53 protein-coding genes and 1 tRNA gene (1 of these 54 running past the window's edge) are annotated in these 55,506 nt (G+C 72.9%); 33 read left to right on the top strand and 21 right to left on the bottom strand.

From position 1 onward, the window contains the following. Positions 1–108 precede the first annotated feature (108 nt). Positions 109–723: a 5-formyltetrahydrofolate cyclo-ligase gene (locus tag AB0G32_RS01805; RefSeq protein WP_361156687.1), complete on the bottom strand. Its 615-nt coding sequence runs from the start codon at positions 721–723 to the stop codon at positions 109–111. 102 nt (positions 724–825) lie between these two features. Between AB0G32_RS01805 and galU the strand changes: the two genes are divergently transcribed. The 7 genes from galU (at position 826) to AB0G32_RS01840 (ending at position 6,387) form a co-directional block, all read left to right on the top strand. Continuing rightward, positions 826–1,728 (top strand): UTP--glucose-1-phosphate uridylyltransferase GalU, encoded by a 903-nt coding sequence (gene galU, locus AB0G32_RS01810; RefSeq protein WP_361156689.1) that lies wholly within the window; start codon positions 826–828, stop codon positions 1,726–1,728. Positions 1,729–1,796: 68 nt separating this feature from the next. Continuing rightward, positions 1,797–3,080 (top strand): gephyrin-like molybdotransferase Glp, encoded by a 1,284-nt coding sequence (gene glp, locus AB0G32_RS01815; protein ID WP_361157150.1) that lies wholly within the window; start codon positions 1,797–1,799, stop codon positions 3,078–3,080. Positions 3,081–3,205: 125 nt separating this feature from the next. Beyond that, positions 3,206–3,685: a cyclic pyranopterin monophosphate synthase MoaC gene (gene moaC, locus AB0G32_RS01820; protein WP_361156692.1), complete on the top strand. Its 480-nt coding sequence runs from the start codon at positions 3,206–3,208 to the stop codon at positions 3,683–3,685. After that, the gene (locus AB0G32_RS01825; RefSeq protein WP_361156694.1) at positions 3,682–4,224 is read left to right on the top strand and encodes a MogA/MoaB family molybdenum cofactor biosynthesis protein; all 543 of its coding nucleotides are present in this window, start codon (positions 3,682–3,684) and stop codon (positions 4,222–4,224) included. The genes moaC and AB0G32_RS01825 overlap by 4 nt, the downstream gene beginning before the upstream one ends. A gap of 23 nt (positions 4,225–4,247) precedes the next feature. Further along, positions 4,248–4,856, top strand: a complete 609-nt coding sequence (locus AB0G32_RS01830) for a GNAT family protein (RefSeq protein ID WP_361157152.1) — start codon at positions 4,248–4,250, stop codon at positions 4,854–4,856. A 167-nt stretch (positions 4,857–5,023) separates the two neighbouring features. Further along, the gene (glpR, locus tag AB0G32_RS01835; RefSeq protein WP_361156697.1) at positions 5,024–6,235 is read left to right on the top strand and encodes a gephyrin-like molybdotransferase receptor GlpR; all 1,212 of its coding nucleotides are present in this window, start codon (positions 5,024–5,026) and stop codon (positions 6,233–6,235) included. Positions 6,236–6,313: 78 nt separating this feature from the next. Next, a tRNA-Ala gene (locus AB0G32_RS01840) sits at positions 6,314–6,387 on the top strand. Positions 6,388–6,410: 23 nt separating this feature from the next. Here the strand turns inward: AB0G32_RS01840 and AB0G32_RS01845 are convergent. Together AB0G32_RS01845 and AB0G32_RS01850 are read right to left on the bottom strand one after the other, a co-directional pair. Next, complete coding sequence (locus tag AB0G32_RS01845) at positions 6,411–6,584, bottom strand: hypothetical protein (protein ID WP_361156699.1); 174 nt, start codon at positions 6,582–6,584, stop codon at positions 6,411–6,413. A 115-nt stretch (positions 6,585–6,699) separates the two neighbouring features. Beyond that, positions 6,700–7,653: a LysR family transcriptional regulator gene (locus AB0G32_RS01850; protein ID WP_361156702.1), complete on the bottom strand. Its 954-nt coding sequence runs from the start codon at positions 7,651–7,653 to the stop codon at positions 6,700–6,702. A gap of 95 nt (positions 7,654–7,748) precedes the next feature. Between AB0G32_RS01850 and AB0G32_RS01855 the strand changes: the two genes are divergently transcribed. Beyond that, the gene (locus tag AB0G32_RS01855; RefSeq protein ID WP_361156705.1) at positions 7,749–8,897 is read left to right on the top strand and encodes a nuclear transport factor 2 family protein; all 1,149 of its coding nucleotides are present in this window, start codon (positions 7,749–7,751) and stop codon (positions 8,895–8,897) included. Positions 8,898–9,106: 209 nt separating this feature from the next. Here the strand turns inward: AB0G32_RS01855 and AB0G32_RS01860 are convergent, their stop codons facing one another. Genes AB0G32_RS01860 through AB0G32_RS01870 form a run of 3 tightly spaced genes read right to left on the bottom strand, consistent with a single transcriptional unit; the run spans position 9,107 to position 12,464 of the window. Next, positions 9,107–9,244: a hypothetical protein gene (locus AB0G32_RS01860; protein ID WP_361156707.1), complete on the bottom strand. Its 138-nt coding sequence runs from the start codon at positions 9,242–9,244 to the stop codon at positions 9,107–9,109. Continuing rightward, complete coding sequence (locus tag AB0G32_RS01865) at positions 9,241–11,715, bottom strand: ABC transporter permease (protein WP_361156708.1); 2,475 nt, start codon at positions 11,713–11,715, stop codon at positions 9,241–9,243. Before AB0G32_RS01865 ends, AB0G32_RS01860 begins: the two co-directional genes overlap by 4 nt. Then, the gene (locus AB0G32_RS01870; protein ID WP_361156711.1) at positions 11,709–12,464 is read right to left on the bottom strand and encodes an ABC transporter ATP-binding protein; all 756 of its coding nucleotides are present in this window, start codon (positions 12,462–12,464) and stop codon (positions 11,709–11,711) included. Before AB0G32_RS01870 ends, AB0G32_RS01865 begins: the two co-directional genes overlap by 7 nt. A gap of 140 nt (positions 12,465–12,604) precedes the next feature. On the opposite strand from AB0G32_RS01870, the gene AB0G32_RS01875 reads away from it, so the two are divergent. Both AB0G32_RS01875 and AB0G32_RS01880 read left to right on the top strand, forming a co-directional pair. Beyond that, on the top strand, positions 12,605–13,876 hold the full coding sequence (locus tag AB0G32_RS01875) for a sensor domain-containing protein (protein ID WP_361157154.1): 1,272 nt from the start codon (positions 12,605–12,607) through the stop codon (positions 13,874–13,876). Beyond that, positions 13,846–14,508 (top strand): response regulator transcription factor, encoded by a 663-nt coding sequence (locus tag AB0G32_RS01880; RefSeq protein ID WP_361156713.1) that lies wholly within the window; start codon positions 13,846–13,848, stop codon positions 14,506–14,508. Before AB0G32_RS01875 ends, AB0G32_RS01880 begins: the two co-directional genes overlap by 31 nt. Before the next feature lie 54 nt (positions 14,509–14,562). Here the strand turns inward: AB0G32_RS01880 and AB0G32_RS01885 are convergent, their stop codons facing one another. Continuing rightward, positions 14,563–15,225, bottom strand: a complete 663-nt coding sequence (locus tag AB0G32_RS01885; protein ID WP_361156715.1) for a TetR/AcrR family transcriptional regulator — start codon at positions 15,223–15,225, stop codon at positions 14,563–14,565. 124 nt (positions 15,226–15,349) lie between these two features. Between AB0G32_RS01885 and AB0G32_RS01890 the strand changes: the two genes are divergently transcribed. After that, on the top strand, positions 15,350–16,360 hold the full coding sequence (locus AB0G32_RS01890; RefSeq protein ID WP_361156717.1) for a hypothetical protein: 1,011 nt from the start codon (positions 15,350–15,352) through the stop codon (positions 16,358–16,360). Positions 16,361–16,397: 37 nt separating this feature from the next. Here AB0G32_RS01890 and AB0G32_RS01895 read toward each other — a convergent pair whose 3' ends face one another. After that, a complete protein-coding gene (locus tag AB0G32_RS01895) occupies positions 16,398–16,874 on the bottom strand; it encodes a GNAT family N-acetyltransferase (RefSeq protein ID WP_361156723.1) in 477 nt (158 codons plus the stop codon). Between the two features lie 459 nt (positions 16,875–17,333). On the opposite strand from AB0G32_RS01895, the gene AB0G32_RS01900 reads away from it, so the two are divergent. Then, positions 17,334–17,909: a hypothetical protein gene (locus AB0G32_RS01900; protein WP_361156726.1), complete on the top strand. Its 576-nt coding sequence runs from the start codon at positions 17,334–17,336 to the stop codon at positions 17,907–17,909. Positions 17,910–18,082: 173 nt separating this feature from the next. Then, positions 18,083–18,886, top strand: a complete 804-nt coding sequence (locus tag AB0G32_RS01905; RefSeq protein WP_361156728.1) for an exodeoxyribonuclease III — start codon at positions 18,083–18,085, stop codon at positions 18,884–18,886. A 23-nt stretch (positions 18,887–18,909) separates the two neighbouring features. Here AB0G32_RS01905 and AB0G32_RS01910 read toward each other — a convergent pair whose 3' ends face one another. Continuing rightward, complete coding sequence (locus AB0G32_RS01910; RefSeq protein ID WP_361156730.1) at positions 18,910–19,563, bottom strand: MerR family transcriptional regulator; 654 nt, start codon at positions 19,561–19,563, stop codon at positions 18,910–18,912. A 133-nt stretch (positions 19,564–19,696) separates the two neighbouring features. Between AB0G32_RS01910 and AB0G32_RS01915 the strand changes: the two genes are divergently transcribed. From AB0G32_RS01915 to AB0G32_RS01930, 4 genes are all read left to right on the top strand, one after another. Continuing rightward, positions 19,697–21,214, top strand: a complete 1,518-nt coding sequence (locus tag AB0G32_RS01915; RefSeq protein WP_361156733.1) for an NAD(P)/FAD-dependent oxidoreductase — start codon at positions 19,697–19,699, stop codon at positions 21,212–21,214. Then, entirely contained in the window at positions 21,211–22,143 is a 933-nt protein-coding gene (locus AB0G32_RS01920; protein ID WP_361156736.1) for an alpha/beta hydrolase, read from the top strand. Before AB0G32_RS01915 ends, AB0G32_RS01920 begins: the two co-directional genes overlap by 4 nt. Then, a complete protein-coding gene (locus AB0G32_RS01925) occupies positions 22,140–23,024 on the top strand; it encodes an SDR family oxidoreductase (protein WP_361156739.1) in 885 nt (294 codons plus the stop codon). Before AB0G32_RS01920 ends, AB0G32_RS01925 begins: the two co-directional genes overlap by 4 nt. Before the next feature lie 94 nt (positions 23,025–23,118). Then, positions 23,119–23,310 carry a hypothetical protein gene (locus AB0G32_RS01930; RefSeq protein ID WP_361156742.1) on the top strand — a complete coding sequence of 64 codons (192 nt, stop codon included), beginning with the start codon at positions 23,119–23,121 and terminating at the stop codon, positions 23,308–23,310. 422 nt (positions 23,311–23,732) lie between these two features. Here the strand turns inward: AB0G32_RS01930 and AB0G32_RS01935 are convergent, their stop codons facing one another. Further along, positions 23,733–27,002: a S41 family peptidase gene (locus AB0G32_RS01935; RefSeq protein WP_361156744.1), complete on the bottom strand. Its 3,270-nt coding sequence runs from the start codon at positions 27,000–27,002 to the stop codon at positions 23,733–23,735. Positions 27,003–27,140: 138 nt separating this feature from the next. Here AB0G32_RS01935 and AB0G32_RS01940 point away from each other — a divergent pair, with 138 nt between their 5' ends. The 4 genes from AB0G32_RS01940 (at position 27,141) to AB0G32_RS01955 (ending at position 30,971) form a co-directional block, all read left to right on the top strand. Further along, a complete protein-coding gene (locus AB0G32_RS01940; RefSeq protein ID WP_361157157.1) occupies positions 27,141–27,740 on the top strand; it encodes a TetR/AcrR family transcriptional regulator in 600 nt (199 codons plus the stop codon). A gap of 104 nt (positions 27,741–27,844) precedes the next feature. Beyond that, on the top strand, positions 27,845–30,064 hold the full coding sequence (locus AB0G32_RS01945; RefSeq protein ID WP_361156748.1) for an MMPL family transporter: 2,220 nt from the start codon (positions 27,845–27,847) through the stop codon (positions 30,062–30,064). 97 nt (positions 30,065–30,161) lie between these two features. Further along, positions 30,162–30,659: a YbaK/EbsC family protein gene (locus tag AB0G32_RS01950; protein WP_361156750.1), complete on the top strand. Its 498-nt coding sequence runs from the start codon at positions 30,162–30,164 to the stop codon at positions 30,657–30,659. Positions 30,660–30,695: 36 nt separating this feature from the next. Further along, positions 30,696–30,971 (top strand): DUF1876 domain-containing protein, encoded by a 276-nt coding sequence (locus tag AB0G32_RS01955; protein ID WP_361156752.1) that lies wholly within the window; start codon positions 30,696–30,698, stop codon positions 30,969–30,971. Position 30,972: 1 nt separating this feature from the next. Here AB0G32_RS01955 and AB0G32_RS01960 read toward each other — a convergent pair whose 3' ends face one another. The 4 genes from AB0G32_RS01960 to AB0G32_RS01975 are packed head-to-tail and all read right to left on the bottom strand — an operon-like array spanning position 30,973 to position 34,721. Continuing rightward, positions 30,973–32,148: a serine hydrolase domain-containing protein gene (locus AB0G32_RS01960; protein WP_361156755.1), complete on the bottom strand. Its 1,176-nt coding sequence runs from the start codon at positions 32,146–32,148 to the stop codon at positions 30,973–30,975. 8 nt (positions 32,149–32,156) lie between these two features. Continuing rightward, positions 32,157–32,915, bottom strand: a complete 759-nt coding sequence (locus tag AB0G32_RS01965; protein ID WP_361156757.1) for an ABC transporter ATP-binding protein — start codon at positions 32,913–32,915, stop codon at positions 32,157–32,159. Further along, positions 32,903–33,664, bottom strand: a complete 762-nt coding sequence (cbiQ, locus tag AB0G32_RS01970; protein ID WP_361156760.1) for a cobalt ECF transporter T component CbiQ — start codon at positions 33,662–33,664, stop codon at positions 32,903–32,905. Before cbiQ ends, AB0G32_RS01965 begins: the two co-directional genes overlap by 13 nt. Before the next feature lies 1 nt (position 33,665). Then, positions 33,666–34,721 (bottom strand): energy-coupling factor ABC transporter permease, encoded by a 1,056-nt coding sequence (locus tag AB0G32_RS01975; RefSeq protein ID WP_361156762.1) that lies wholly within the window; start codon positions 34,719–34,721, stop codon positions 33,666–33,668. Between the two features lie 116 nt (positions 34,722–34,837). On the opposite strand from AB0G32_RS01975, the gene AB0G32_RS01980 reads away from it, so the two are divergent. Further along, positions 34,838–35,185 carry an SsgA family sporulation/cell division regulator gene (locus tag AB0G32_RS01980; RefSeq protein WP_361156765.1) on the top strand — a complete coding sequence of 116 codons (348 nt, stop codon included), beginning with the start codon at positions 34,838–34,840 and terminating at the stop codon, positions 35,183–35,185. Positions 35,186–35,219: 34 nt separating this feature from the next. Here the strand turns inward: AB0G32_RS01980 and AB0G32_RS01985 are convergent, their stop codons facing one another. The 3 genes from AB0G32_RS01985 to AB0G32_RS01995 form a co-directional block, all read right to left on the bottom strand. Further along, positions 35,220–36,890 (bottom strand): penicillin-binding transpeptidase domain-containing protein, encoded by a 1,671-nt coding sequence (locus AB0G32_RS01985; protein ID WP_361156767.1) that lies wholly within the window; start codon positions 36,888–36,890, stop codon positions 35,220–35,222. Positions 36,891–36,990: 100 nt separating this feature from the next. Beyond that, the gene (locus tag AB0G32_RS01990; protein WP_361156769.1) at positions 36,991–38,607 is read right to left on the bottom strand and encodes a penicillin-binding transpeptidase domain-containing protein; all 1,617 of its coding nucleotides are present in this window, start codon (positions 38,605–38,607) and stop codon (positions 36,991–36,993) included. A gap of 149 nt (positions 38,608–38,756) precedes the next feature. After that, complete coding sequence (locus AB0G32_RS01995; protein ID WP_361156772.1) at positions 38,757–40,523, bottom strand: phospholipid carrier-dependent glycosyltransferase; 1,767 nt, start codon at positions 40,521–40,523, stop codon at positions 38,757–38,759. Between the two features lie 61 nt (positions 40,524–40,584). On the opposite strand from AB0G32_RS01995, the gene rsmI reads away from it, so the two are divergent. From rsmI to AB0G32_RS02020, 5 genes are all read left to right on the top strand, one after another. Next, positions 40,585–41,442, top strand: coding sequence for a 16S rRNA (cytidine(1402)-2'-O)-methyltransferase (gene rsmI / locus AB0G32_RS02000; protein ID WP_361156775.1), 858 nt, complete (start codon positions 40,585–40,587; stop codon positions 41,440–41,442). Positions 41,443–41,610: 168 nt separating this feature from the next. After that, entirely contained in the window at positions 41,611–41,988 is a 378-nt protein-coding gene (locus AB0G32_RS02005; RefSeq protein ID WP_361156778.1) for a hypothetical protein, read from the top strand. 23 nt (positions 41,989–42,011) lie between these two features. Next, positions 42,012–42,914, top strand: a complete 903-nt coding sequence (locus AB0G32_RS02010; protein WP_361156780.1) for a TatD family hydrolase — start codon at positions 42,012–42,014, stop codon at positions 42,912–42,914. A 34-nt stretch (positions 42,915–42,948) separates the two neighbouring features. Then, a complete protein-coding gene (rsmA, locus tag AB0G32_RS02015) occupies positions 42,949–43,812 on the top strand; it encodes a 16S rRNA (adenine(1518)-N(6)/adenine(1519)-N(6))-dimethyltransferase RsmA (RefSeq protein WP_361156783.1) in 864 nt (287 codons plus the stop codon). A 17-nt stretch (positions 43,813–43,829) separates the two neighbouring features. Further along, positions 43,830–44,723, top strand: a complete 894-nt coding sequence (locus AB0G32_RS02020) for a 4-(cytidine 5'-diphospho)-2-C-methyl-D-erythritol kinase (RefSeq protein WP_361156785.1) — start codon at positions 43,830–43,832, stop codon at positions 44,721–44,723. 12 nt (positions 44,724–44,735) lie between these two features. On the opposite strand, the gene AB0G32_RS02025 is transcribed toward AB0G32_RS02020, so the two are convergent. Next, entirely contained in the window at positions 44,736–45,350 is a 615-nt protein-coding gene (locus AB0G32_RS02025) for a Uma2 family endonuclease (protein WP_361156787.1), read from the bottom strand. Positions 45,351–45,493: 143 nt separating this feature from the next. Here AB0G32_RS02025 and AB0G32_RS02030 point away from each other — a divergent pair, with 143 nt between their 5' ends. After that, a complete protein-coding gene (locus AB0G32_RS02030) occupies positions 45,494–47,305 on the top strand; it encodes an ABC-F family ATP-binding cassette domain-containing protein (RefSeq protein ID WP_361156789.1) in 1,812 nt (603 codons plus the stop codon). 137 nt (positions 47,306–47,442) lie between these two features. Then, on the top strand, positions 47,443–48,117 hold the full coding sequence (locus AB0G32_RS02035; RefSeq protein ID WP_361157159.1) for a LuxR C-terminal-related transcriptional regulator: 675 nt from the start codon (positions 47,443–47,445) through the stop codon (positions 48,115–48,117). 465 nt (positions 48,118–48,582) lie between these two features. Here AB0G32_RS02035 and AB0G32_RS02040 read toward each other — a convergent pair whose 3' ends face one another. Beyond that, positions 48,583–48,891, bottom strand: coding sequence for a hypothetical protein (locus tag AB0G32_RS02040; protein ID WP_361156791.1), 309 nt, complete (start codon positions 48,889–48,891; stop codon positions 48,583–48,585). Between the two features lie 21 nt (positions 48,892–48,912). Further along, the gene (locus AB0G32_RS02045) at positions 48,913–50,592 is read right to left on the bottom strand and encodes a sodium:solute symporter family protein (RefSeq protein WP_361156794.1); all 1,680 of its coding nucleotides are present in this window, start codon (positions 50,590–50,592) and stop codon (positions 48,913–48,915) included. 181 nt (positions 50,593–50,773) lie between these two features. Here AB0G32_RS02045 and galT point away from each other — a divergent pair, with 181 nt between their 5' ends. The 3 genes from galT to galK are packed head-to-tail and all read left to right on the top strand — an operon-like array spanning position 50,774 to position 53,986. Then, entirely contained in the window at positions 50,774–51,835 is a 1,062-nt protein-coding gene (gene galT / locus AB0G32_RS02050) for a galactose-1-phosphate uridylyltransferase (protein ID WP_361156796.1), read from the top strand. Next, positions 51,832–52,794, top strand: a complete 963-nt coding sequence (galE, locus tag AB0G32_RS02055; RefSeq protein WP_361156799.1) for a UDP-glucose 4-epimerase GalE — start codon at positions 51,832–51,834, stop codon at positions 52,792–52,794. Before galT ends, galE begins: the two co-directional genes overlap by 4 nt. Before the next feature lie 28 nt (positions 52,795–52,822). Beyond that, positions 52,823–53,986, top strand: a complete 1,164-nt coding sequence (galK, locus tag AB0G32_RS02060; protein ID WP_361156801.1) for a galactokinase — start codon at positions 52,823–52,825, stop codon at positions 53,984–53,986. Positions 53,987–53,992: 6 nt separating this feature from the next. On the opposite strand, the gene AB0G32_RS02065 is transcribed toward galK, so the two are convergent. Further along, positions 53,993–54,448, bottom strand: a complete 456-nt coding sequence (locus AB0G32_RS02065) for a GNAT family N-acetyltransferase (RefSeq protein ID WP_361156803.1) — start codon at positions 54,446–54,448, stop codon at positions 53,993–53,995. 331 nt (positions 54,449–54,779) lie between these two features. Between AB0G32_RS02065 and AB0G32_RS02070 the strand changes: the two genes are divergently transcribed. After that, positions 54,780–55,506, top strand: partial view of a response regulator transcription factor gene (locus AB0G32_RS02070; RefSeq protein ID WP_361156806.1) — the 5' portion only. It continues 50 nt past the right edge of the window; only the first 727 of its 777 coding nucleotides appear in the window; its start codon is at positions 54,780–54,782; its stop codon lies off the right edge, out of view.

Here is a 55,506-nt window from a genome sequence, read left to right on the forward strand (position 1 = left end):
GGCAGCGGCACACCTTCAGGGAGGACGGGGAAGGGCCGCCACGCGCGCGTGGCGGCCCTTCCCCGTCCTCCCTGACTCTTCCCGCCTCTCCCCGCCTCTTCCCGCAGGTCAGCGGAACCGCCGCACCCCCTCCGGTGTGACCGCCGCGTGCACCGGCCGGTCGTGCGGCTCCACCGGCACCCGCGCGACGACCTCCGTGCCGTACAGCAGCACCACCAGCGCCGGGGCCGCCCCCGCCCGCGCCAGCCGGGCCAGCACCCGGTCGTAGGAGCCGCCGCCGCGGCCCAGCCGCAGGCCGCGCCCGTCGACCGCGAGCCCGGGCAGCAGCACCACGTCGGCCGCCGTCACCGCCGCCGGCCCCAGCCGCGGCCCGGCGGGCTCCAGCAGCTCCATCCGCCCGCCGTGCCGCACCCGCGCGAGCGAGCCCGCACCGGCGTACTCGCCCCAGTCCAGGTCGCCGTCCGGCAGCAGGGCGGGCAGCAGCACCCGGACCCCCCGCGCGCACAGCGCGTCGAGCAGCGCGCGGGTGCCCGGCTCGGCGCCCACCGAGACGTACGCCGCCACCGTGCGCGCCCCCGCCAGCTCCGGCAGCCCGAGCGCCCGGTCGGCCAACGCCGCCTCCGCCACCCGCAGGTCATCGTCCGTCAACCTGTTCCTCACCGCGATGATCTCGCGCCGCAAGACGCGCTTGTCAGGCTCGTCGGCGGGTCCGTCCCGGTCCAAGGTCGCTCCCTTACTGGTCCCGTACCGTCCAATGTGCTCATATGAGCACTGTCTCTCCACAGATGCTGATCACCTGTGAAGGCAGCGGATATGGTGGCGGACATGACTCAGTCGCACCCCAGGATCAGCAAGGCTGTCATCCCCGCAGCAGGTCTGGGCACCCGGTTCCTGCCGGCCACCAAGGCCACGCCCAAGGAGATGCTGCCGGTCGTGGACAAGCCGGCGATCCAGTACGTGGTCGAGGAGGCCGTCGCCGCCGGTCTCGACGACGTCCTCATGGTCACGGGCCGCAACAAGCGCCCTCTGGAGGACCACTTCGACCGCAACTACGAGCTGGAGTCGGCTCTCCAGAAGAAGGGCGACGCCGACCGGCTGGCCAAGGTGCAGGAGTCCAGCGACCTCGCGATGATCCACTACGTCCGCCAGGGCGACCCCAAGGGCCTCGGCCACGCCGTCCTGGCCGCCGCCCCGCACGTCGGCGACGAGCCCTTCGCGGTCCTCCTCGGCGACGACCTGATCGACCCGCGCGACCCCCTGCTCCAGCGCATGATCGAGGTCCAGGGGCAGTACGGCGGCAGCGTCATCGCGCTCATGGAGGTCGCCCCCGAGCAGATCCACCTCTACGGCTGCGCCGCCGTCGACACCACCGAGGACGGCGACGTCGTCAAGGTCAGCGGCCTGGTCGAGAAGCCCGACCCGGCCGACGCGCCCTCCAACTACGCCGTCATCGGCCGCTACGTCCTCGACCCGCACGTCTTCGGCATACTGCGCCGGACCGAGCCCGGCCGCGGCGGCGAGATCCAGCTCACCGACGCCCTCCAGCAGCTCGCCACCGACGAGAAGGTCGGCGGCCCGGTGCACGGCGTCGTCTTCAAGGGCCGCCGCTATGACACCGGCGACCGGGGCGACTACCTGCGTGCCATTGTCAGACTCGCATGCGAACGTGAAGACCTGGGCCCGGACTTCCGGACCTGGCTTCGCAGTTACGTAGCCGAGGAGATGTAACAACGTTGAGCACGCCCGCGCCCCGCACCGCCGGCCAGGACGGTCACGACGCACCCGCCGAGGACCGGCTGTGGTCGGTGGAGGACCACCTGGAGGACATCCTCGCCACGGTCCGCCCGCTGGACCCCATCGAGCTGAACCTCCTGGAGGCTCAGGGCTGCGTCCTGGTCGAGGACGTCACGGTGCCGGTCTCCCTGCCGCCGTTCGACAACAGCTCCATGGACGGCTACGCGGTACGGGTCGCGGACGTCGCGGGCGCGAGCGAGGAGTTCCCGGCCTGCCTGGAGGTGATCGGGGACGTCGCCGCGGGCGCCGGCGACCAGCTCCGGGTCGGCCCCGGCCAGGCCGCCCGCATCATGACCGGCGCCCCGCTGCCGTCCGGCGCCGAGGCCGTGGTGCCGGTGGAGTGGACCGACGGCGGCCTCGGCGCCGGCCCGGTCACCGGCATGCGCGCCCGCAGCGCGGCCCCCGAGGGCGCCGAGGGCCAGGTCTACGTGTACCGCCCGGCCGAGGCCCGCGCGCACGTCCGGGCGGCCGGCAGCGACGTCCGGGCCGGCGACCGCGCGCTGAGCGCCGGCACCGTCCTCGGCCCGCCCCAGCTCGGCCTGCTCGCCGCGATCGGCCGCGGCCGGGTCCGGGTCCGCCCCCGCCCCCGCGTGGTCGTCCTGTCCACCGGCAGCGAACTCGTCCAGCCCGACGAACAGCTGACCCACGGCCAGATCTACGACTCCAACAGCTTCGCCCTCACCGCCGCCGCCCGCGACGCCGGCGCCATCGCCTACCGGGTCGGCGCCGTGGCCGACGACGCCGAGACCCTGCGCGCCACCATCGAGGACCAGCTCGTGCGCGCCGACCTGATGGTCACCACCGGCGGGGTGAGCGTCGGCGCCTACGACGTCGTCAAGGAGGCCCTCGCGCACGTCGCCGACGAGGACGAGCCGGGCAGCGGCGTCGACTTCCGCAAGCTCGCCATGCAGCCCGGCAAGCCCCAGGGCTTCGGCTCCGTCGGCCCCGACCACACCCCGCTGCTCGCCCTGCCGGGCAACCCGGTCTCCTCGTACGTCTCCTTCGAGCTGTTCGTCCGCCCCGCCATCCGCACCCTGATGGGCCTGCCGGACCCGCACCGCCCCCGCACCACCGCGACCCTCACCACCGACAAGGCGCTGACCTCCCCCAAGGGCCGCCGCCAGTTCCTGCGCGGCACCTACGCGGACGGCTCGGTCGCCCCGGTCGGCGGCGCGAGTTCGCACCTGGTGGCCGCGCTGGCGCACGCCGACGCGCTGATCGTCGTACCCGAGGACGTGGTGAGCGCGCAGCCCGGTACCGAGGTCGAGGTCGTGCTGCTCGGCTGAGCGCCCGCGCGGGGGCCCGCAGGGCGGTCCTGCCCCGGTGCGCGCGCCGGCATGGGGGTACCGTGTCGCGCACAACTGGCCCGCGAGCCGCACCGCGGGCCCGGACCGGGAGCGCCACACACGTCATGAGCACGCAGGACCGACTGACCCATATCGACGAGGCGGGCGCCGCCCGTATGGTCGACGTCTCGCAGAAGGACGTGACCGCCCGCACCGCCCGTGCCAGCGGCCGGGTCCTGGTCGCCCCCGCGGTCGTCGAGCTGCTGCGCGGCGCGGGCGTCCCGAAGGGCGACGCGCTGGCCACCGCCCGGATCGCGGGCATCATGGGCGCCAAGCGCACCCCCGACCTGATCCCGCTGTGCCACCCGTTGTCGGTGTCGGGTGTGACACTGGACCTGTCGGTCGCGGACGACGCCGTGGAGATCGTGGCCACCGTGAAGACCACGGACCGCACGGGCGTCGAGATGGAGGCGCTCACCGCGGTCTCCGTCGCCGCGCTCACCGTGATCGACATGGTGAAGGCGGTAGACAAGGGAGCGGTCATCACGGACGTGCGGGTGGAGCGGAAGACGGGCGGCAAGTCGGGCGACTGGAGCCGGTCATGACGGCCGACGCGCCGATCGGCGGGGCCCCTCCCGCCGCGTACCGCGCCCTGGTGGTCACCGCCTCCAACCGGGCCGCCGCCGGGATCTACGCGGACCGGGGCGGCCCGCTCATCGCCGAGGGCCTCACCCGTCTCGGGTTCACCGTCGAGGGCCCGCGGGTCGTGCCCGACGGCGACCCGGTCGAGGCCGCCCTGCGCGCGGGCGTCGACGCCGGGTACGACGTGATCGTCACCACCGGCGGCACCGGCCTGTCACCCACCGACCGCACCCCCGAGGCGACCCGCGCGGTGCTCGACCGCGAGGTGCCGGGCATCGCGGAGGCGATCCGGGCACGCGGCCGCGACAAGGTGCCCACCGCGGCGCTCTCCCGCGGCCTGGCCGGGGTGGCGGGCGGCACGCTGGTCGTCAACCTGCCCGGGTCCACCGGCGGGGTGAAGGACGGACTGGCCGTACTGGAGCCGCTGCTGCGGCACGCCGTCGACCAGCTCCGCGGCGGCGACCACCCCAGACCCGGCGACACCCGTGGGGGTGCGAGCTGAACAGCCCATCGTGGCCCGTGCGGCTGGCGGACGGCGACACCGTCCTGCGGCCGATAAAGCTGCGTGACCAGCGGGCCTGGCGCGAGGTCAACCGGCGCAACCGGGACTGGCTGCGGCCCTGGGAGGCCACCATCCCGCCGCCCGGCCCCGGCGGGCCGCTCGCGCACCGGCCGACCTACCGGCAGATGGTCCGCCACCTGCGCTCCGAGGCCAACGCGGGCCGGATGCTGCCGTTCGTCATCGAGTACCAGGGCCGGCTGGTCGGGCAGCTCACCGTCGCCGGGATCACCTGGGGCTCGATGTGCTCCGGGCACGTCGGCTACTGGGTGGACGAGGCGGTGGCCGGCCGCGGGGTGATGCCGACCGCCGTGGCACTCGTCGTCGACCACTGTTTCCGCACCGTCGGCCTGCACCGCATCGAGGTCTGCATTCGCCCCGAGAACGGCCCCAGCCGCCGGGTCGTGGAGAAACTCGGATTCCGCGAGGAGGGCCTCAGGCCCCGCTATCTCCACATCGACGGCGCCTGGCGCGACCACCTCGTCTTCGCGCTGACCGCGGAAGAGGTCCCGGAGGGCCTGCTGCGGCGCTGGCACCGGGGCCGGACCCGGCAGGACCATTCCGGAATTGAATAAACGTTCGAATTAAAGGCGTCCGGGTCCGGTTCGGGTCCGGTTCGAGTCCGGTTCGGGTCCAGGAATTGTCACCGGTCCGAAAAAAATTTTGAAATATCAGCCAGATCGTGCGACACACCGGCTCAATTGGCGGATCCCCTCGCGCACATCCCTCTACCGTGTGAGGCGTGAGCAGCAGCGGCCTCATCTACGCAGTCATCGTCGGGGCCTGGGCCGCCTACTTGGTGCCGATGTGGCTCCGTAGGCAGGACGAGCTGAACGAGGCCCGTCCGACGGAACGCTTCAGCACCGCCATCCGGCTTCTGTCCGGACGGGCGGGCATGGAGCGCCGGTACGCCAAGGACCTGCGGGCGCGCTCCACCGACGAGGGGGAGCCCGGCCCCGGCGACCCGGACGCCGTCACCGACTCGGTGGACGTCCGGGCCTTCGCCGTGTCCAGAACCCGCCCGGAGGTCCGCCCGCCGGCCCCGGCCGCGCAGCCCCCGCGGCCCGCGCAGTCCCCGGAACCGGTCGCGCGGGAGCAGCGCCCCGCCCGGCGGGACGCCGGCGACCGGGCGGCGGCGCAGGCCGCGGCGGCCCGCGCGCGGCGCGTCAAGGCGCTCGCCCGCCGCCGCCGGACCACCGTGCTGCTCTTCCTCGCCTTCACGCTCGGCGCGGTCGTCGCCGCGGTCGGCGGACTGGCGTTCCTGTGGGCGCCCGCCGTGCCGGCCGTGCTGCTCAGCGCGTACATCGCCTACCTCCGGGCCCAGGAGCGGCGCCGTTTCGCCTTCCAGATGGACCGCCGCCGCGCCGAGATCGCCGCGCAGCGGCTGCGGGAGCGCGGCCGGCAGTCCCGTCGGCGGGCCGCCACCGCCGACGTCGGTGCCGAGCCCGACGCCGAGGAACCGCACGAGGCGCCCGGCGCGGAGCCCGACCCCGGCCTGTCGGCGCTGGCCGCGGACCGGCGGGCGCTGGTCGAGCAGACCGACCACGCCGAGTGGGTCGACCAGCAGCGCGAGCGGCAGCGGCGCCCCGGGCAGGGCGAGAGCTGGGACCCGGTGCCGGTGCCGCTGCCGACGTACGTGACCGCGCCGGTGGCCCCCCGGGCAACGGCCGGCGTGGACCTCTCGGCACCCGACGCGTGGAGCTCCGCGCGCTCCAGCGCCGCCGCTCCGGACCGGCGGGAGCCGGCCGACGCCGCCGGCTCCGACGCCGAGCCGTCCGCCGCGCCGGACCGCGCCGAGGAGCGGGCCGAGGAGCGTGGCGAGGACCGGCCGCAGGGCCCCGCCCGCCGGGGCGGCCGCCGCGCCGCGTCGGCCCGCCGGTCCCGGGAGCGGGGCCGCACCCCGCTCTTCGACCAGTACGAGGACGGCGACCGCCCCAAGGCCGCCAACGAGTAGCCCGCCGGGCCCTCCGTACCGCTCCGGAACGGATTTTTGGGCAGGCCGCACGGGGTGCTAGAGTTTCACTCGTTGCAAGGGCCTGTGGCGCAGTCCGGTAGCGCACCTCGTTCGCATCGAGGGGGCCAGGGGTTCGAATCCCCTCAGGTCCACGCACGACTGTTCTTGAGTTAGCTCAGGAGTGGTTGACGAGATCCCGCCGATCATCATGATCGGTCGGGATCTTCGTCGTTTCCGAGTCTTTTATGAGTCGTTCCTGACTCGCTTCCTGCTCCTCAGCGGTGCCCGGCGCCTGAGCGCGGATCTCGTCGAGGGCCTCGGCCGGCTGATCACGAGTCGTGCCCGCCATCGCCGAACCGGCCTGAACTGCGGCGGGTTGTGCTTCCAGCTGCGGATGCGGAGGTCCACCGCCGTACGCGCGTCTGACGCCGCAGCGGTCTTATCCGTGCCGGCGGAGCCCCGGTTCACGAGTGCGCCGGCCCAGTGGGGTGGGTGTCCGTCCCGGTCGGCCGGTGCTTGGCGGGGGCCGGCCGGATCGCAGCGAAGGCCGTGGCGAGCTGGTCGAGCAGAGGGGCTGCGCAGGGGTGCGGGCCGCGATGCGGCGTGATCGTGTAGATGCCGCGGGTCGGGGGATCGACCAGGCTCACGGTGGTGATGTCGGTTCGCAGTGCGCGCGTCAGCACCCCGGGGACCAGCGCGATGGCGTGGCCGGTCGCGACCAGGGCCAGCTTGCCGGGCAGATCGGCCGCGGTGAGGTCGATACGGGCGCTGACTCCGGCGCGGGCGGCGTGCTGGTGCAGGAGGGCCGCCGAGCCGTCGTTGTCCTCGACCCAGGTCTGGTCGGCCAGGGTCTGCATGCGCACCGGGCCGCGCCCGGCCTGCGGATGGCCGACGGGCAGTGCGACGACCATGTCGTCCAGCCCGAGGAACCGTCGTTCGACCCGCGGGTCACGGGGCAGCCCTGGCGGTGCGTCGGTGACGACGGCGACGTCGAGGTCGCCGGTGATCACACGGTGGTGCAGTTGTCCGCTCAAGCCGGGGAGCAGGCTCCACCGGATGGATCCGGTCTCCGTCAGCAGGGCCCGGATGGCCTCGGGGACGATCCCGGCGGCAAGAGAAGGTGTCGCGCCGACCGCCAGCGGCCGGTTGAACGCCCCGTCGCCGGCCTCCCGTACGGCACGTACGGCGCGGTCGGCCTCGCTGAGCGTGGCCAGAGCGTGGTGCCGGAACACCTCGCCGGCGGGCGTCGGGCGCACACCGCGCGCGTGCCGCTCGATCAGCGGCACGCCGAGCTGCCGCTCCAGCCCGGCGATCTGCCGGGAGACGGCCGACTGCGTGTGATGGAGCTCGGCGGCCGCCGCCGACAGAGACCCGAGCCGGCATACGGTCACGAAGGTCCGCCACACCGTCAGTTCCATGGCGCCAGTATGCCCAGCCGGTATGCGGACTCCGCAGGGCCAGCCTGCAAGATCTGCGCTTGTCGCAGCCTTCGTGGTGCACCATCGTGGCGCGCATGACCACACCGCACACGATCGCCGTCCTCGGCCTGGGGCGCATGGGCGAGGCGATCGCGACACGACTGGCCGCCCAGGGCTGGGACGTCGTCGGCTGGACGCGCTCGGGGCGCACATCAGGTGCCGTCAAGACGACCGGCGATCCGCACGACGCCGTGGCCAACGCCGGCCTCGTACTCCTGACGCTGTTCGACGGCCCGGCCTGCCGACATGTCCTCGACGACGTCCGTGACTCGCTGCGAACGGACACGATGGTGCTGAACACCAGCACCATCGCCCCCGCCGAAGCGGCCGAGCTGTCCCGGCAGTTCGGCCCGGCCTACGTCCACGCGCCCGTGCTCGGCTCTGTTCCGGCTGCCGCCGCCGGAGCCCTGCAGATCCTTGCCGCCGCTCACCAAGACGCGCTTGATCGAGTCCGGCCGGTCCTGGAAGCGCTGGGCACCGTCCGGCACGTCGAGGACGCCTCCACCGCCGCCGCGCTGAAGCTGATCGCCAACAACAGCCTCGCCGGCGCCGTCCTCGCGCTGCGCGACTCACTACGGCAAGCCGACGCCCTCGACCTGCCCCGTGCCCAGGTACTCGACATCCTCCAACTCGGCCAACTCGGCGGGCTCGTGGCCCGCAAACGGCCCTTCCTGGCCGGCCGGCCCGGCGCTGTCACGGCCGAATTCACCATCGGCGCGCTGGCCAAGGACATGGCTCTGCTGGCCGCCGCGTCCAACACCCCCTTGCGCAGCGCAGTCGGCCTGGCCGACACCCCAGAGGCCGACATCGCGGCCGCCGCCACGGTCCCCGCCGTGGCAGACGCCGTACTCGAACCGCTCCGCGCCTACATCCGCGGGCACTCCACCGGGGACCCCGCCCACTTCAGGGACGCGTTCCTTCCCACTGCCCACATCGAGGGGCTCCGTGACGGCGCATTCGTCTCCTGGCGCCTGGACGAATACTGCGCTCTCTTCCCAGGCTGGCCGGCCCCGGACGAACCGACCCGCTCCCGCCGCATCGACGCCATCGACGTCCACGGCACTGTCGCGACCGCGACCATGACGCTCTCGCACGGCGCGGACACGTTCACCGACATCTTCCTGCTGGTCCGCTCCGACGACAGCTGGCGTATCGCCAACAAGGCGTACCACCGCCACTCCTGAGAACGCGGGCAGCAGTCATCCGCCGGATTCAGCGTCCTGCCCGGATCAGTCGTTCCGGGCCGAGGAAGCCGGTGTCGCACCGGCTGGTCCATCGGCGCACGGCCAGGCGCCGTGCGGCCCTGCAATCGCTGTACTCGGCCCGGAGCCGGGAAACGACGGCGAGCTGAAGGGGGCAGCGCATCACCGCTGTTCAGAAGGTCAGCGTGGATTCAGGCGCGGTAGGTGTTCTCCCGGGCCTGTTGGGCGGGGCTGTCCCAGCCCTTGGCCGAGGCGGCGCCTAAGAAGCGGACCTCCCAGTGGCCGTCCGGTGCCGGGGGCGCGGCGCGGTCGCCGCGGCCCGCGGTCATGCGACGCCCGCGGGTCCGGTACCACCGGGCCGTGGTCTTCGCCGTGACCCCTGGAGTCGGAAGGCGCCGCCCGCCGGCAGCACGGCGAAGACCACGGCGGTCAGCGCGCAGCCGCCCGCCGCCGCGCCGAGCGCGGGCCACGGCAGGACCGGGGCCGCCGGGGCCGACAGCAGGGTCAGGGCGCCGGTCATCCCCAGCAGGTTCAGCGCCGCCACCAGCACGCCGAGCAGTGCGCCGACGGCGGCCGCGGTCAGCGCCTCCACCGCGACCAGGCCGAGGACCTGCGGCGCGGTGGCGCCCGCCAGGCGCAGGGCGGCCAGTTCGCGGCGCCGGTCGGCGGTCGCCATGACCTGGGTGCCGGCCAGCGCGATGGCCGCGTAGACCAGGGCGATGCCCAGCACCAGGAGGAGGCCGAGGCGGGTCGTGCCGTCGGCCCGGGGCGCGGTGCCGCGCAGCCAGGCGGCGGCGCCGTACACCCGGCCGTCCGTGCCCCCGACCGCCGCCCGCAGTCCGGCCGCCACGGCGGCCCGCCCGGCGCCGGCCGCCACCGTCACCTCCACCCGGTCCACCGGGGCGCCCGGCGCGTTGGCCGGGGTGACGTACACGCCGTTGTCGCCCGTGCCGACGGCCAGGACGGCGGCGACCCGCAGGGTGCGGCGGGTGCCGTCGCCGAGGCGGACCGGGACCCGCCGGCCCACGGTGTGCCGTTCCCACTCCTCGTTGACGACGATCGAGCCGTCGTCCAGGTCGGTGAGCCGGCCGGCCGTCACCGGCAGCCGGGTGGTCGCGGCGAGCGCCGCCGGGTCGGCCGCGCGGGCGGCGGACCGGATCAGCGCCACGCCCTCCTCCACGACGTACACCGAACTGGCCGCGGTGGCCGAGACGGCCGCCGTGCCGGGCACGGCCCGCAGCCGCCGTACCGTCGCCGCGTCCAGGCCGCCGTCCGCCGTCACCACGAAGTCGGCCGTCGTACGGGTGCGGGCCTCGGCCGTCCGTGCCGCGTCGAGCGTCGCCGTCGCGCCGAGCAGCGAACCCGTCAGTGCCACCGTCACCAGGACCGGGGCCGCGACGGCGGCGGTACGGCGGGCAGCCGCCGTGGCGTTCTCCCGGACCAGAACCGCGAGCAGGCCGCCCGGCAGCCGGGCCGGCAACCAGGTCAGCAGCCGGACCAGCGGGCCCGCCAGCGCCGGGGCGAGCAGCGCGAACGCCGTGATCAGCAGCATCGGGCGGCTGATGTACGTCTTGCGGTGCAGCAGGTCGGCCGGGTCGGTCAGCAGCGCCCACCCGGCGGTCCCGGCGGCCGCCGCCAGCAGCGCCGTACCGGCGAGCAGCCGGCCCCGGGTGCGGGCGCCGTGCTCCGCCGACGCCTCGCGCAGCGCCTCGGCCGGCCGGGTGCGCCCCGCCCGCCAGGACGCCGCCGTCACCCCGCACAGTGCCACCGTCAGACCGGTCCAGAACGCCGCGTGGTACGGCCAGGTGTGGTCGCCGATGGTGAACCAGGCGGGGGCGAGTCCCCCCGCCACGGTCCGGGCCGCCAGGTGCGGGGCGGCGTACCCGCCGAGCGCGCAGCCCGTCGCCGCGGCCGCCCCGCCGACCAGCAGCGCCTCCGCGTACACCGTCCGGCGCACCTGGCCGGGCGTCGCGCCCGCCGTCCGCAGCAGCCCGAACTCCCGGCGGCGCTGGGCGACCGTGAACGCGGACGTCGACGCCACGACGAAGACGGCGACGAAGGCGGCCACCCCGCCCGCCGTGCCGAACAGGGAGTTCAGGGCCGTCACCGCCGCCCGGTCCCGGTCCGGTGCCGGGTCCGCCAGGTGCCGCGCGGCGCCGGTCAGCACCTGGGCCCGGTCGCCCACGGCCCGCCGTACCGCCGCCGGGTCCGCGGCCACCACCAGCTGGGTGCTGACCGGGGCCAGCCGGGCGGCCACCGCGTCGGGGTAGAAGACGGCCCGCTCGAAGCCCCGGCCGGCCACCGTCCCCACCACCCGGACCGGGCCGTGTCCGGTGCGCAGCCGGTCGCCGGGAGCTGCCCGGCCGCCGGTGACGACCACCTCGCCGGCGGCGCGCGGCGCCCGGCCCGCGGTCAGCTCGTACCGGGCGAAGGCCGCCGTCGACCACGGGTGACCGACCAGTGCCCCGGACTCGCCCGGTATCCGTACCGGGAAGGAGCGGTCCTCGGTGACCTCGCCGAGCGTGCGCAGGGCGGCGACCGTGCCGGCCGGCACCGGGCGCGGCCGGTCCAGTCGCGCGGTGCGTACGCCGGCCGCGGTCGGCACCCGCAGGGTGTCCGTGCCGCGCACCACCACCGGCGCGGCGGCGAACCGTTCCGGGGCGCGGCCGGGGGCGTCCGCCGCCGAGGCCAGGGCCAGACCCATCACGGTGAGCAGCGCGACGCCGAGCGCGAGGGCGACGAAGCCGCCGGCGAAGGCGGTCCAGCGCAGCCGCAGGGTGTGCGGGGCGAGGGTCAGCACGGCACGGCCGCCGCGTCGTCCGCTTCGAGGGAGGCCATCCGGGCCGCGATCTCGCCGGCCGGGGCGCCACCGGTCAGCTCCCCGTGCACCCGGCCGTCGACCAGGAACACCACCCGGTCCGCGTACGCGGCGGCCACCGGGTCGTGCGTCACCATGACCAGCGTGCGGCGGTCGGCGTCCACCATCTCCCGCAGCAGGGACAGGACATGACGGCCCGTCACCGTGTCGAGCGCGCCGGTCGGTTCGTCGCCGAACAGCACCTCGGGGCCGGTGATCAGGGCGCGGGCGATCGCGACGCGCTGCTGCTGGCCGCCGGACAGCTGCGCCGGCCGGTGCCGGGCGCGGTCCGCGAGACCGACCCGGCGCAGCGCCTCCCGCACCTGAGCCCGGCGCGGGCGCCGGCCCGCCAGGCGCAGCGGCAGGGCGACGTTCTGCTCGGCGGTCAGCGCCGGCAGCAGGTTGAACGCCTGGAACACGAACCCGATCCGGGCCCGGCGCAACAGCGTCAGCCGCCGCTCGCTCAGCTCCGTCAGCTCCGTCCCGCCGAGCCGTACCGACCCGGAGGTGGGGCGGTCCAGACCCGCCGCGCATTGCAGCAGTGTCGACTTGCCGGAGCCGGACGGGCCCATCACGGCGGTGAAGGTGCCGGTGGGGAAGGCGAGCGAGACCCCGTCCAGGGCCCGTACCCCGCCGCCCCCGGCCCCGTAGCGCCTGCTGACGTCCCGCAGTTCGATCGCGTCGGTTTCCATGGCCGTAGCCAACCCCGGGGAGACCGGCCGGGTCAGTGCGGCAGGGGCGAGAACCGGGGTGGGGCCAGGCATACCCCCGAAGCTCCGGTCACGGTGATGGTGCGGGTCCGCGGGCCGCCCGTACGGTGATCCGCATGACGATGTGGGGGGCGCTCGGCGGGCGCGGGTACCTGGGGTCGGCGTGGCCCTGGCGGGCGGTCGCGTACCTGCTGAGCGGGGCGTTGTTCGGAGCGGTCGTGCTGGTGGTGATCGTCAGTGGGGCGCTGGTCGGGGGCGCGCTGGCCGTCGTCGTCATCGGGCTGCCGGTGCTGGGGCTGACCGCGCTGGCCGGGATACCCGTCGCCGCGATCGAGCGCCGCCGGCTGCGGCTGGCGGGGGTGCGGCCGGTGCCCGGCGGGCGGCACCGGGTGCCCGGCCGGGCGGGACTGCCGGCGTGGCTGACCACGCGGGTCCGGGAGCCGGCCACCTGGCGAGAACTCGGGTACGCCGTCCTGCTCGGCTTCGTCCTGTGGCCACTGGACGCGGTGGTGGTGATGGCCTGCACGGTGGTGCCGCTCTCGATGGTCGCGGCGCCCGCGCTGGTCGCCGCCGACGGCGAGGCGAAGGTGCTGAAGGTGTGGCTGGTCGAGGGCTGGCCCGCGGCCACCGCGGCCGCCGTGCTCGGGCTGGTGCTGCTGGCCGCCGGGGCGTACGCGCTGGGGGTGCTGGCGGGGGCGCGGGCGGAGCTGGCGCGGGTGCTGCTGGGCGCCGGCCCGGACGGCGACCGGGTCACCGAACTCGTCCGGTCCCGGGCCCGGCTGGTCGACGCCTTCGAGGCGGAGCGGCGGCGGATCGAACGCGATCTGCACGACGGTGCCCAGCAGCGGCTGGTCGCCCTCGGGATCGCCCTTGGCCTGGCCCGCCTCGACGCCCCGCCCGGCGGGCCCCTCGCCGGCCAACTCGCCCGCGCCCACCGGGAGGCCGAGCTGGCCCTGGCCGACCTGCGCGAACTCGTCCAGGGCATCCATCCGCAGGTGCTCGCCGACTACGGCCTGCCGGCCGCCGTGGCCGACGCCGCCGACCGCAGCCCCGTACCGGTGGATCTGGAACTGGACCTGCCAGGGCGGCTGCCGGGCCCCGTCGAGGCCGCCGGGTACTTCGTGGTCTGCGAGGCGCTGGCCAACGTGGCCAAGCACAGCGGCGCGCGGCGGGCGCGGGTGCGGGGCGGGTACGCCGACGGGCCCGGCCTGGTCCTGGAGATCGCCGACGACGGGCGCGGCGGCGCGGACCCGGAGCACGGCAGCGGACTGACCGGGCTCGCGGACCGGGTGTCGGTGCTCGATGGCAGACTCACCCTGTCCAGCCCGCCGGGCGGACCGACCCTGCTGCGAGTGGAGCTTCCGTGCCGGCCGACGCCCGACCCTTGCGGATAGTCCTCGCCGAGGACAGCGTGCTGCTGCGCGAGGGGCTGACCGGCCTGCTCACCCGCTTCGGACACGAGGTCGTCGCGGCGGTCGGCGACGCGGACGCGCTGCTCGCGGCGGTGCGGGAGCACGGCCCCGACGTGCTGGTGACGGACGTGCGGATGCCGCCGGGACTGCACGACGAGGGGCTGCGGGCCGCGGTGACGCTGCGCGCGGAGCGGCCCGGGCTGCCGGTGCTGGTACTCAGCCAGTACGTGCAGCGCGCCTACGCCGCCGAACTGCTGGACTCCGGGGACGGCTCGGGCGTCGGGTATCTGCTGAAGGACCGGGTCGGCCAGGTCGAGGACTTCGTGGCGGCCCTGTGCGACGTCGCGGCCGGCGGCACGGTCGTCGACCCCGAGGTGGTACGGCAACTGCTGCGCCGCCGCCGCGACCCGCTGGCCCGGCTCACCCCGCGCGAACGGGAGGTGCTGGCGCTGGTCGCGGAGGGCCGGTCCAACGGGGCGATCGCCCGGACGCTGGTGGTGTCCGAGGCGGCCGTCGGCAAGCACATCGGGTCCATCCTGACCAAGCTGGACCTGCCGCCGGCCGACGACACGCACCGGCGGGTGCTGGCGGTGCTGGCGTTTTTGCGGGCCTGATGAGTGCCGATGGTGCCATTGGCGTTTCTTGTCTCTTCATCTGTATGCCAGTGTTTATGCCGGATCGGCTGACGAGGGCGATGACGGCCGGGTGCGTCGCTCCGCGGCGTCGAACGCGGGCGCGAGAGGTGCCAGCGTCGCCCGGAGTCGGTCGGCCAGCGAGCCGGAGGGCACGAGCAGTCCTCCGGTCCCGGAACTCCCGGCGGGCCCGAGCCAGTTCTCCAGTGCGATGCGAACCGCCGCGGCCGCGCTGGCCGCGAGGACGCGGGCCGTGTGGGGTCCGGCGTTCGCCAGGCGTTCGGCGATCGCTGCCGTGAGCGGCGGCTCGATGGCGGCGGTGGTGTCGAGGAATGCGCCCCGTAGCGCGGTCTCGGTGGTGATCAGCAGCAGCGCCTCGTGCTCGCGCTCATCGGTGCTCGTGTACTGCTCGACGACTGCTTCGGTGACGGCGTCAGCCAGGGGTACTTCTGCGGGCCGGGCCCTGACCGCCGCCGCGACGTGCGCCTCACGGTCCGCGGTGACGGCGGAGACGATCGCCTGCTCGCGGCTGGAGAAGTAGTTGTTGTAGGTGCGCGGCGAGACCCCCGCCGCCTCGGCAATGTCCTCGACCCGCACTTGGTCCGGCCCGTGCTCCACGGCCAGGCGCAGCGCCGCCTCGCGCAGCGCCTCACGCGTGGCCTGCTTCTTCCGCTCGCGGAGCCCTGGTGGAGTCGTCATGCTGCCAGCGTCTCACGTAAATCTGCGCGCACGCAAACTTGCGTGCGCGCACTTTTACTGTCAGCCTCGACCCGTCCGAAACTGGCGGAGAGAAGACGGCCCCATGACCATGCGAGCAAGAGGAATGACCTACGACACCGGGCTGGCTCCGCACGGCCAGACGCCCAGCGGGCACCTCGACCCCGCGGTGGTCCGGCGAGAGCTCGCCATCATCCGCGACGACCTGCACTGCGATGCGGTCCAAATTATCGGCGGCGACCCGGGCCGACTGGAGCTGGCCGCCGGTGTCGCCGCCGAGCTCGGCCTGGAGGTCTGGTTCTCGCCCTATCCGCTGGAGCTGGATCCGAAGCGGATTCTCACGCTCTTCGGCGACTGCGCTGAGCGGGCGGAGCGGCTCCGGCGGCAGGGAGCCGAGGTCGTGTTCGTCACTGGGGTGGAGCTGAGCGTGATGAACCGCGGGTTCCTGTCCGGTGAAAACCCCGAGGAGCGGGTCGAGCGGCTGATGAGCCGGCCCGAGCGGCGGGCCGAAGCGATGCGTGAGCTCGGCGTGCGCGTCAACGCGTTTCTCCGTGAGGCCGTGGACGCGGTCCGTGAGCACTTCGGGGGCAAGCTCACCTATGCGGCCATCCAGTTCGAACAGGTCGACTGGACCCCCTTCGACATGGTGACGTACGAGCTGCTCCGGTCCGCCGAGGTCGCCGACCGGTTCCGGGGCGCCGTGCGTGCCCTGGCTCAGGGCCCGAAGCCGCTCGCCATCACCGGGTTCGGCACCGCCGCCTACCGCGGCGCGGGAGACCGCGGTGGGCGTGTGCTGGAAGTGGTCGAGCACGACCCGCGGACCAAGGCGCCCGTGCGGCTGAATGACGTGTACGAGCGCGACGAGATCGGCCAGGCCGCCTACTTGAGCGAACTGCTGGACATCTTCGAGGCCGAGGGTGTGGACAGCGCGTTCGTGTTCCTGTTCGCCTTGTCCGGCTACCCGCACCGCCCCGATGGCGACCCCAGGGATGACTTGGACCGTGCCAGCCTGGGCATCGTCAAACTCCTCGAAGGGCGTCGCGGGCGGACCTACCCCGACATGGACTGGGAACCCAAGGCCGCCTTCGCGGCGGTGGCGCGGCGGTACCGGAGGTGACGGGCCGCGCGCATGGCGGCGTGTCCGTGGGTCCGCGCTACAGCTGCTTCGCGTAGCAGAGGCTGCTGTCGTGGAAGCGGTAGAAGCCGAACTTCTCGCACGGCTGGTAGCCGCTGGAGACGTACAGCGCGACGGCCTCCGGCTGCTTGGTGCCGGTCTCCAGGACCATCCGGGTGCGGCCCGCCGCGCGGGCGTCCGCCTCCAGTGCGGCGAGGATGCGGCGGGCCAGTCCCCGGCCGCGCAGCTGCTCGATGACGAACATCCGCTTCAGCTCGGCGTCCCCGTCCCGGTACCCCTCGTCGTTGGTCTCCTGCGCCCGCCAGCCGCCGGTCGCCACGGGTACGCCGGCCTCGTCGTACGCGATCAGGTACAGCCCGTTCGGCGGTGTGAAGTGGGCGGGTTCCAGGTAGGTCTCGTCGCCGTCGTCGCCGTAGCGGACGGCGTACTCGGCCTGGACCTCGTCGTTGAGCTTCACGGCGTCGGGGTGGTCGAAGGGGACCGGGCGTATTTCCATGCGTCCTACCGTATATCCATGCGATGACGATGACTGGGATGCCTGCGGTGTCCGGGGGGTCCGGGGCGGGCGACGTCCATTGTGCCGGTTGCGCGCCAATGCTCGAAAGTGTGCGCAAGTGACGGTTATTCTTCGGTGCGGCGACAGGGCCTTGGGTGATATTTGCGGTGGCCGCCGTGAAAGGCGTGTGGATGCGGCACGGTCCTTACCTCTGGCGGGAAAGCAGTGATGTCGGCCACATCGGGTGATTGCTTTCAAGATCTTACCGAAAGGTAAAACCGAGGGGTAATGGTATTTCGATCTTCCGTGGCCTGCTCTTATGCTCGAACTGTGAATGTGGGAGCGCTTTCTTTTCCTCTCTGGTCTGAACCTTGAGCGTTATCTCAACAACCTTTGCGGGGCGCTTTACTTGGCGCAGCGGCGTGGGCCGCTGCGTGGCATCCTCAAAGGCGAGGGAACGTGAACAAGAAGAACAAAGTCCTGTGGGCCGCAGGCATCACCGCCTCGGCGACGCTGGTGGCCGCCGTCGTGGTGAGTCAGGGATCGTCGGACGGCGGGGACCGCACCGCCACCGGTTCGGGCGGCTGCCAGATCATCGGCGAGGCCCGGGACGTCAACTGCCCCGGGCCGGCGGCCGAGGAGAAGCTCGACGACTTCAGCGTGCCGACCCCGGCGGCGGCTGCCGGGCCGTGGCGCTACAAGGTGGTCAACACGTACATCGACGGCCGCGACGAGGGCCTTCAGGTACGGGTGTGCAACGTCGACGACTGCGCGGGCCCCGACGTGGCCGCCCGGCTCGGCATCGTGCTGCAGAACCACACCGTCTGGGTGATCTGCAAGGAGGACTCGGGCTTCAACGGCGGCGAGCCCGACGGCGGAACCACCTGGTACCAAGTGAAATGGCCGAGCGACAAGCCGGACTCGGACGTCGGGGAAAGCAACCGCGAGGACCGGTACAGCGGCTGGATGTTCGGAAAGTACCTGTCGCCCTCTGGACACGACGGGAAAATAGCGGAATGCGATGAGCTCGTCTGACGTCGCGTTTTCGCGGCAGCGGTAGAAAAGGAGAACAGGCGTCCGGATTTCAGGTCCGGGCGCCTGTTCTCGGTCGGCGGGCAGGGGGAGCGGTACTGCGGAATCGCCGGAGATCTTCGCCGGCGGGGGCAGTGGCGGGGCGGCGGCCGGATACCGCCCGGTACCCTGCCCCAATGCTCACCGTCACCAGCGTCAACGTGAACGGCCTGCGCGCCGCCGCCAAGAAGGGCTTCGTGGAATGGCTCGCCGGCACCTCCGCCGATGTGCTGTGCCTCCAGGAGGTGCGGGCCGAGCCGCAGCAGCTCCCCGAGGGAGTCCGCGAGCCCGCCGGCTGGTACGTCACGCACGCGCCCGCCGCCGCCAAGGGCCGGGCCGGCGTCTCCCTCTACACGCGCCGCGAGCCCGATCGCGTCCAGGTCGGCTTCGGATCGTCGGAGTTCGACGGCAGCGGACGGTACGTGGAGGCGGACCTGCCGGGTGTGACGGTCGCCTCGCTCTACCTGCCGTCCGGCGAGGTCGGCACCGAGCGGCAGGAGGAGAAGGTCCGGTTCATGGGGGAGTTCCTCGCCTATCTGAAGGAACTGCGCGAGCGGGCCGCCGCTGACGGGCGGGAGGTCGTCGTCTGCGGGGACTGGAACATCGCCCACCGCGAGGCCGACCTGAAGAACTGGCGGGCGAACCGGAAGAACTCCGGATTCCTGCCGGAGGAGCGGGAGTGGCTGGGGCGGGTGCTCGACCCGGGGGAGGGCGGGTACGTGGACGTGGTGCGGGCGCTGCACCCGGGGGTCGAGGGGCCGTACTCGTGGTGGTCGTACCGGGGGCGGGCCTTCGACAACGACGCGGGCTGGCGGATCGACTACCACGTGTCGACCCCGGGGCTGGCTGCCACCGCCGTCAAGGGGTTCGTCGAGCGGGCCGCCAGTCATGAGCAGCGGTGGTCGGACCACGCACCGGTGACCGTGGTCTACGACCGCTAGTTCTCCCAGTTCTTCTAGTCCTCCTAGTTCTCCCCGGACCCCTTCCGCAACCGCCGGTCCAGCGCCAGTGACAGCTCCGCCTCCACCACGCTCCGCGCCAGCGGGCGCAGGCGGGGCAGGTCGTTGTCGGTGGTGTGGCGCAGGATCAGGTCGGCGAAGAGGCCGGCCAGGGACTCGGCGTGGGTGCGGACCTCGCGGCCGGCGGCCAGCACCTCGGCGAGCGGGACGCCCTCGCGGACCAGGGCGGTGGACGCGTCCAGCAGCCGGCGGCTTATGTGCACGACCTCGTCGCCGTCGACGCCCAGGTAGCCGAGCTCCATCGCGGCGGCCAGGTTCTCCGGCGTGTCCTGGCCCTGGAAGTGGTCGGCGAGCTCCTCTGGAGTGAGGCGGACCGGGGTCTCCTCGGTGGGGACGCCGAGGCCCAGCAGGTCGCCGACGTCGCGGCCGTGGTCGAAGGCGTCGGCGAGTTCCGCGATGCCGTTGAGGGTGTGGCCGCGTTCCAGCAGCGCCGAGATGGTGCGCAGCCGGGCCAGGTGGTGGTCGTCGTACCAGGCGATGCGGCCCTCGCGGCGGGGCGGCGGGATCAGTTTGCGTTCGCGGTAGAAGCGCAGGGTGCGCACCGTGATGCCGGCCAGCCGGGCCAGTTCCGCCATGCGGTATTCGCGCTTGTCCGTCACGCCCCGACCTTACGGCGTACCGTCGGTAACTTTCTTTGCCCCGACCCCTACCCATCGGTAGCCACCTCCTTTACTCTCGCCATTGCGCCAGTGTTCACTGGCAGAGTCGACGGTGATGTGTGGAGGCGTCGGGATGACCGAGCACGAGCATGTACGGGTCGCGGTGGTCGGGTCCGGGTTCGGTGGTCTGGGTGCCGCCGTGCGGCTGCGCCGGGAGGGGATCACGGACTTCGTGGTCCTGGAGCGGGCGGCGAGCGTCGGGGGGACCTGGCGGGACAACAGTTATCCGGGGTGCGCGTGCGACGTCCCGTCGCACCTTTACTCCTTCTCCTTCGCGCCCAATCCGCGGTGGCCGCGCACCTTCTCCGGGCAGCCGCACATCCGCGCCTACCTGGAGCACGTCACCGACACCTTCGGGCTGCGCCCGCACATCCGGTTCGACTCGGAGGTGCGGCGGATGACCTGGGACGCGCAGGAGTTCCGGTGGGAGATCGAGACGGCGAGCGGGCGGCTGACCGCCGATGTCGTCGTGTCCGCGACCGGGCCGCTGTCCGATCCGAAGATCCCCGACATACCCGGGCTCGACTCGTTCCCGGGGAAGGTGTTCCACTCCGCCCGCTGGGACCACGACCACGACCTCACCGGCAAGCGGGTGGCCATGATCGGCACCGGCGCCTCGGCCATCCAGATCGTGCCCGCCATCCAGCCCGAGGCCGGCCGGCTCACCCTCTTCCAGCGCACCCCGGCCTGGGTGATGCCGCGCATGGACCGGGCGATCAGCGGCCCCGAGCGGCTGCTGCACCGGACGCTGCCGGTCACCACGCGGCTGCGCCGGGGAGTGCTGTGGGGCATCCGGGAGCTTCAGGTGCAGGCGTTCACCAAGCACCCCGAGGAGCTCGGGTTCGTCGAGCAGATCGCCAAGCGGAACATGGCCCGGGCGGTCAAGGACCCGGCGCTGCGCGCCAAGCTGACCCCCGACTACCGCATCGGCTGCAAACGCATCCTGCTGTCGAGCGAGTACTACCCGGCGCTCGCCGAGCCCAATGTGGATGTGGTGGCCAGTGGGCTGAGCGAGGTGCGCGGGTCGACCCTCGTGGCCGCCGACGGGACCGAGACCGAGGCCGACGTCATCGTCTTCGGGACCGGCTTCCACGTCACCGACATGCCGATCGCCGAGCGCGTCGTCGGCGCCGACGGGCACACCCTGGCCGAGAGCTGGAAGGGCGGCATGCAGGCGCTGCGCGGCGCCACGGCGGCCGGGTTCCCGAACTTCATGACGGTCATCGGGCCCAACACCGGCCTCGGCAACTCGTCCATGATCCTGATGATCGAGTCGCAGCTCAACTACCTGGCCGACTACCTGCGGCAACTGCGGGTGCTGGGCGGGCGGGTGGCCCTCGACGCCCGGCCCGGCGCCGTCGACGCCTGGAACCACCGGGTGCAGGAGCGGATGAAGCGCACGGTGTGGAACACCGGCGGTTGTACCAGTTGGTACCTGGACGCCAGCGGGCGGAACACGACCATCTGGCCGGGCACGACCGCCGAGTTCCGGCGCGCCACACGGCGGGTGGAGCTGGCCGAGTACGAGGTGCTGCGGCCCCTCGCGCGGCAGGCGCCCGCCGGGCAGCGGGGCGCGGAGGTGAGCGCGTGAGCCGGCTGCCGACCGCCGCCGCCGGGGCGTACGCCCCGCCGGTACCCGTGCGGGAGCTGACCGCCGTGTCCGCCGACGGCGCCCGGCTGCACGTCGAGTTGCACGGGACCGAGGGCGGCCCCGCCGTCGTCCTCGCGCACGGCTGGACCTGCTCGACCGCCTTCTGGGCCGCGCAGATCCGGGCGCTGGCCGCCGCCGGACACCGGGTCGTCGCCTACGACCAGCGCGGCCACGGCCGCAGCCCGGCGAGCCCCGCCTGCACCGCCGACGCGCTCGCCGACGACCTCGAGGCCGTACTGCAGGCCACCCTCGCGCCCGGTGAACGGGCCGTCGTCGCCGGGCACTCGATGGGCGGGATGACCGTACTGGCCGCCGGCGCCCGCCCGGCGGTCCGCGAACACGTGGCGGCCGTCCTGCTGTGCAGTACGGGCGCCTCGGGGCTGGTCGCCGCCGCGACCGTGCTGCCGCTGCCGGCCGGACCGGTACGGACCTGGCTGACCCGGCGGGTGCTCGGCTCCCGCGCGCCGCTCGGACCGGTCACGCCCGCCGCCCTGCGGGTCCTCAAGTACGCGACGATGGGCCCGGGTTCGGCCCCGCACATGGTCGAGGCGTGCGCCCGGATCGTGCACGCCTGTCCGCGCGGGGTGCGGCACGCCTGGTCGAAGGTGCTGGACCTGCTCGATCTGGAGCACGGCATAGGGGAGTTGACCGTGCCGGTCGAGGTGGTGGTCGGCACCGCCGACCGGCTGACCCCGCCGGTGCACGCCCGCGCGCTGGCCGCCGCGCTGCCCGAGTGCCGTGGACTGAGCGAGCTGCCCGGCATAGGGCACATGACCCCGATCGAGGTCCCGGACCTCGTCACCGCGAAGATACGCACACTCGCCGACACCTACCTACCCGCCGCCGTACCAGCCGAGGAGCGCGCATGAGCAGGGTGAGCCTGGAAGGACGGGTCGCCGTCGTCACCGGAGCGGCGCGGGGCGTCGGGGAACTGCTGGCCCGCAAGCTGTCCGTGCGCGGGGTGAGCGTGGCGCTGGTCGGACTGGAGCCGGACGGGCTGAAGCAGGTCGCCTCCCGGCTGCACGGCGACAGCGAGATCTGGCCCGCCGACGTCACCGACCACGAGGCGATGGCCCGGGTCGCCGGTGAGGTGAAGGAACGGTTCGGCCGGGTCGACATCGTGGTCGCCAACGCGGGGGTGGCCACCGGCGGTCCGTTCGTCGACTCCGACCCGGTCTCCTGGCGCCGGGTGATCGAGGTCAATCTCGTCGGCTCGGCGGTGACCGGGCGCGCCTTCCTGCCCGCGCTGTTCGAGACGCGCGGCTACCTGCTCCAGATCGCCTCGCTGGCCGCGCTCACGCCCGCCCCGATGATGTCCGCGTACTGCGCCTCCAAGTCGGGCGTGGAGGCGTACGCGCACGCGCTGCGCGCCGAGGTCGGGCACCGGGGCGTGCAGGTCGGCGTCGGCTACCTGTCCTGGACCGACACCGACATGGTGCGCGGCGCCGACCAGGACGACGTGATGCGGGAGCTGCGGCAGCGGCTGCCCTGGCCGTCGAACAAGACGTACCCGCTGGGCCCGGCCGTCGACCGGCTCGTCGAGGGCGTCGAACGCCGGCGGACCCACGTCTACGGGCAGTGGTGGCTGCGCGGCATGCAGGGTGTGCGCGGCTACCTGCCCGGGGTCATCGGCACGGTCGGCCGGCGGGAGATGCGACGGTTCGGCGACCGGCTGGGCGGGGTGGGAAAGGGCCTGGTCGGAGCGGGTGGCGCGGCCGACGAACAGCACCGCGGCACGCTCCGTGACTGATCGACATGCGCCGGGTCACCGCCCGTGTGAATCTGATCGGGCCCGGCCCGCACAGCCGTCGGCCGGGTCCGATCTCACCCAGGAGTGAACCCACATGGGTATGAAGGACCAGTTCCAGGAGAAGACCGAGCGGATGCAGCAGCAGGGCCGGCAGAAGGCCGACCAGGCGCGTGAGCAGGTGCAGGACCGCGCCCGCCGCCGGGACGACGACGCCGACGAGCGCATGGACCAGCCGCTGCACCAGGAGCCGTCCGAGCGGGCCGCCCGCCGGGACCGCGACGCCTGACGCACGCCGCCGCCGAAGGGGCGCCCTCCGCTGGCCGGAGGGCGCCTTTTCAGATGCGTGGTGGCAGTGGTGGTAGTGGTGGCCGGGAGCGGTCGGGTGCGTCGGCGAGGTCCGGTGGGGTGGCTGGCGGCTGGGTCGCCGGCAGTCCGAGGGCCGGCTGGACCGTCTCGGCGCCGGGACCCGCGACGCCTGACGCACGCCGCCGCCGAAGGGGCGCCCTCCGCTGGCCGGCAGCCTTTTCAGGTGCGTGGTGGCAGTGGTGGCCGGGAGCGGTCGGGTAGGTCGGCGAGGTCCGGTGGGGTGGCGGGCGGCTGGGTCGCCGGCAGTCCGAGGGCCGGCTGAGTCGTCTCGGCGCCGGGACCGCGACGCCTGACGCACGCCGCCGCCGAAGGGGCGCCCTCCGCTGGCCGGAGGGCGCCCTTTCAGGTGCGTGGTGGCAGTGGTGGCCGGGAGCGGTCGGGTACGTCGGCGAGGTCCGGTGGGGTGGCGGGCGGCTCGGTCGTCAGCAGGCCGAGGGCCAGCCGGACCGCCTCGGCCAGCACCGGACAGCGGCCCTCGGCCCAGTCCAGCGGAGTGCGCAGGGCCGGTACGTCGGGGTCGACGCCCCGGTTCTCCACCGACCAGCCGTACGCGTCGAACCAGGCCGCGTTCATCGGCACCGTGATCACCGTGCCGTCGCCCAGGCGGTGCCGGCCGGTCATGCCGACCACCCCGCCCCAGGTGCGCTGCCCGACCACCGGGCCCAGCCCCAGCAGCTTGAACGCCGCCGTGATCATGTCGCCGTCCGAGGAGGTCGCCTCGTCCGCGAGCGCCACCACCGGCCCGCGCGGCGCGTTCGAGGCGTACGACACCGGCTGGGCGTCGCGGGTCAGGTCCCAGCCCAGGATGGTGCGGCTGAGCGTCTCCACCACCAGTTCGCTGATGTGCCCGCCCGCGTTGCCCCGCACGTCCACGATCAGCGCGGGCCGGGACACCTCCATCCGCAGGTCGCGGTTGAACTGCGCCCAGCCCGAGCCGCCCATGTCGGGGATGTGCAGATAGCCGCAGCGGCCGTCGCTCAACTCCCGCACCACCTCGCGGCGTTTGGCCACCCAGTCCTGGTAGCGCAGCGGCCGGTCGTCGACCAGCGGCACGACGGCGACCCGGCGGTCCGGGCCGCCCTCGGCCGGTGCGAAGGTCAGCTCCACGGTGGTCCCGCCGGCGCCCGCCAGCAGCGGGAACGGGCCCGCCACCGGGTCCACCGGGCGGCCGTCGACCTGGGTGAGCGCCGCGCCCTCCCGGATGCCGGTGCCGGCCAGCGGGGAGCGGGCCCGGGAGTCGGAGGAGTCGCCGGGCAGCACCCGGCGCACCGTCCAGCGGCCGTCCCGGCAGGTGAAGTCGGCGCCCAGCAGGCCCTGGAGGCGCTGGTAGTGCGCCGGGCCCTCGTTGCGGCGGGCGGCGGCGACATAGGCGTGCGAGGTGCCCAGCTCACCGAGGACCTCCCGGAGCAGGTCGGCGAACTCGTCCGGGGACGCGACCCGTTCGACCAGCGGCCGGTACTGGTCGAGCACCGCGTCCCAGTCGATGCCGCACATGCCCGGTTCCCAGAAGAAGGCCCGGGTCAGCCGGCCGGCCTCCGCGTACGCCTGCCGCCACTCGGCGCCCGGGTCGACCTGGTGCAGGATGCGGCGGGCGTCGATCCAGGTGGTCGAGTCGGAGTCGCCGGGCTCGGTGGCGGGCACCGCCCGCAGGTCGCCCTCGTCCAGGACGACGAGCCGGGTCCCGTCGCCGCTGACCGCGAACCAGTCCAGGTGGTCGACGAGTTCGCTCTTGCGCGCCTTCGCGGGACTGAAGTGCTCCAGCGTGGGCCGCTCGCTGGGATCGTTCGGGTTGGCGAAGGTCTCGCCGAGCGCGCCGGAGATCGGCCAGCGCAGCCAGACCAGTCCGCCGCCGTCGACCGGGTGCAGCGCCGAGTACTTCGACGCGGTGACCGGGAACGGGGTCACCCGGCTGGCCAGCCCCGCCACCTCGACGCTCACCGCGCCGCCCTCGCCGGTCTCCTCCGTCACGGGGTCCAGGCCACCGGCGGCCGGGCGGCCCTCCGGGTTCAGCGCGAACGGGGAGGGGGTGGCCGAGGACAGCGGGACCAGGTACGGGCGGCAGCCCAGCGGGAAGGAGAGGTCGCCGGTGTGCACGTCGTAGACCGGGTCGAAGCCGCGCCAGGAGAGGAAGGCGAGGTAGCGGCCGTCGCGGGTGAAGACCGGGTTCTCGTCCTCGAACCGCCCGTCGGTGACATCGATGACGACCGGGCCGTCCGGCCCGCCGATCCGGGCCATCTTGATCTGCCGCAGGGTACGGCCGATCCCCGGGTGGGACCAGGTCAGCCAGCACCCGTCCGGGGAGAACGCCAGGTCCCGCACGGGGCCGTTGCCGGAGCGGATCAGCTCGGTGAGGGCGGGGGCCCCGGTGTCGGGTCCCGGGTCGGAGACGTCCAGCAGCAGGAGCCGGCCGTCGTGCGCGGCGAGGGCCAGGCGTTCGCCGGCCGGGTCGGAGACCGTCTCCAGGACCCGGCCCAGCTGCCCGGAGGCCAGCCGCCTCGGCGCCCGGCCCCCGGTGGCGCGCGGCAGGTGGCCGATCTCGACCGCGTCCTCGCCCCCGGCGTCCGTGACGTAGGCGACCCGCCCGCTGGCGCCCAGCATCTCCGGCAGCCGCACCCGTACCCCCGGGGTGTCGGCGAGGGTGCGGGCCGGACCGTCCCGGTGGGTGAGCCAGTACAGGCTGCCGCGCACGACGACCGCGCTGGCCCGGCCGGTCTCGTCCACCGAGACGCCGGCCACGTGCTGGGCGGCGGGCACCTGGTACGTACGCCGGCCCGCCCGCGGCCCGTCCAGCCGTACGTCGAGCCGGCGCGGCGCCGAGTCCGGCGCGAGGTCGTCGACGGCCCACAGGTCGCCCGCGCACTGGTAGACCACCCGGGTGCCGTCGCTCGCCGCGTGCCGGGCGTAGCAGGCGTCGTGGTCGGTGTGCCGGCGCAGGTCGGAGCCGTCGTAGGCGCACGAGTAGAGGTTGCCGACGCCCTCGTGGTCGGAGAGGAAGGCGATCCGGCCGCCGACGAACAGGGGCGAGTGCAGATGCCCGTCGATCCCCTCCAGGAGCCGCCGCCCGTGCAGCCAGAGCCGGCCGGTGGCGCCGCCCCGGTAGCGCTTCCAGGCGGCGGGTTCGTGCGGCGGGGTGCCGGTGAGCAGCAGGGTCCGGCGCTCGCCGTCGAGGTCGGCGGCCTGCAGGTCGCTGACCGGCCCCCAGGGCAGTTTGCGGCCCGGGTCGCCGTCGCAGGAGATCTTGTACGCCCAGGTCAGATGGGAGAACGGCTCGCCCTGCGAGGTGACGGCGAGGACGGCGGACCGGCCGTCGGCGTCCGGCGGCGACCAGCCGCAGACCCGGGTGTCGAGCGAACCCCAGTGGGTGAGCTGCCGTCCCGGCCCGCCCGTCACCGGCACCAGGTGCACCTCCGGCAGCAGACTGCGCCAGCTCGTGTACGCGAGCCGGCGGCCGTCCGGCGAGAAGCGCGGGTGGGAGACCTTGGCGCGGTCGACGGTGAGCCGCCGGGCACAGCCCGGCCCGTCCAGCGGCGCGAGCCAGAGGTCGTCCTCGGCGACGAAGCACAGCAGGCCGGCGTGGAGGTGGGGGAAACGCAGATAGCTCACCCTGTCCATGCTTTTCCGGGCCCCGTGGGGCAGCAACTCGTGAGCGGCGCACAGTCATCCCTTACGCGGCGCTCACAACCGTGACCGAGGACACGTACGAAACCGTTTCGTTTCGTTAGGCGGGTGGGTTATCTTGAACACATGGAAATGGGACAGGTGGTGACGGCGCGCCGCAGCCGGATCACTCCCGAGCGCGAGGCCGAGCTGTACGGCGCCGTGCTCGACCTGCTCCGCGAAGTCGGCTACGACGCCCTCACCATGGACGCCGTGGCCACCCGCACCCGGTCCAGCAAGGCGACGCTCTACCGCCAGTGGGGCGGCAAGGCCGAGCTGGTCGTCAAAGCCATCCGGCACAACAAGCCGGGGAAGATCGCCGACATCGACACCGGGTCGCTGCGCGGCGATCTGCACGCCCTGCTGACCCGCGAGGACGACTGCGCCATGGAACAGAACTCCGCGCTGATGCGGGGCGTCGCCATGGCACTGCACCGGAACCCGGACCTGCGCCAGGCGTTCCGGGACCAGCTGATCGAACCGGAGACGGCCGAGTTCCGGCGCGTGCTGCAACGCGCCGTCGACCGCGGTGAGATCAGACCGGACTGCCCGGCGCTGGACTTCCTCGTGCACATGATGGTCGGCGGTTTCGCCACCACCGTCCTGCTGGACGAGCAGCCACCCACCCAGGCGTTCCTCGCCTCGTACATCGACGCCGTGATCCTCCCCGCCCTCGGCGTCCCCACCCCCTGACACCACCTTCCCCCGCAAGCCCCCACCTGACGTCACCGCTCACGTCGCCGGGCTGATCACCCCTGCCCTGAAACACTCCACGACATGACCGGGAGTACGCCCTCGTGGCCACGTTCCTCTACAAACTCGGCCGCCTCGCCTTCCGGCGACGGCATTTCGTCGCCCTGATATGGGTGGCGCTGCTGGCCGTCGCCGGGATCGGCGCGGCCAGCGCCCCGCCGGCCGGCAACAGCTCCTTCTCCATTCCCGGCACCGAGGCCCAGAAGGCCTTCGACCTGCTGGAACAGCGCTTCCCCGGCCAGAGCGCCGACGGCGCCACCGCCCGGGTCGTCTTCAAGGCACCCGACGGCGAGAAGATGACGGACGCCGGCAACAAGGCGACCGTGCTCAAGACCGTCGACGAACTGTCCGACGGCTCCGAGGTCAGCTCCGTCGCCGACCCCTACGAGGGCAAGACCGTCAGCAAGGACGGCACCATCGCCTACACGTCGGTGAAGTACGACGTCTCCGGCATGGAACTGGAGGAGTCCAGCAAGGACGCGCTGGAGGACGCCGCGCAGCAGGCGCGGGACGCCGGGCTGACCGTGGAGATCGGCGGTGACGCGCTCAGCGCGGTGCCCGAGACCGGCGCCACCGAGGTCATCGGCATCGCCATCGCCGCCGTCGTCCTGGTCATCACCTTCGGCTCGCTGGTCGCCGCCGGACTGCCGCTGCTCACCGCGCTCATCGGCGTCGGCATCGGCGTCTCCTCCATCACCGCGCTGGCCAGCGCCCTCGAACTGGGCTCCACCACCTCCATCCTGGCGATGATGATCGGCCTGGCGGTCGGCATCGACTACGCCCTGTTCATCGTCTCCCGCTACCGGGCCGAACTCGCCGAGGGACGCGAACGCGAGGAGGCGGCCGGCCGGGCCGTCGGCACCGCCGGCTCGGCGGTGGTCTTCGCCGGCCTGACCGTCCTGATCGCCCTGGTCGGACTGTCCGTCGTCAACATCCCGATGCTGACCAAGATGGGCATCGCGGCGGCCGGCACGGTCGCCATCGCGGTCCTCATCGCGCTGACCATGGTCCCGGCACTGCTCGGCTACGCGGGCCGCAGGGTCAAGCCGGCCGGCGCCAAGAGCAAGTTCCTGGGCGGCGCCCGCGCCGAGCGGGGGCAGCGGCAGAACAAGCCCAACATGGGCACCCGCTGGGCCCGCTTCGTGGTCCGCCGTCCGGTCGCCGTCCTGGTCCTGGGCGTGGTCGGGCTCGGCGCGATGGCCGTCCCGGCGGCCTCCCTCGAACTGGGCCTGGGCGACGACGGCTCCCAGCCGACCTCCACCACCCAGCGCCGCGCCTACGACCTCCTGTCGGAGGGCTTCGGCCCCGGCTTCAACGGCCCGCTGATGGTCGTGGTCGACGCCAAGGGCAGCGACGACCCGGAGGCCGCGTTCACCGACGTGTCCGACGAGATCAAGGGCCTGGACGGGGTCGTCACGGTGACACCGCCGGCGGCCAACAAGGCGGGCGACACGGCGACGATCACCGTGATCCCCGACTCCAAGCCGTCCTCCGTCGCCACCGAGGACCTGGTGCACGCCATCCGCGACGCGGGCGGCGACGTCAAGGCCGACACCGGCGCGGAGACCCTCGTGACCGGCTCCACGGCGATGAACATCGACGTCAGCCAGAAACTCAACGACGCGCTGATCCCGTACCTGGTGCTGGTCGTCGGCCTGGCCTTCCTCCTGCTGATCGTGGTCTTCCGCTCGGTCCTGGTCCCGCTGAAGGCGGCCCTCGGCTTCCTGCTGAGCGTGCTGGCGGCGCTCGGCGCGGTCGTCGCGGTCTTCCAGTGGGGCTGGCTGTCCGGCCTGCTGGGCGTGGAGGAGACCGGTCCGGTCATGTCGATGATGCCGATCTTCATGGTCGGCGTGGTCTTCGGCCTGGCGATGGACTACGAGGTCTTCCTGGTCACCCGGATGCGCGAGGCGTACGTCCACGGCGAGCAGCCCGGCGAGGCGATCGTCACCGGCTTCAAGCACGGCGCACGGGTGGTCACCGCCGCCGCGGTGATCATGATGGCGGTGTTCTCGGGATTCATCGGCTCCAGCGAGTCCATGATCAAGATGATCGGCTTCGGCCTCGCGATCGCGGTCTTCTTCGACGCGTTCGTCGTCCGCATGGCCATCGTCCCGGCGGTACTCGCACTGCTCGGCAAGCGCGCCTGGTGGCTGCCGAAGTGGCTGGACCGCGCGCTGCCCAACGTGGACGTCGAGGGCGAGGGCCTCAAGCACCTCGCCGGCGGCAAGGACCCCGACGAGGACAAGGAGCTGGCGCGCGCCTGACGCCCGGCCCCGCAATGACCAGCCGGTGAGGGCCCCGTGGGGACGGGGAGCCCTCACCGGCTTCCTCGTGCCGCGGTCGCGGTTCTAGGGTCGTGCCATGACCACGCCCCCCGACGCCCACCCCCGCTTCGCCGACGCCCTCGCCGCCCTCGGTCTGGCCGGCCTCACCGCGCGGATCCGCCGCTTCCCGGAGGCCACCCGCACCGCCGCCGAGGCCGCCGCCGCGGTCGGCTGCGAGCTGAGCCAGATCTGCAAGTCACTGATCTTCGCGGCGGACGGCGTACCGGTGCTGGTCCTCATGGACGGCGCCTCCCGCGTCGACGTGGAACTGGTCCGCCGGGAACTCGGCGCGGGCCGGGTCACCCGCGCCAAGGCCGACGTCGTACGGGAGACCACCGGGTACGCCATCGGCGGCGTCCCGCCCTTCGGCCACCGCACCGCCACCCGCGTCCTCGCCGACCGCTCCCTGCTCGCCCACGACCTCGTCTGGGCCGCCGCCGGCACCCCGTACACCGTCTTCCCGATGGCCCCGCGAGACCTCGTCGCGCACGCCGGGGCGACCCTGGTGGACGTGCGCGAACCCGCCGGCCGGTAGCACCCTGGAACAAGGGGCGCTACGGAGGTGAACGTCATGACGCACACACCGGTCGGATGGCACATCGAGGTCGAGTTCACGGAGGACGACACGCACACCCGGGCGGTCGCCCTGGTACGGACCGCCGACGGTACGGAGCTGCGGGCGCACGGGCACGCCAGCCGGCACCGCGCCGACACCCGGCAGCCGCGCGTCGGCGAGGAGGTCGCCGGGGCCCGGGCGCTGAACGAGCTGGCGATGCGGCTGCTGGACAAGGCGCACGAGGAGATCGACGAGGCGTCGGGGCGGGAGTCCCACCCCATCCACGTATGAGCTATCCCCGGTCGGCCAGTGCCGCCCGTACCGCCCGGACCAGCGCCTGCGCCCGCGGGTCCGCCGTCACCGTCCGGCGGAAGCCGTTGGTGACATAGCCGAAGGCGATGCCCGACTCCGGGTCGGCGAAGCCGAGGGCGCCGCCGCGGCCCGGGTGGCCGAAGGAGCCCGGGGACAGCATCGGCGCCGCGCCGCCGTGCAGCATGTAGCCCAGGCCGAAGCGGGTGCCGACGACCAGCACCCGGTCCGGGCCCGCCGACTCCTCGGTCCGGGCCGCCGCCGTCGTCGCCGGGTCCAGCAGCCGGACGCCGTCGACCTCGCCGGTCAGCGCCGCGTAGAAGCGGGCCAGCGCGTCGGCGGTCGCGATGCCGTTGGTGGCGGGCAGCGCCGCCGCCCGGTACGCGGGGTCGTTCTGGTCGGGGAACGGCGCGATCGCGCCGAAGGCCCGGCGGGTGACCGAGCCGGGATCGTCGTAGGCGGCGGTGACGGAGCGCTTCGGGCGCATCCGCAGCCCGCCGGTGGGGGGTTCCGGGTCGTCGAGCCGGCCCACGCGGCCCGCGCGGCCGGCCCGCTCCTCGTCCGCCGGGAGGCCGAGCCACAGGTCGAGGCCGAGCGGGCCGGCGATCTCGGCCGCGATCCACTCGCCGGTGCCGCGGCCGGTCACCCGGCGCACCAGGCCGTCCAGCAGCCAGCCGTAGGTCAGCGCGTGGTAGCCGTGGTCGGTGCCCGGCTCCCAGACGGGGGCCTGGGCGGCGACCGCCTCCGGCCCGCGCAGCGGGTCCAGCGCCTCGTCGGCCGTCAGCGGACGGTCGAGCAGGGGCAGGCCGGCCCGGTGGTTCAGGATGTGCCGGACCAGGAGCCGTTCCTTGCCGTGCGCCTTGAACGACGGCCAGTACGCGGCCACCGGCGCGTCCAGGTCCAGTTCCCCGCGCTGGTGCAGCAGCAGCGGTACGGCGGCGGCGACGCCCTTGGTGGCGGACCGGACCACCTGGGCGGTGCCGCGCCGCCAGGGCTCGGTGCCGTCGATGTCCCGGGTGCCGGCCCACAGGTCGACGACCCGGTGGCCGTCGCGGTAGACGGCGACGGCGGCGCCCCGGTCGCCGAGGATGGTGAAGTTCCGTTCGAACGCGTCCCGGACCGGTTCGTAGCCCTCGGTCACGCTGCCCTGTATGCGCACGTCCGCCATCATGCCGTCGGCACCGAGCGCGGGTCGAAGCCGAAGGGCAGTTCGAGGCGGTGGGCGCGCATCAAGGCGTCGTCGGCGAGCAGGTCGGCGGTCGGGCCGTCCGCCGCGATCACCCCGTCGCTGAGGATCAGGGCGCGGGGGCAGAGCTGAAGGGCGTAGGGCAGGTCGTGGGTGACCATCAGGACCGTGACGTCGAGCGAGAGCAGGATGTCGGCGAGTTCGCGGCGGGCGGCCGGGTCCAGGTTGGAGGACGGCTCGTCCAGGACGAGGATCTCCGGTTCCATCGCGAGCACCGTCGCCACCGCGACCCGGCGGCGCTGCCCGAAGGAGAGGTGGTGCGGGGGGCGGTTCTGGAAGCCGGCCATGCCGACCTGGGCCAGCGCCCGGTCCACCCGTTCCTCCAGCGCGGCCCCCTTCAGCCCGGCCGCCGCCGGTCCGAACGCCACGTCCTCCCGGACGGTCGGCATGAAGAGCTGGTCGTCGGGGTCCTGGAAGACGATGCCGACCCGGCGCCGGATCTCCGCCATGTGCTGTTTGTCCACCGGCTGCCCGGCGACCGTCACCGTGCCCGCGCCACCGGTCAGGATGCCGTTGAGGTGCAGCACGAGGGTCGTCTTGCCGGCGCCGTTCGGGCCGAGCAGGGCGACGCGTTCACCGCGCGCGATCGAGAAGTCCACGCCGAACAGGGCCTGATGCCCGTCGGGGTAGGCGAAGGCGAGGCCGGAGACCTCCAGGGAAGCAGTCGTCACAGGGTCCATCCCAGCAGACAGACCAGCAGCGCGGCACACGGGAGGGTCAGTGCGTACGACCACTGGGCCCGGGACGCGGTCACCTCGTCGATGACCGGCATCGAACCGGCGTAGCCGCGGCTGACCATCGCCAGGTGGACGCGTTCGCCGCGTTCGTAGGAGCGGATGAACAGCGCCCCGGCGGATTTCGCCAGCACCCCCCAGTGCCGTACGCCGCTCGCCTCGAAGCCGCGCGACTGGCGGGCGATCCGCATCCGCCGCATCTCGTCGGTGATGACATCGCCGTAGCGGATCATGAAGGACGCGATCTGGACGAGGAGCGGCGGGAGCTTGAGGCGCTGGAGGCCGAGGAGGAGTTCGCGCAGTTCGGTGCTGGCGGCCAGCAGGACCGAGGCGGCCACCCCCAGGGTGCCCTTGGCCAGTACGTTCCAGGCGCCCCACAGGCCGTTCACGCTCAGCGACAGGCCCAGCACGTCCACCCGGCCGCCCTCGGCCACGAACGGCATCAGCACCGCGAACGCGACGAACGGCACCTCGATCAGCAGGCGCTTGAGGAGGAAGCCGGGCGGCACGCGGGCCGCGTACGCCACCGAGGCGAGCAGCAGCGCGTAGAGGCCGAAGGCCCACATCGCCTCGCGCGGTGTGGACACCACGACGACCACGAAGGCGAAGGTGGCGGCGAGCTTGGTGTGCGGGGGCAGCCCGTGCACGGGGGAGTGCCCGTGCCGGTAGAGGCGATGCGCGTGACCGGCGCCCATGTCAGACGCTCGTGCTGGTCGGAGCGGTGTCGGCGGGGCCGGCGGTGCGGCGCCGGCGGATCGTCCAGAACACCGCGCTGCCCGCGACGACCGTGACGCCCACGCCGATCACGCCCGCCAGACCGCCGGAGAGTCGGGCGTCGGTGATGTCCTTGACGCCGTAGTCGGCGAGCGGCGAGTCGGCGGCGGCGTGCTCCTCGGCCTTGGCGTCGATGCCCTTGTCGGCGGCGACCTTCTCCAGACCGTCGGGGCTGGCGGAGGCGTAGAAGCTGACGAAACCGGCGAGGACCACGGAGACCGCCAGGCCGGTGAGCCACACCTTGCGGTGCGAACGCCGGGCCGCCACCGGGGCCGGGCCGGCGGCGGGCGCGTCGACGAGTTCGCCGCCCACCCGCAGCTTGAGCCGCTGCGTCAGGCCCCGCGCGCCGTACACCAGGTCCGGGCGGACGGCGATGACGGCGCCGACGGTGAGCGCGGTGATGACGGCCTCGCCGATGCCGATCAGGACGTGCACGCCGATCATGGCGGTGGCGACCTTGCCGATGGACACGTCGGTGGTGCCGCCGACCCAGTAGATGAGGGTGAAGGCGACGGCGGCGGCCGGCACGGAGAGCAGCGCCGCGACGAACGAGGCGACGGTCACCGAGCGGCGGGTGCGCGGCAGCACCTTCACCAGGCCCCGGAAGACGGCGTAGGCGACGACCGTGGTGACGATCGCCATGTCGGTGATGTTGACGCCGAGCGCGGTCAGACCGCCGTCCGCGAAGAGGATGCCCTGCATGAGCAGGACCACGGAGACACAGAGGACCCCGGTCCAGGGGCCGACGAGTATCGCCGCCAGGGCGCCGCCGAGCAGATGGCCGCTGGTTCCCGCCGCGACCGGGAAGTTCAGCATCTGCACGGCGAAGATGAACGCCGCGACCAGGCCGGCCAGCGGCGCGGTCCGCTCGTCCAGTTCCTTGCGCGCGCCGCGCAGGCCGGCCGCTACGGCGCCGGCGGCGACGACACCGGTGATGGCGGAGGTCGGGGCGTTGATGAATCCGTCAGGTACGTGCACCACTCGATGATAAGGAGTAGTTGCAACCTCTACGCAAGAGCGAGGTAAACGCTCCGGAAGCATCAATCATGAAATATGGGACATTAGGATGGGGGTCGAGGCGAAGGAGCCGGTCGATGGCGGTGGTCGAGCAGTACGCGCGGGTCCAGGTGCTCACCGACGTGGACGACGGCCGGTGCATACCGGTGGTGCTCCGCTACGACCCCGAGGACGACCCCCGGTCGGTACGGATCGGGCTGCCCGGCCCGCGGTACTTCACCTTCGCCCGCGAGCTGCTGGAGCAGGGGCTGCGGGCGCCGGCCGGCACCGGTGAGGTGCGGGTGTGGCCGTGCGGCCGGGTGCGGGCCGTGGTGGAGTTCCACCCGGCGCAGGGCGGCTGCTCGGTGGTCCAGTTCGACACGGGCGACCTGCTGCGGTTCCTCAGCAGGACGTACGCGGCGGTCGCCGAACCCGTCCCGCGCTGAACCGCCGGCCGCCCAACCGTCAGCTACCCGGCCGTCAGCCGCCCGCCTTCAGCAGCGCCGCCACGATCGGGCCCGCCGTGTCGCCGCCGTGCCCGCCGGCCTGGACCACGCCCGCCGCGGCGAGGTCGTCCGCGTACGCGGTGAACCAGCCGTTCGGCTTCTCCTGCCCGTCGACCTCCGCCGACCCGGTCTTCGCGCCGGCGTCCCCGCCGATCCCGGCCATCGCCTCCGCCGCCGTGCCGTAGTCGGCCGTGTAGGCCATCAGCTCGCGCAGCTGGGCGAGGGTGCCGGCGGACATCGTGCGGGCGGCGGTGGCCAGTTCCCGGTCGTCCACCGAGGGGGCCACCAGGTACGGCTGGTGGAAGGTGCCGGTGCGCACCGTCGCCGCCACCGACGCCATGTTCAGCGGGTTCATCCGCACCCCGCCCTGTCCGATCAGGGACGCCGCCTTCTGCGCGTCGCTCTGCACCGGGACCGCGCCGTCGAAGGACGGCACCCCGATCGCCCAGTTGTCCAGGCCCAGGCCGAAGACCTCCTGGGCCTGCTGGGTCAGATCGTCGTCGGACAGCTTCCCGGCCTGGCTGATGAAGGCGGTGTTGCAGGAGCGGGCGAAGCTCGCCTTGAAGGTGCCGCCCTTGATGGAGAACTTGTCGTCGTTCTGGAACTTCCAGCCGCCGTAGGTGAAGTACTTCGGGCAGGGATGCGCCTTGTCCGCCGACGCCAGGCCCTTCTCGATCAGCAGCGAGGAGGTGACGACCTTCATCGTGGAGCCGGGGGCCAGCGAGCCCTGGAAGGCCGTGTTGAAGCCGTGGCCGCTGTTGGCGACCGCGAGGATCTCGCCGGTGGAGGCGCGGGTCAGCACCACCGACGCCTGCTCGGTCGCGGCCACCTGCTCCTCGGCGAGGGCCTGGAGCCCGGGGTCGAGGGTCGTCCGCACCGTGCCCGGTGTGCCCTCGCTCAGCTCCAGCAGGGTCTTGTCGGAGAGCTTCTTCGCCTTCGACGCCTTGCCGCGCACCACCCGCAGTTCGATCCCGGCGGTGCCGCCGGCCTGCTTGCCGTACTTCTCGCGCAGCCCGTCCAGGACCGTGCCGAGCGAGGGGTACTTCGCGGCGGTGAGCTCGCCGCCGTCCCGGTCCACCGCGGTCACCGGCGGCGTCCCGGCCTCCCCGGTGACCAGCTTGTCGCCCTCGCCGAGGTCGGGATGGACGACGGCGGGCGTGAAGGCGACCCGGGGTTCCCCGTCGGCCTCGCGGCGTACGACGGTCAGCGCGCTGTCGTACGCCAGCGGCTCGCGGACGTCCTCGTAGACCACCGTCGCCTTGACCGAGAACGGCACCTTGGCGCCGGTCCGGGTGCCCGGGGTGAGGGTGACGTCCGTGAGGTGGGCGTCCTTGGCGTAGGAGGCGAGCAGGGCCTTGGCGGCGGTGGCCGAGTCGGTGGCGGCGGCCGCCGCGGCCGGCTTGCCCTGCTGCCAGGCGGTGAGGAAGCGGCGGGCCGTCGAGGTGACCTCGGCGGCCGACAGCGGGCCCGACTTCACCTTCCGCTCGGCCGCCGTGGTGCGCGCGTCGTCCCCGGCGGCCGGGCCGCCGGCCGTCAGCGCCCAGACACCGGCCCCGGCCCCGGCGACGACCGCGGCGATCACCCCGCCGAGCACGACGGGCCGCCTGCTGCTGCGTCGCTCGGCGACACGCCTTCTGTTGCCCACTGCTTCCCGTTTCCCTAGGTGCCGTCCGATCCGCGACGACGGCACACACACTCTTCCAACGACGCCCCGCGCCCAGCGGTCCCGCCCCGCGGGGGTGAGTTCAGCCGCCGGCCCGCAGCACGTCCGCGACGATCGGGCCGGCCGCGTCCCCGCCGTGGCCGCCCTCCTCGGTCATGGCCGCCGCCGCGATGTCGTCGCGGAACCCGGTGAACCAGCTGTTGGACACGGTCTGCCCGTCGACCTCGGCCGACCCGGTCTTCGCGCCGATGTCCCCGCCGAGCCCGGACATCGCCTCGGCGGCGGTGCCCTGCGTGGCGGTGAGCCGCATCATCTGCTTGATCTGCGACGAGGTGTCCGGGGACAGGCCCTTGGCGGTGGCCAGCTCCCGGTCGTCCAGGTCGGGGGAGACCAGGTAGGGCTGGCGGAACGTGCCGGTGATCGCGGTCGCCGTCACCGAGGCCATGTTGAGCGGGTTCATCTGCACCTGGCCCTGGCCGATGGCGCCCGCCGCCCGGTCCGGGCCGCTGGAGGCCGGCACGCTGCCGTCGAAGGAGACGATGCCGGTCTTCCAGTTGTCCTTGCCCAGGCCGAACCGCTCCTGGGCCTCCGTCATCAGCGACGAGTCGGTGAGCGGCTTCTCGTCGATCAGCTTGATGAAGGCGGTGTTGCAGGACCGCTGGAAGCTGTTGGCCAGCGTGGCGGACTCGTTGGGCTCCATGCCGGTGAGGTTCTTGAAGACCTGGCCCTGCCAGATCGCCTGGTCGGGGCAGGGCGCGGCGCCGTTCATCGAGGTCACACCGTTGTCGATGAGCATCGCCGCGGTGATTATCTTCATCGTGGAGCCGGGCGCGACCCGGCCCTGGAAGGCCGCGTTGAAGCCGTCCGCGCGGTGGTTGGCCACCGCCAGCACCTCACCGCTGCTGGGCTTGACGGCCACCACGGAGGACTCGTCGAACTCCTCCACCGCCTTTTCCGCCGCCGCCTGCACACCCGCGCTCAGCGTCGTTTTCAGCTTGCCCGGCTCGCCCTCGGCCAGCGTCACCAGCGGGGTGTCCGCCACCGACTGGGAGGCGTGCCGGACCATCAGCTCGATACCGGGCTCGCCGCCCGCCTGGTCGCCGTACTTCTCCCGCAGCGTGTCCAGGACCGGGCCGAGCGAGGGGTACTTCTCCTTGGTCAGCACCTTGCCGTCGCGGTCCACCGCCTCGATCGGCGGGCTGGACGCCTCCGCGGTGACCAGGGTGTCGCCCTCGGCCGCCAGGTCCGGATGGACCACGGACGGCTCCCAGTCGACCAGCGCCTTCCCGGTGGTCTTCCCCCGCACCACGGTCAGCCGGCTCTTGTACGTCAGGGGCTTGGTACTGCCCTCGTAGGAGACCTTCGCCTTGACGGTGAACGGCACCTTCGCGCCGGTCGCCGCGGCCGGGGTGATGGTGACGCCGCTGATGTGCGCGTCCTCGGCGTACGCGGTGAGCAGGGTGGTCGCCGACGCGTCGTCGTTGGTGTACGACGCGGCTTCCTCGGCCTTGCCGTCCGCCCAGGCCGCGAAGAACTTCTTGGTCGTCTCCGCGACCTCGTCACCGCTCGGCGGGCCGGTCTTCACCTCGTCCCCGCCGCCGCCCAGCGCCGACACGACATTGAAGGCGCCGTAGCCGGCCCCTCCGACCATCACGGCGAACACCCCGCCGATGACGGCGGCCTTCATCCCCCTGCCCATCGGCAGTCCCCTCCCGTCGGAATCCCGGACGCGCTGTTGAACGCGTTCAGAAAGTGGTCACACTGGCACTCTATGTGCCGCGAGTGGCTCGCGGCACGGCTGTTTCCGTTTGGTGGCCGAACGGAGACACAGAGATCTCCGTCCCCCGGTCACACCCACGTGTCCAGCCACATCCGGGCCCGCCAGTCCGCCATCGGGATCGCCGTACCCGTGTAGAGCGGCCAGAAGTAGACGAAGTTCCACGCCACGAGGAGGAACAGCACCCCGGCCGCCACCGCGCCGCCCACCCGCCGCGCGTCGCTCGCCCCCGGCCGGCCGATCACCGCCCCCAGCAGCATCGCCACCGCCAGGCACAGGAACGGCAGGAAGACGACGGCGTAGAACAGGAAGATCGTGCGCTCCTGGTACATGAACCAGGGCAGGTACCCGGCCGCGATCCCGCAGGCGATGGCGCCGGCCCGCCAGTCGCGGCGGAATGCCCAGCGCCACAGCACGTAGAGCAGCGCGAAGCAGCCCAGCCACCACAGCGCCGGCGTGCCCAGCGCCAGCACCTCGCGGGCGCACTTCTCGCCCGCGTCCGCCGGGCAGCCGTCGGTGCCGGGGGACGGCGACTCGTAGAAGTAGGAGACCGGGCGGCCCAGCACCAGCCAGCTCCACGGGTTGGACTGGTAGGTGTGCGGCGAGGTCAGGTGGGTGTGGAACTCGTAGACCTGCGTCTCGTAGTGCCACAGGCTGCGCCACCAGTCCGGGAACAGCCAGGACCAGTCGCTGTTCTTCCCGTCGGTGGCCGCCCAGTTGCGGTAGTAGCCGCCGGTGCCGTCGCCCGGGGACAGGATCCAGCCGGTCCAGGAGACCAGGTACGTGACGATCGCCACCGGGACCGTGGCGAGGAACGCCCAGCCCAGGTCGTACTTGAGCACCGCGGTCCGGGGACGCACCGCACCGGCCACCCGGCGGGCGCCCACGTCCCACAGCACCGCCATCACGCAGAACGCCACCAGGATGTACAGGCCGTTCCACTTGGTGCCGATGGCCAGGCCCAGCATCAGCCCGGCCGCCCAGCGCCACGGCCGCCACCCGATCCGGGTGGTCTCGGCGACGTGCGCGTCCGGGCGGACCATGCCGTCGGCGTCCACCGGCAGCGCGGCGGCGAGTTTCGCGCGCGCCCGGTCGCGGTCGACCAGCAGACAGCCGAAGGCGGCCAGTACGAAGAAGACCAGCACGCTGTCGAGCAGCGCGGTCCGGCTCATCACGAAGGCCAGCCCGTCCAGCGTCAGCAGCGCGCCGGCCAGACAGCCGAGGAACGTCGAGCGGAACAGCCGGCGCCCGATGCGGCACAGCAGCAGCACCGAGAGGGTGCCGAGCAGCGCGGTCATGAACCGCCAGCCGAACGGATCGAACCCGAACAGCCACTCACCGACGCCGATCACGAACTTGCCGACCGGCGGATGCACGACGTACGACGCGTCGGTGGGGACGGTGACGTCGCCGCCGGAGTTCAGGATCAGGTCGTTGGCGTTCTTGTCCCAGTTGACCTCGAAGCCGCGGTTGATCAGCGCCCAGGCGTCCTTGGCGTAGTACGTCTCGTCGAATATCACCGCCTTCGGGCTGCCCAGGTGCCAGAACCGCAGCACCCCCGCCACCAGCGTGACCAGCAGCGGCCCGCCCCAGCCCGACCAGCGCGCCAGCCGGTCGGCGACCGGCCCGGACAGGCCGAGGAAGGCCCACAGCCGGGGACCGGGCCGCCGGTACGGCGGCACCAGCCGTTCGCGGACGTCGCTGTGGTCCGGGGCCGCGTACCCGAACCGCCGCAGCCGTCGCTGCCACGCCGGCCGGCTCTCGTGCGGGGCATGGTCTCGCCGGGTGTCCGTGGAGTCCGTGGAGCCGGAGTCCGTGGACGACGCTGTACTGGTCACCGCGCCATCGTAGGGAACCGCTCTGTGCGAGTCCCGTGCTTGCCCCTGCGAGGATGGAAACGTGACAGTCGCAACCGGAATCCTGGTCCTCGCCGGCACCCCCATCGGCGACCTCGCCGACGCCCCGCCCCGGCTCGCCGAGGAGCTGACCGCCGCCGACGTCGTCGCCGCGGAGGACACCCGGCGGCTGCGCCGGCTCACCCAGGGGCTCGGGGTGACGCCCAAGGGGCGCGTGGTGTCGTACTTCGAGGGCAACGAGACGGCGCGTACGCCGGAGCTGGTCGAGGAGCTGGTGCGGGGCGCCCGGGTGGTGCTGGTGACCGACGCCGGCATGCCGTCCGTGTCCGACCCCGGGTACCGGCTGGTCGCCGCCGCCGTCGAGCGGGGCGTCAAGGTCACCGCCGTGCCCGGGCCGTCCGCCGTGCTGACCGCGCTGGCGCTGTCCGCGCTGCCGGTGGACCGGTTCTGCTTCGAGGGGTTCCCGCCGCGCAAGACCGGCGAACGGCTCACCCGGCTGCGGGAGGTCGCGGGCGAGCGCCGCACCCTGGTCTACTTCGAGTCCCCGCACCGGGTCGCCGACACCCTCGCCGCGATGGCCGAGGTCTTCGGCACCGGCCGGCGCGCCGCCGTCTGCCGGGAGCTGACCAAGACGTACGAGGAGGTCAAACGCGGCCCGCTCGGCGAACTGGCGGCATGGGCGGCCGACGGGGTGCGCGGCGAGATCACCGTCGTCGTCGAGGGCGCCCCCGACCAGGACGGCGCACAGCTCGGCGCCGATGAACTGGTGCGCCGGGTGCGGGTGCGCGAGGAGGCGGGGGAGCGGCGCAAGGAGGCCATCGCGGCGGTCGCCGCCGCGGCGGGCGTACCGAAACGGGAGGTGTTCGACGCCGTGGTCGCGGCGAAGAACGCCGGCGGGTGAGCCACGGGCACACGCCCCATGGGAGGGCAAACGAAGGGGCCCGTACGGCAAGAGACCGTCAAAACACCCCCAACACTTGACAGCCCTGGTGATTCCAGGCCGCTCCGGGCATCCACTGGAGGAACGGGACGCGTCCACGCCCCACCTTCGCGGACCTCTGGAGTCGGTATGAGCGAGACCACGGTGCACGAGTCGTACTCCTTCGCCTGCATGCGCTGCGGCAGCGGCTGGGAGCAGTCCTACGAGATAGAGCACCACACGGATGCCCAGGGCCGGACGTCCGTGGTGTACATCGCGGACGGGCGGGCGGTGCCCTCCCCGCTCTCCCGGCCCACCTGCCACAACTGCGACGGGCACGTCGTACGGATCATGCGGCCGGGGCGGGTCGCCTCGGCCCGGAACGCGGCGGCGCACCGCTCCTACGCCGCGGCGCCGCCGCAGGCCGGGCCGGCCGAGGCGCCGGGTACAGCGGGTGCGGACGAGCGGCGGCACTGGCACGTGGCCGACCTGCTGCACGCGCTGCATCTGTACCGCAAGGCGGCCTGACCGCCGTTTGTAGGATCGGGGGCATGCCCTCGAACGCCCCCGTCCCCGCCCGCGCCGCCGCCGACAAGAACGCGGCGCCCCCGGCGCCCGAACCCCTGCGGGTACCGGTCGCCGACTCGCACACCCACCTCGACATGCAGGCCGGCACGGTCGAGGAGAGCCTCGCGAAGGCCGCGTCGGTGGGCGTGACCACGGTCGTCCAGGTCGGCTGCGACCTCGCCGGCTCCCGCTGGGCGGCCGAGACGGCGGCGGCGTACCCGAACGTGCACGCCGCCGTCGCCCTGCATCCCAACGAGGCGCCGCGCATCGTGCACGGTGATCCTGACGGCTGGTCGCGGCAGGGGGCGCGGGTGGCGGGTGGTGCCGCGGCGCTGGACGACGCGCTCGCGGAGATCGACCGGCTGGCCGCGCTGACCCAGGTCAAGGCGGTCGGCGAGACGGGACTCGACCACTTCCGCACCGGCGAGGACGGCAGGGCGGCCCAGGAACGGTCCTTCCGCGCCCACATCGAGATCGCCAAGCGGCACGGCAAGGCACTGGTGATCCACGACCGCGACGCCCACGCCGACGTACTGCGCGTGCTGAAGGAGGAGGGCGCCCCCGAGCGCACCGTCTTCCACTGCTACTCCGGCGACGCGGAGATGGCGGAGCTGTGCGCCGCGGCCGGCTACTACCTGTCCTTCGCCGGCAACGTCACCTTCAAGAACGCCCAGAACCTGCGCGACGCCCTCGCGGTGGCCCCGCTGGACCTGGTCCTGGTGGAGACCGACGCGCCGTTCCTCACCCCGGTGCCCTACCGGGGACGGCCCAACGCCCCCTACCTGATCCCGGTCACCGTGCGCGCGATGGCCGCGGTGCGGGGGATCGAGGAGGACGCGTTGGCCGCGGCGCTGGCGGCGAACACGGCGCGGGCCTTCGGCTACTGAATCCCGGCCACTGATCCCCGGCTACCCTTGCGGGGTGAGCAGCCCCACCCCGCCCGACGCCCTCCTTGGCCCCGCCGACGTCCGTGAACTGGCGGCCGCCCTCGGCGTCCGCCCCACCAAGCAGCGCGGCCAGAACTTCGTCATCGACGCGAACACGGTCCGCCGTATCGTCCGCACCGCCGGCGTCCGCCCCGACGACGTGGTGGTCGAGGTGGGCCCGGGTCTCGGCTCGCTCACCCTGGCCCTGCTGGAGGCGGCCGACCGGGTCACCGCCGTCGAGATCGACGACGTACTGGCCGCGGCGCTCCCGGCGACGGTCGCGGCGCGGATGCCGGCGCGCGCCGACCGGTTCGCGCTGGTGCACGCCGACGCCATGCAGGTGCGGGAGCTGCCGGGGCCCGCCCCGACCGCGCTCGTCGCCAACCTGCCGTACAACGTGGCCGTGCCCGTCCTCCTGCACATGCTGGAGACCTTCCCGGGCATCGAACGCACCCTGGTCATGGTCCAGGCGGAGGTCGCCGACCGGCTGGCCGCCGGCCCCGGCTCCAAGGTGTACGGCGTGCCGTCCGTGAAGGCCAACTGGTACGCCGAGGTCAAACGGGCCGGCTCCATCGGGCGGAACGTCTTCTGGCCGGCCCCGAACGTGGACAGCGGACTCGTCTCGCTGGTGCGGCGCGCCGAGCCGCCGAAGACGACCGCCTCCCGGCCGGAGGTGTTCGCCGTGGTCGACGCGGCCTTCGCCCAGCGCCGCAAGACCCTGCGGGCCGCCCTGGCCGGGTGGGCCGGATCGGCCGCGGCCGCCGAGGCGGCGCTGGTCGCCGCGGGGGTGTCGCCGCAGGCCCGCGGGGAGTCCCTGACCGTGGCGGAGTTCGCGCGGATCGCCGAGCACAAACACTGACGGAGAGTGACAGCAACGTGAGCGTGACGGTACGTGTCCCCGCCAAGGTCAACGTCCAGCTCGCGGTGGGCCCGGCCCGCCCCGACGGCTTCCACGACCTGGCCAACGTCTTCCTCGCGGTCGGCCTCTACGACGAGGTGACGGCGTCCCCGGCCGAGACGCTGCGGATCACCTGCGCGGGGCCGGGCGCGGACCAGGTCCCGCTCGACCGCACCAACCTCGCCGCCCGAGCCGCCCTCGCGCTGGCCGAACGCCACGGCCGCGCCCCCGGGGTGCACCTCCACATCGACAAGGACATCCCCGTGGCCGGCGGCATGGCGGGCGGCAGCGCGGACGGCGCGGCGGCCCTGGTCGCCTGCGACGCGCTGTGGGGGACGGGCGCGTCCCGTGCCGAACTGCTCGACATCTGCGCCGAACTGGGCAGCGACGTGCCGTTCAGCCTGGTCGGCGGGGCGGCGCTGGGCACCGGGCGGGGCGAGCGGCTGACCGAGCTGAAGGTGGGGGGCACCTTCCACTGGGTGTTCGCGATGGCCGACCGGGGGCTGTCCACGCCGGCGGTGTTCCGGGAGTTCGACCGGCTGGGGGCGGGCGCGGACATCCCCGACCCGGTGGCCTCGCAGGCGGTACTGGACGCGCTGGCCGCAGGCGACCCGGGGGCGTTGGCGGTGGCCGTTTCGAACGACCTCCAGCCGGCCGCGCTGTCCCTGTTCCCGGAACTGGCGGACACGCTGGCGGCGGGGCGGGCGGCGGGCGCGCTGGCGGCTCTGGTCTCGGGCTCGGGCCCGACCACGGCGTTCCTCGCGGGGGACGCGGACGCGGCGGCCGTCGTCGCCGGGGTACTGCGGGCCTCCGGCACGTGCGGGACGGTGCGGGTGGCGGAGGGGGCGGCGGTGGGGGCGGTGGTGGTCTGACCGGCGGCTCGTTCAGAGCTGGTCGATGGCGGTCAGATCGATGTCGATGGTGTAGGGCTTGTCGACCTTGATCTGGTCGCGGTGCATGCCCATGTGCACGTACGCGCTGGTCATCGGGTCGAGTTCGTAGACATGGACGACGGGCCTGCCATCGGTGCCGCCCTGCTCCACCCGCCAGAAGTTCGGGATGCCGGCGGCCGCGTACTTGTGCGGCTTGGTCGTGCGGTCGCGGGACTCGGAGTCGGGGGAGACGACCTCTACGGCCAGCAGGACGGCGTCGGCCCGGTAGCTGGTCTGGGTCGGCCCGACGATCGCCTCGGCCCGGATGACGCTCACGTCGGGCTCGGGGCCGTTGTGTTCGTCGAGGACGACGGTCATCTCGCGGCTGACCCTCAGCTTGGGCGGCGCTGTGCTGCGCAGACCGCTGACCAGCAGATCGATCACGTTCGCGTGGAAACGGCGCTGCGGACTCACGAAAACCAGACTCCCGTCGATCAACTCGGTGTGCTGCGGGAGATCCGGCAGTGTGAACAGGTCGTCCACGGTGTAGCCGTCCACGGGCGGCACCGGCCAGCGCTGCTGGTGGCGGCGGTGCTCTACGGACTCGGCGGTCATGGTTCCTCCCATGGACGGGATCCTGCTGCCTGCCTCCCACGGTAGCGGGACGATCTGACATACGTCACTACAAAGAGTGACGAGCCTTGTCCGTGTTACCCGGCTCCCCGGAGGGCCTACGCTTGAAGGCTGATCGTCCCCCAGGCAGGAGAGAAATGGCCGTCAACCTGGTCAATGTCGAGAACGTCAGCAAGGTGTACGGCACCCGTGCCCTGCTGGACGGGGTGTCCCTCGGTGTCTCCGAGGGGGACCGCATCGGCGTCGTGGGCCGCAACGGAGACGGCAAGACCACGCTGATCCGGATGCTCGCCAAGCTGGAGGAGGCCGACACCGGGCGGGTCACCCACTCCGGCGGGCTGCGGCTCGGGGTGCTGACCCAGCACGACTCCCTCGACCCCGCCGCCACCGTGCGGCACGAGGTCATCGGGGACCTCGCCGACCACGAGTGGGCGGGCAACGCGAAGATCCGGGACGTGCTGACCGGGCTGTTCGGGGGGCTGGACCTGCCGGGGTTCCCGCAGGGGCTGGACACCGTGATCGGGCCGCTGTCCGGCGGTGAGCGGCGGCGGATCGCGCTGGCCCAGCTGCTCATCGAGGAACCGGACCTGGTGGTGCTCGACGAGCCCACCAACCACCTCGACGTCGAGGGCATCGCGTGGCTGGCCCGGCACCTGCGGGAGCGGCGGTCCGCGCTGGTCTGCGTCACCCACGACCGGTGGTTCCTCGACCAGGTCTGCACCCGGATGTGGGACGTGCAGCGCGGCGACGTCTACGAGTACGAGGGCGGCTACTCGGACTACGTCTTCGCCCGGGCGGAACGGGAGCGGATCGCCGCGACCGAGGAGGCCAAGCGGCAGAACCTGGTCCGCAAGGAACTGGCCTGGCTGCGGCGTGGGGCGCCCGCGCGGACCTCCAAGCCGCGGTTCCGGGTGGAGGCCGCCAATGAGCTGATCGCGGACGTGCCGCCGCCGCGGGACAGCAGTGAGCTGATGAAGTTCGCGTCGTCGCGGCTCGGGAAGACGGTCTTCGATCTGGAGGACGTGACGGTCCAGGCCGGGCCCAAGGTGCTGCTGAAGCAGCTGACCTGGCAGCTCGGGCCGGGGGACCGGATCGGTCTGGTCGGGGTCAACGGCGCGGGCAAGACCTCGCTGCTGCGGGCGCTCGCCGAGGCCGCGTACAGCGACGGCGAGCGGCAGCCGGCCGGTGGCCGGGTCAAGGTCGGCCGGACGGTGAAGCTGGCCTATCTGTCGCAGGAGGTCGCCGAACTCGACCCCGAGTGGCGGGTGCTGGAAGCCGTGCAGGCGGTCCGGGAGCGCGTCGACCTGGGCAAGGGGCGGGAGATGACCGCCGGGCAGCTGTGCGAGACGTTCGGCTTCGGGAAAGAGAAGCAGTGGACGCCGGTGGGGGACCTGTCGGGCGGTGAGCGGCGGCGGCTCCAGATCCTGCGGCTGCTGATGGACGAGCCGAACGTGCTCTTCCTCGACGAGCCCACGAACGACCTCGACATCGAGACGCTGACCCAGCTCGAGGATCTGCTCGACGGCTGGCCCGGGTCGATGATCGTCATCTCCCACGACCGGTTCTTCGTGGAGCGGACCACCGACCGGGTGTTCGCGCTGCTCGGGGACGGTGCGCTGCGGATGCTGCCGCGCGGGATCGACGAGTACCTGGAGCGACGGCGGCGGATGGAGGAGGCGGCCGCGGCTGTACCGGCCGCGCCCGCCGCCGCGGTGGACAGGGGCGTCGAGAAGAACGCCGCCGATCAGCGGGCCGCGAAGAAGGAACTCCAGAAGATCGAGCGGCAGTTGGACAAGATCTCCGAGAAGGAGAGCAAGCTGCACGCGCGGATCGCGGAGAACGCGACGGATTTCGCGAAGGTGGCCGAGCTGGACGCCGAGTTGCGGGAGCTGTCCGGGCAGCGCGACGAGCTGGAGATGCGCTGGCTGGAACTGGCGGAGGACGCCTGACCCGGTCGTAATGCGAGGAATTTCGGTGATCCGGGGCAGTTCTCGCCGGTAGGGGGAGCGCGACGTCGAACAAGCGTGTAGCTTCCGGGGGCAGGTCGGGGGACTGTGGGTGACCGCAGGGGGACTGGGGGGTGGCAGTGGGAGTGCGGCTGATGGTGGTCGACGACCACCGATTGCTCGCCGAGGCGCTGGCCTCGGCGTTGAAGCTGCGGGGGCACCGGGTGCTGGCCGCGGCGGCGCCGGCCGCGGGGGCGGCGGAGCTGGTGATCAGCCGGGCGCCGGAGGTCTGCCTGATGGGGACAGCGACGCCGGCCGAGCCGGGGATCTTCGATCCGGTGGTACGGATCAAGCGGGACCGGCCGCAGGTGGCGGTGCTGGTGCTGGGGCCGGTGCCGAGTCCGCGCGGCATCGCCGCGGCGTTCGCGTCGGGGGCGTCGGGGTACGTCCGGCACGACGAGCGGATAGAGGGCGTCGAGCGGGCGATCATGAAGGCGCGGGCGGGGGAGGCGGCGGTGGCGCCCGCGCTGCTTCAGGGGGCCTTCGCCGAACTGCTGAATCCCGCCGCGCAGCCCGATGACGAGGGGCAGCGGCTGCTTCAGCTGCTGACGCCCCGGGAGCTGGAAGTGCTGATGCGGGTCGCGGAGGGTGAGGACACCCGGCTGATCGCGGCCGGGATGGGGATCGCGCCGTCCACCGCGCGCACCCATGTGCAGCGGGTGCTGATGAAACTCGGGGTGGGGTCGAGGCTTGAGGCGGCTGCGCTGGCGGCGCGGACGGGGTTGCTCGACCGGGCGGGGGCCTCCGGCGGTTGAGCGGGGCGCCTGCGGCGGCCTGCGCGGGTTTGGTGGGGGTGCGCGTAGCGCCTTCGGTTTGGTTGTGGGTCGGGGCCGGGGTGGGGGGTGTCCGTCCTCGGAACGGCGCGGAATCGGTCTCCTACGGGGGTGAACCGGGTTGACGCGCCAACCGCTGCGGGCGGACACCCCCCACCCCGTCCCCTTCCCGCCGTACGCGAGTGCGAGTACGTACCCACTCGGCCGTGGGGGGCCGCCCAACCGCGGGCATTCGTGCCTCCCCCAGTGCCTGAACGGCCTGGGTGGTACCCCCAGGGGCGATGGGGGTCCCCCCGCTCGAGCGAAGCCGAGAGTGGGGGAGGGTGGGCGCGGCGGCACCCGGGCAGCGCCGGGTCGCGCCACGCCCCGGCCCCAGCCATCGCGCCGGGTGCCACGTCACGCCGGTGGCGCTGATCGGCACCCGGCGTCAGCCGCCGCGCCCCGCGCCTACTCCCCGTCGTTCGCCGGAGGCGGCGGTGGGGCCGTCGGGCGCAGTTTCAGCCAGGCCAGGAAGAACAGGCCCAGCACCAGCATCCCCAGCCCGGTCCACAGGTTGATGTTCACGCCCTCGGCCTTGTCGATGTCCGCGTCGGACGCCGTCAGGCCCGCGATCGTGACGATCACGCCGTACAGGGCGAACAGCCCGCCGATGATCCGTCGGATGTCGAACAGCCGCGCGGCCGTCGCCGACTTGGTCTCCAGCTCGGAGACCTCCCGCTCGACGTCCTTTTCCGGCTTCCCGAATTCAGAAGACATGTTCTCTCAATCCTCCCGCGATCAGAACGAGAACGGGATGTAGCAGGCGGCCGCCAGTACGATCGCGCCCCAGCCCAGCAGCGCCGGCTTCCGGTACCACGCGTCGTCGCCCTCGGCGGGCTTCTCGGTCATGCCGGGGGACCGCGTGCCGTAGACCAGGCCCTGCAGTTCCGCGGCCGGCTTCGGGGCGGTGAAGAGGGACACGGCCACCATGACCACCGCGCCCGCGACGAACCCGACGATCGCCGAGACGAAGTTGGCCCCCTGGTCGGAGGGGATGTCGATGACGCCCTGCTTGTAGATCCAGAAGTAGTTCACCATCGCCGCCACGGTGCCCGCGAGCAGGCCCCAGAAGCCGGACTTCACCGACGCCCGCTTCCAGAACATGCCGATGATGAAGACCACGAACATCGGCACGTTGAAGAAGGAGAACAGCGTCTGGAGGTACGCCATGATGTTGGAGAAGGACTGGGCGAGGAAGGCCGTGCCGATGGACGCCAGTACGCCGATGACCGTGATGAGGCGGCCGAACTTCAGGTAGTACGTGTCCGGCTCCCCCTTCTTCACGTACTTCGCCCAGATGTCGGTGGTGAACACCGTGTTGAAGGACGACACGTTGGCCGCCATGCCGGCCATGAACGCCGCCAGCAGACCGGTCACCGCGATGCCGAGCACCCCGTTGGGCAGGAACTGCTCCATCAGGTACGGGATCGCGTCGTTGTACTGGAGGTCGGAGCCGGCGGTGCCGATCTTGGGGACCAGGGCGGCCGCCACCAGGCCCGGGATCATCACCAGGAAGACGATGAAGATCTTCGGGAACGCCGCGATGAGGGGGGTGCGCTTCGCGGCGGACAGGTTCTTCGCGGACAGCGCGCGCTGCACCTCCGCGAAGTTGGTGGTCCAGTAGCCGAAGCCGAGGACGAAGCCGAGGCCCAGCACGATGGTCAGCCAGTTGGCGCCCAGCGGGTTGTCGTTGCCGATGCCCGTGCCGCCCCAGGACGTCATGAAGTCGCTGCCGTGCTGCGCGGAGAGGGTGTCGGACAGGCCGTCCCAGCCGCCGACCTTCTTCAGGCCGAGGATGGTGATCGGGATGAGCGCCGCCAGGATCACGAAGAACTGGAGGACCTCGTTGTAGATCGCGGAGGACAGGCCGCCGAGGGTGATGTACGCGAGGACGAAGGCGCCCGCGACCACGATCGAGACCCACAGGGGCCAGCCGAGGAGGGCCTCGACGACGATGGCCAGGGCGTAGAGGTTGACGCCCGCGATCAGGATCGCCGCGATGGCGAACAGGATCGAGCTGAGCAGGTGGGCGGAGCGGTCGAAGCGCAGGAGGAGGAACTCCGGGACCGAGCGGACCTTGCTGCCGTAGTAGAACGGCATCATCACCAGGCCCAGGAAGACCATCGCCGGGATCGCGCCGATCCAGTACCAGTGGGTCGTGTAGACGCCGTACTGGGCGCTGTTGGCGGCCATGCCGAGGATCTCGGTGGCGCCCAGGTTGGCCGCGACGAAGGCGAGTCCGGTGACCCACGCGGGCAGGGAGCGGCCGGAGAGGAAGAAGTCCAGGCTGGTCCGGACCGAGCGGCGGGCGGCCAGGCCGATGCCGAGGACGACCAGGAAGTAGATGGCCAGGATCGTGTAGTCGAGCCAGTTGGTGGGGAGGCGGAGCTCCGCCGCAAGGTATGTGGGGGTTTGCATGCGTACTCGCTTCGTTGCGTGAACCGATCAGAGCGGAATCTATGCCTCCGTCTTCAGAAAATGAACACTTTCGATGGTGTTCTTTGATTGATTGTGATGATCGAGGGGGGTGGTGAGTTGTGGAGTGTTATGTTGGATTGTGTTGAGTGCTTGGGCGGGTAGTGGCGTGAGGAGTCCGGCAGTGAAGAAGACCTCGACCCGGCTGGCCGACGGTCGCGAGCTGATCTACTACGACCTGCGCGACGACGTCGTACGGGACGCGGTGGACCGCCGTCCGCTGGAGCCGACCGTGACCTCGTCCCAGGTCCGCCGGGACGTGCTGCTGGGGGACGCGGTCGCGGTCGCCTCGCACCGCCAGGGGCGGACGTACCACCCGCCCGCCGACCAGTGCCCGCTGTGCCCGACGCGGGGTGAGCGGCTGAGCGAGATCCCGGACTCGTCGTACGACGTGGCCGTCTTCGAGAACCGTTTCCCCTCGCTGGCCGGCGACTCCGGGCGGTGCGAAGTCGTCTGCTTCACCTCCGACCACGACGCCTCCTTCGCCGACCTGAGCGAGGAGCACGCCCGGCTCGTCCTCGACGCCTGGACGGACCGCACGTCCGAGCTGTCGCATCTGTCCTCCGTCGAACAGGTCTTCTGTTTCGAGAACCGGGGTGCCGAGATCGGTGTGACGCTGGGTCACCCGCACGGGCAGATCTACGCCTACCCCTTCACCACCCCCCGCACCGCCCTGATGCTGCGGCAGGTGGCCGCCCACAAGGAGGCGACCGGCGGCGAGAACCTGTTCGACGCCGTGCTGCGCAGCGAACTGGACGACGAGCGGGTCGTGCTGGAGGGCGAGCACTGGATCGCCTTCGTGCCCTACGCCGCGCACTGGCCCTACGAGGTGCACCTGTATCCGAAGCGGCGGGTCGCCGATCTGCTGGGCCTCGACGAGGCGGCGCGCACAGAGTTCCCCCAGGTGTATCTGGAACTGTTGCGGCGGTTCGACCGGATCTTCGGCGAGGGTGAGCCCCCCACGCCCTACATCGCCGCCTGGCACCAGGCGCCGTTCGGGCAGCTGGAGGAGTTCGAGGGGGTGACGCGGGACGACTTCGCGTTGCATCTCGAGCTTTTCACCATTCGCCGTACGTCCGGCAAGCTGAAGTTCCTCGCGGGCTCCGAGTCCGGCATGAATGTGTTCATCAACGACGTGCCGCCGGAGCGCGCGGCCGAGCGACTGCGAGAGGTAGCGAGTTCATGAGCGCGAAGTACCTGGTGACGGGTGGCGCGGGGTATGTCGGCAGCGTCGTCGCCCAGCATCTGATGGAGGCCGGGCACGAGGTCGTCGTCCTCGACAACCTGTCGACCGGATTCCGGGAGGGCGTGCCGGCCGGGGCCTCGTTCGTGGAGGGCGACATCCGCGACGCCGGCAAGTGGCTGGACCCGTCTTTCGACGGTGTGCTGCACTTCGCCGCCTTCTCGCAGGTCGGCGAGTCCGTGGCGAAGCCCGAGAAGTACTGGGACAACAACGTCGGCGGGACCATGGCGCTGCTCGGCGCCATGCGGGAAGCGGGCGTGCGGCGGCTGGTCTTCTCGTCGACGGCGGCCACGTACGGCGAGCCGCGGCAGGTGCCGATCGTGGAGTCCGCGCCGACCGCGCCGACCAACCCCTACGGCGCCACCAAGCTCGCCGTCGACCACATGATCAGCGGGGAGGCCGCCGCGCATGGGCTGGGGGCCGTCTCGCTGCGGTACTTCAATGTCGCGGGCGCGTACGGGGAGTACGGCGAGCGGCATGATCCCGAGTCGCATCTGATCCCGCTGGTGCTCCAGGTCGCGCAGGGGCGGCGGGAAGCCGTCTCGGTCTTCGGGGACGACTATCCGACGGCGGACGGGACCTGTGTACGGGACTACATTCACGTCGCGGATCTCGCGGAGGCGCATCTGCTGGCGCTGGGCGCGGCGAGCCCCGGTGAGCACCTGATCTGCAACCTCGGCAACGGGAACGGGTTCTCGGTGCGGCAGGTCATCGAGACCGTGCGGCAGGTCACCGGGCATCCGATCCCCGAGGTCGTGGCAGCTCGGCGCGGTGGTGACCCGGCGGTGCTGGTCGCCTCGGCCGACACCGCGCGGGAGAAACTGGGCTGGCGTCCGTCGCGCGCCGACCTCGCCGGGATCGTCGCGGACGCCTGGGAGTTCGCGCAGCGGCGCGCCAACTGAAACGCAGGAAAGGTCAGGGATTCAGCGGATGAGCGTCGACACGGCGGCCGAGGTCGCGCAGCGGTTCACGCGGCTGTACGGGAGCGAGCCGGAGGGGGTGTGGGCGGCCCCCGGGCGCGTCAACCTCATCGGTGAGCACACCGACTACAACGACGGCTTCGTGATGCCGTTCGCGCTGCCGCACACGGCGGTGGCGGCCGTGACGCCGCGCACCGACGGCGTACTGCGGCTGCACTCGGCGGACGTCGAGGGCGGTGTCGCCGAGCTGCGGGTGGCCGACCTGACGCCGGAGAGCGACCGGAACTGGACGGCGTACCCGTCCGGGGTGGTGTGGGCGCTGCGCGAGGCCGGGCACGAGGTGACGGGCGCCGACATCCATCTGGCGTCCACGGTTCCGGCGGGCGCGGGGCTGTCGTCCTCGGCGGCGCTGGAGGTCGTCGTCGCGCTCGCGCTGAACGACCTGTTCGGGCTGGGGCTGCGCGGCTGGCAGCTGGCCCGGCTGTGCCAGCGGGCGGAGAACGTGTACGTGGGCGCGCCGGTCGGGATCATGGATCAGACGGCTTCTGCTTGTTGTGAGGCCGGGCACGCGCTGTTCCTGGACACCCGGGACCTGTCCCAGCGCCAGGTGCCGTTCGACCTGGCGGCCGAGGGGCTGCGGCTGCTCGTGGTCGACACGCAGGTCAAGCACTCGCACAGCGAGGGCGAGTACGGCAAGCGGCGGGCCGGCTGCGAGCAGGGCGCCGCACTGCTGGGCGTGAACGCCCTGCGGGACATCCCCTACGAGGAACTGGACGCGGCCCTGGAGCGGCTCGGCGACGAGGCGGAGGTACGGCGGCTGGTCCGGCACGTCGTCACCGAGGACCAGCGGGTCGAGCGGGTGGTGGCGCTGCTGGCGGCCGGGGAGCCGCGGGCCATCGGGCCGGTGCTGGTCGAGGGGCACGTCTCGCTGCGGGACGACTTCCGGATCTCCTGCCCGGAGCTGGACCTGGTCGTCGACACCGCCCTGGAGTCCGGCGCGCTCGGCGCGCGGATGACCGGCGGCGGGTTCGGCGGCTCGGCCATCGTGCTGGTGGAGGCCGCCGACGTGGAGGCGGTCGGCAAGGCGGTGGAGACCGCGTTCGCGGCGGCCGGGTTCACCGCGCCGCGCACCTTCGAAGCGGTGCCGGCGGCCGGAGCGCGGCGGCTGGCGTAGTGCGTTTCAGGTCAACTGTTTGACCAAGGTGTACTCGGTGATCCCCGGCGGATAGTCGGGGATCACGCACACCACGTCGTAGCCCCGGCGGCGGTAGAACTCCGGGGCCTGGAAGTCCCAGGTCTCCACGCGGGCCGCCCGGCAGTGCCGGGCGGCGACCGCGATCCGCTCCGCCTCCGCCAGGAGCCGGGAGCCCAGCCCCGCGCCCCGGTGGCGGGCGTCCACCCACAGGTACGTCACGTGCAGCCAGGTCGCCCAGGTGTGGCCGACCAGGCCGCCGGCCACCCGGTCCGGCCCCTCCATGAGCCAGACGTGCAGCGGGACTTCGCGATCGTGAGGGGTTCCGCGCAGCCCGCGCAGCACGGGCGAGGCCGCCGTGTTCGTCTCCCGCAGACGACTGTGCAGGATGTCGCGTCGTGCTCTGTCGACTTCTGTCTCAAGGCGAAACATGCGGCTCACCATAAACGTGCCGGACCGCCAGTTCTGCAAATAGCCTTCCGCTCCCGCCCCTCGTCCGTACCCTGATGGACAGCACCGGTGGGGGCCGGTGCCGATCAGGGGGCGAGACAGTCGGGTACGACGCCCGGGGCGGGGTAGCGATCTCTGTGCGGCGGCGGCCGTGCGGTGGTGGCGGCCGTGCCGGGCCAGGGTGCCGGACGCGGCGTCGAGCAGTGCGGCAGCGTCAGCAGGCACAGGCGGATACGGGCGCCCCGGGCGTCGTACCCGCGCTGATGTCGTCCTTTGAGACTGGGTAGTCCCCCGCTCCATGGCGGAGCGTGGGGAAGGGGGTCACGTGGTTCGCATCCGAGTCCTGGTCGTCGACGACCATCGTATTTTCGCCGAGTCGCTCGCCGCGGCGCTGGCCGCCGAGCCGGACGTCGACGTCTCCGCGGCGGGCAGCGGCCCGGCCGCGCTGCGCTGCCTGGAGCGGGCGGCGTCCGAGGGGCGGCGGTTCGACGTGCTGCTGGTCGACGCCGACCTCGGCGGCGCCATGCCCGGGGCGCGGCCCGCCGTGCCGGTACGGGACACCGACGAGGACCGGATCGTGGACGGGATCTCGCTGGTCACCGGCGTACGGACGACGTACCCCGCGGTACGGACCGTGGTGCTCGCCGAGAAGGACGATCCGCGGCGGGCGGCGCTCGCCCTCCAGGCCGGGGCGTCCGGCTGGGTGGCGAAGGACTGCTCGCTGTCCCGGCTGCTCACCGTCATCCGCGGGGTGCTGCGCGACGAGACGCATCTGCCGGCCGCCCTGCTCACCGGCGTGCTGCGCGAGCTGACCGCCGCCCGCAAGCACCGCACCGAGAGCGAGCGGCTGGTGGAGTCGCTGACGCCGCGGGAGCGGGAAGTACTGCGCTGCATGGTGGCCGGGCTGGGCCGCAAGGCGGTGGCGGAGCGGCTGTTCCTGTCCCCGCACACCGTGCGGACGCACATGCAGAACGTGCTCGGCAAGCTCGGCGTGCACTCCACGCTGGCCGCCGTCGCGCTGGCCCGGCGGGCCGGCGTCGGCCCGGTCGACC

It is taken from the genome of Streptomyces sp. NPDC023723 (assembly GCF_040639815.1).
Classification (GTDB): domain Bacteria; phylum Actinomycetota; class Actinomycetes; order Streptomycetales; family Streptomycetaceae; genus Streptomyces.

Coding starts and splice junctions, on each gene's coding strand:
- AB0G32_RS02040 (WP_361156791.1), bottom strand. CDS start 48,891: ATGTCTTCTGAATTCGGGAAGCCGGAAAAGGACGTCGAGCGGGAGGTC.
- AB0G32_RS01915 (WP_361156733.1), top strand. CDS start 19,697: ATGACCGAGCACGAGCATGTACGGGTCGCGGTGGTCGGGTCCGGGTTC.
- AB0G32_RS01845 (WP_361156699.1), bottom strand. CDS start 6,584: ATGGCGGGCACGACTCGTGATCAGCCGGCCGAGGCCCTCGACGAGATC.
- AB0G32_RS01905 (WP_361156728.1), top strand. CDS start 18,083: ATGCTCACCGTCACCAGCGTCAACGTGAACGGCCTGCGCGCCGCCGCC.
- AB0G32_RS01870 (WP_361156711.1), bottom strand. CDS start 12,464: ATGGAAACCGACGCGATCGAACTGCGGGACGTCAGCAGGCGCTACGGG.
- AB0G32_RS02045 (WP_361156794.1), bottom strand. CDS start 50,592: ATGCAAACCCCCACATACCTTGCGGCGGAGCTCCGCCTCCCCACCAAC.
- moaC (WP_361156692.1), top strand. CDS start 3,206: ATGAGCACGCAGGACCGACTGACCCATATCGACGAGGCGGGCGCCGCC.
- AB0G32_RS01855 (WP_361156705.1), top strand. CDS start 7,749: ATGACCACACCGCACACGATCGCCGTCCTCGGCCTGGGGCGCATGGGC.
- galK (WP_361156801.1), top strand. CDS start 52,823: ATGAGCGTCGACACGGCGGCCGAGGTCGCGCAGCGGTTCACGCGGCTG.
- AB0G32_RS01890 (WP_361156717.1), top strand. CDS start 15,350: ATGACCTACGACACCGGGCTGGCTCCGCACGGCCAGACGCCCAGCGGG.
- AB0G32_RS02010 (WP_361156780.1), top strand. CDS start 42,012: ATGCCCTCGAACGCCCCCGTCCCCGCCCGCGCCGCCGCCGACAAGAAC.
- AB0G32_RS01935 (WP_361156744.1), bottom strand. CDS start 27,002: ATGGACAGGGTGAGCTATCTGCGTTTCCCCCACCTCCACGCCGGCCTG.
- AB0G32_RS01950 (WP_361156750.1), top strand. CDS start 30,162: ATGACCACGCCCCCCGACGCCCACCCCCGCTTCGCCGACGCCCTCGCC.
- AB0G32_RS01850 (WP_361156702.1), bottom strand. CDS start 7,653: ATGGAACTGACGGTGTGGCGGACCTTCGTGACCGTATGCCGGCTCGGG.
- AB0G32_RS01955 (WP_361156752.1), top strand. CDS start 30,696: ATGACGCACACACCGGTCGGATGGCACATCGAGGTCGAGTTCACGGAG.
- AB0G32_RS01925 (WP_361156739.1), top strand. CDS start 22,140: ATGAGCAGGGTGAGCCTGGAAGGACGGGTCGCCGTCGTCACCGGAGCG.
- AB0G32_RS02005 (WP_361156778.1), top strand. CDS start 41,611: ATGAGCGAGACCACGGTGCACGAGTCGTACTCCTTCGCCTGCATGCGC.
- AB0G32_RS02025 (WP_361156787.1), bottom strand. CDS start 45,350: ATGGGAGGAACCATGACCGCCGAGTCCGTAGAGCACCGCCGCCACCAG.
- AB0G32_RS01825 (WP_361156694.1), top strand. CDS start 3,682: ATGACGGCCGACGCGCCGATCGGCGGGGCCCCTCCCGCCGCGTACCGC.
- AB0G32_RS02065 (WP_361156803.1), bottom strand. CDS start 54,448: ATGGTGAGCCGCATGTTTCGCCTTGAGACAGAAGTCGACAGAGCACGA.
- AB0G32_RS01860 (WP_361156707.1), bottom strand. CDS start 9,244: ATGACCGCGGGCCGCGGCGACCGCGCCGCGCCCCCGGCACCGGACGGC.
- AB0G32_RS01980 (WP_361156765.1), top strand. CDS start 34,838: ATGGCGGTGGTCGAGCAGTACGCGCGGGTCCAGGTGCTCACCGACGTG.
- AB0G32_RS01930 (WP_361156742.1), top strand. CDS start 23,119: ATGGGTATGAAGGACCAGTTCCAGGAGAAGACCGAGCGGATGCAGCAG.
- AB0G32_RS01990 (WP_361156769.1), bottom strand. CDS start 38,607: ATGGGCAGGGGGATGAAGGCCGCCGTCATCGGCGGGGTGTTCGCCGTG.
- galE (WP_361156799.1), top strand. CDS start 51,832: ATGAGCGCGAAGTACCTGGTGACGGGTGGCGCGGGGTATGTCGGCAGC.
- AB0G32_RS01895 (WP_361156723.1), bottom strand. CDS start 16,874: ATGGAAATACGCCCGGTCCCCTTCGACCACCCCGACGCCGTGAAGCTC.
- galU (WP_361156689.1), top strand. CDS start 826: ATGACTCAGTCGCACCCCAGGATCAGCAAGGCTGTCATCCCCGCAGCA.
- AB0G32_RS02030 (WP_361156789.1), top strand. CDS start 45,494: ATGGCCGTCAACCTGGTCAATGTCGAGAACGTCAGCAAGGTGTACGGC.
- AB0G32_RS01875 (WP_361157154.1), top strand. CDS start 12,605: ATGTGGGGGGCGCTCGGCGGGCGCGGGTACCTGGGGTCGGCGTGGCCC.
- cbiQ (WP_361156760.1), bottom strand. CDS start 33,664: ATGGGCGCCGGTCACGCGCATCGCCTCTACCGGCACGGGCACTCCCCC.
- AB0G32_RS01885 (WP_361156715.1), bottom strand. CDS start 15,225: ATGACGACTCCACCAGGGCTCCGCGAGCGGAAGAAGCAGGCCACGCGT.
- AB0G32_RS01965 (WP_361156757.1), bottom strand. CDS start 32,915: ATGGACCCTGTGACGACTGCTTCCCTGGAGGTCTCCGGCCTCGCCTTC.
- AB0G32_RS01940 (WP_361157157.1), top strand. CDS start 27,141: ATGGGACAGGTGGTGACGGCGCGCCGCAGCCGGATCACTCCCGAGCGC.